This is a genomic window from Pseudoflavonifractor sp. An85 (genome assembly GCF_002161235.1).
Lineage (GTDB): Bacteria > Bacillota > Clostridia > Oscillospirales > Oscillospiraceae > Enterenecus.
In genome coordinates this window covers 1-55,954 of sequence record NZ_NFHE01000018.1, presented here as the reverse complement: position 1 = coordinate 55,954, position 55,954 = coordinate 1, and the positions used below count along the sequence as shown (strand labels likewise).

The following is a 55,954-nucleotide window of genomic DNA, read 5'->3' as shown; positions in this document are numbered from 1 at the left end:
TCCAAGGACGGCTTTTTTTGCAGCCAGTACAGTGCTCCTCTACCATCTGTTCTTGGTGGAATGGGCGCAAAGCCACACCCTGGCCCAGGCGCAGGAAATTACCATCTGCTGTGTGTTCAGCCGAGAGGTGGAGCACATGGAGGAAAATCTGGAACTGGCCATGGAGACCTGTGCCACCCTTTCTCCCACATCCATCCCCTTCCCCAATTCATAAAAGGAGTTCTCCCATGGACATTTCCACCCTCGTTTCCAATCAGCACGCCTACTTCCGCACCGGGGCCACCCTGCCGGTGTCCGCCCGTCTGGATGCCCTGGACCGTCTGCGGCGCACCATCCTGGCCATGCAGCCGGACATCGAAGCCGCCCTCCAGACCGATTTGGGCAAGCACCCCTACGAGAGCTATTTTTGTGAGATCGGCCAGGTGTTGGAGGAGCTGCGCTATCTGCGTGCCCATCTGCGCCAATGGGCCAAGCCTCGTAAGGTGCGCACTCCTATGAACCTTTTCCCATCCAAAAGCTACCGTTACCCTCAGCCCTACGGGGTGGTGCTGGTGATGTCGCCTTGGAACTATCCCTTCATGCTGTCCATGACACCGGTGCTGGGGGCCATCGCCGCAGGAAACTGCGTCATTCTCAAGCCCTCCGCCTACGCTCCCGCCACCTCCAAGGTGCTTTCCCGGCTCCTTGCCACCGCTTTCGAGCCTCAGTATATCACAGTGGTAGAAGGAGGCCGCGCAGAGAACACTGCCTTGCTGGACCAGCGGGTAGACTATATTTTCTTCACTGGCGGGGTAACGGTGGGCAAGGAGGTCATGCGCCGCGCCGCCCAAAACCTCATCCCCGTCACCCTGGAGCTGGGCGGAAAGAGCCCCTGCATTGTGGATGAAACCGCCGACCTGTCTCTGGCGGCCAAGCGCATCGTGTTTGGCAAATTCCTCAACGCCGGACAGACCTGCGTCGCCCCCGACTATGTGCTGGTGCAGGAGTCGGTGAAAGCGCCGCTGGTGGAGCACCTCAAACAGGCACTGGATGCCGCCCTGGGCAGCGACCCTCTGTCCAACCCCGAGTATGGAAAAATCATCAACGAAAAGCATTATCAGCGTCTTCTGGGCCTACTGGAAGGCCAGACCATCCTCTGCGGCGGACGAGCCCGAGACGGCAAAATTGCCCCCACCCTACTGGACCAGGTAGATTCCCAGTCCCCAGTGATGCAGGAGGAGATATTCGGCCCTGTTCTCCCCATTCTCACCTACTCCACCCCGCAGGATATGGTGGACTTTGTATCTGGTCGGGAGAAACCCCTGGCTTTGTACCTTTTCTCCCGCAGTCGTGAGATACAGAATCTGGTGACCAGTCGCCTGTCCTTTGGGGGTGGCTGTTTCAATGACACTATTCTCCACTTGGCCACCCCGCACCTGCCCTTCGGCGGGGTAGGCAACAGCGGCATGGGCTCCTATCACGGCAAAGCCAGTTTTGACACCTTCACCCATTATAAAAGTGTTTTGGTGGGTGGCCAACGCATGGACGTGCCTCTGCGCTACCACCCTTATACCCCATCCAAACTCCAGTGGCTGAAGAAATTTGTAAAATAAAAAATGGGCCTGTTGCTAAATAGAATTTTAAAAAATCAGGTCAAAGAAAAAGTTATCGAGAACCGTTGTCTTAATGGTTCCCGATAACTTTTTTAGCGCACAAAATTTTTGTTTTAGTCTGAAAACTGTATTTTGCAACAGGCCCATTTTTCTCTGAGTCTTACAGCTCCACGCTGCCGGTCTCGGTGTCGTTGACTACGTAGTAGGCCACGCCCTCTTCGGGCTTGACATAGACACAGAACTTCTTCATGGAAGTGGCCTTGTTGCCCTGAGCCAGGTAATCTTCCTTAGCCTTCTTCACAATCTCAGCCATATCCCACTCCTTGCCAGCAAACTGAACGTAAGCCAGCTCCACCTTCTTGGTGGTAGTACGAGTGGCCTTCTTCACGGGCTGCTCCTCAACCTTCTTCTCCACGGGAGCCTCCACGACCTTGGGCTCAGCCACGGTCTTAGCCACAGTCTTCTTCTGGGCTGCAGTTCCTCTCGCCATCTCGATTTCCTCCTTTCCTCCATCATTACCAAGGGAATGTACCCGATTCGCTTTTGCAAATCCTGCTCTATTCTACTCCGTTACCCCACTCTTTTCAAGGCATTGACCCCATTTCTTCCCTTTTGAACAGGAGCCAACATGCTTTTATTCCACAATTAGGAAGTATTCACCAAAGAAAAAAGGACACGCATTTCTGCGTGTCCTTTTGGTGCGCGAGGCGGGAGTCGAACCCGCACGCCCTTGCGAGCACTGGCACCTGAAGCCAGCGAGTCTACCAATTCCACCACTCGCGCAAGTGGTTAACTGCCTCAGCAGCGAATATGATAATACCATAGCATACGACCGTTGTCAACACTTTTTTCAATTTCTTTTGGATTTTTCCAAAGACCTCTCTGCACATTGTTTTGTGTCATTCCAACAGCATAGATGCCAGTAGGATATGGGCCCCACACGGTGGGGCGGCGCTTATGCGCCGCACAAGTGTTTTCACCAGGGGCGAAAACCTTGGCACAAGCGGAATTGACCTCCGCCGAGTATTGGCATGAGCCTAGTCTCCCAAAACAAAAGCACCTGCGAAAGCAGGTGCTTTTGTTTTGGTGCGGATGACGGGACTCGAAAATGGGAGTTTGTCTCTTCCTCCCTTTCTTTGTGCAATATACACCCTGTTATTGCGTGTTTTTCCTGGGTTTCTCTCCGCTTTTCTGCGTCCTCTTGAAATGGCCTCTGACCAAAATAACGACCAAATAACGACCAACCAACGACCAGAAGGGCAGCAAAAAACCGGGGCCTCACGCCCCGGCTTTCTGCTATAAAATCAGCCCTTGTACATCTTCACGAAAGAGCCGACCTCAGCCGCAGCACCCGCAACGGCACGCACACCCGCCATTTCGGTGTTGGTCTCGTTGTTCGTCCACATGACCAGGCTGGGAGCCGCTGCGTAGTTCAGGTGTACCCGCTGCCCGTTACCGAAGTAAACCACGTTGGCGGGAATCTGGGCATCCAGGCGAATACCATAGCCCAGGGGGGCCTGCTGCTCAATGGGCTTGGAGGGGTCAAGAATGGGCTTCTTGTTCCCGTCCACCATGCCCAGCATCCAGGTGAAATAGGTGGAAGGTGCCATATACCACTTGGCCCCCTCGATGTAGTCAGCACCCAGCATCCCCGCCAGCTTCACCAGTTCAGCAAAGGTGGGGGCGGTGTCTGCCACGTTCACGGCGGTGGTATCGTCCGAATAAGACAGGCCCGCCACGGCATCCAGGCACACCCCGTCCATCTTCTTTGCCATGGAACCCAGAAGGGTCTGCTGCACAATGGCCTCAAAGGACGCAGCGGACACGCTCATACCCACCTGGGAATAGCCGGTGTTATAGGCATACTCGGAGTGGGTAATGGTCAGCTTTCCCGGCACAAACCCGCCGTTGGTGATTTCCTGGTTCTCGGTGTGCTTCTCCACCACTTGCAGCCCTGCCACGGGAATGGTCAGGTTGCCAGCGTGGGCAATGTTGGTCACAGATGCATCCATCAGGAATGCCCCAGGGGCCTTCTCCAGCACATAGCTGTCCAGGACAGTGCTGGGAATGACGTTGCTCATGGTGCTGGTGCTGCCCGCTGCCCGCTTCTCCATATAGTTGTCGTAAAGGGTACGAATATTCATCTCTTCCACGTTGTTTTTCCTCCTTGAATCGTCAAATTCTTCAAAAGTACGAATGACACGACCGCCGCCCGCTGAAACTTCCCGCAGGATTGCGGCCCGTTTCTCTGCGGCCTGTTTGAACTGGGTTTCCAGGGCCGTAAACTGTGCAAACATCTGGTTTGCCGCCTGGACATCACTGCCCGCATCAGAGGCCCACTGTCTGCGTAACTCCAGCATTTCCCTACGGATAGGCCCGAAAGGGCTTGGCTTGCTGAACCAGGTGGCGGCTCTGCGCTGTTCTTGCTCCCAGGTAGGGTAATCCTCCGGCCCTTCGTCCGGCTCCACATAGGCCCCCATGCGCCGCTCTACATCGGCCCAAATGGCCCGGCACTCAGCACGCCGGAATTCCACCCGCTCCGGCTCTGCCAGGGCCTCAAAGCGGCTGCGTGCGCTCACCTGGGTCTGCTCATAGGCGGGCCAGGTGACAAGGCTCACGTCAAACAGACGGGCAATGTGCTTCACGGTACGGGTGCGGGTGGTACTGTCCCAGCCGTCCCCCTCCGGGGCCACCGTAAAAGCAAAAGACATCTTGTCAATCAGCCCGTTCTTGACCTCCTGGTAGAAGCTGCGGGCCTCGTCTGATAGGGTCATATCGGCATCCACCCGCAGCCCGTGGGCATCCACAGACAGCCGCAGGGAGCCGCCACGGGTGCGGGCCAGGGCGTGGCCCTGGTGGTCAAATCGAAGTACCACATCGGACATATCAGCCCCGTCCAGGGCGTGCCTGTCAATGACTTCCCCGTATTCCAGCCCGGTTTCCGGGTCTTTGTACAACACCGTCCGGCTGTCAAAGACTACGGCATACCCGTGTATAGTTCCGTCCTGGCCCGCTTCCCAGCTGCCAGAGCGATATTCTGCATTTTGGTTCATCCAATCACCTACTTTTGCTTTTGGTGCGCTCTCAGACCCTCCCGGCCCGCTGCATCCTCCCGGATGAAGCGGGGAAAGCGCACTTGTGATCTATGTAAAACGCCCGTGGGCGGTTTACGCTTTTGGTTTTCCGGGAACCGAATGGGTTTTCTGGGTTGTGTCCAACTTGGACACAATTTTCCCCGGTTTTCTCCGGGAATGGCCCGCCCTGGGCGAACCACACCCCCCTCCCGTATCACGCTCGCTGTAATTTACCTCCACCCCATCGGTCCTCCAGGCAGGGGGTAGCCCTGCCCGGTATGGGGGGGGGTGGCAAGTCGTAGACTTGCTGTGCGCATACGCACGCACGCAAGGCCCAGCTGCATCTTGCCCCGCAATGTGCCTTTGAAACAGCGAAAAAACACTGTGTTTTTACGCCTCTACCGCTGGGTTTTGCCCCGAAACTGCCCCGGAAATGGCCCAGTTTCGGGCGGTTTTTACCAGCTTGACCCGTGGGAAACCGTGCCCATCCTTGCCCCGTGGTTCAATGTCCACAAGGCTCTCGTGGCGGCATTTGCGGCAATACAGGGTCAGGGCCTTGGCCTGGGTTTCCCCGTTCAGCTTCATCAGCTTCCCCCGTTTGCACACCGGGCACATCACCCACACAATTCCCGCCACGGCGTGACAGGTTAACTCTTCCGGCAATCTGTTCATGGCTTGTCCTCCTGGTTGTATTTCCCTCGCACGCCCGCACGGGCGCAGCGTTCGCCTCTGCTACCAGTGTACCCGGTGCGGGTGGTGCTTTCAATGTGCCGTGGCCTCTTTCTACATCCCCTGTCCTAAAGATATATACTGCTTCAAGTCAGATATAGAGGCCCCGGCTTGTCCTCCATGCCCGCCCTCTGGCTGCGGACTTGCTGCCGCCTCCAGGGCGGCATCCGGTACTTTATGTAGCTATAACTGCCGTACTCTGTCATACGTTCTTCCCGCTCCAGCACGGTGCAGTCCGTGGGTGCAGCCAGGGCCGTATCGTCTGACACAAAGCACGTCTCCACTATGGGCTTCTCCAGGTTGCGGCTACGTGTCCACATCTGGGCACCCACCGGGCGGCCCTCCACGCTCTCCTTGGTCATGTATCGGGCCAGCTCCTCATAATCTCTGGCCCCCACATATTCCAGGTCTACCATGTCCCCATAGGGCCACAGGCTGCGGATGGTCTCAATGTCCCGCTCCGTGGCGTTGATCACCAGGTGGTGGTGCAGCCGTCCTTCCCCGTGCTTACCCTCGGTGGTATACACATACTTTAATTCCTGGTCTCTTGGCTTGCGGTAGGCCCGCAGCTGCTTGATGAACTTGCGCACATTCTGGACGGCATCGGCCCGTTTTGCTGGAAGGTCTGCGTCCCGATAGGTCAGGGTAACAAAGAGGTCTTGCCCCTCGAAGTTTGCCGCCAGCAGCATTTCCAGCCGCCCCCGGGCGGTCTTGTCATTCATGGCCTTTTGGGCTGCGCTGGTCATACGGGACTTTTCAGCCCTGGCCCGCTCCCCGTCTCTCGGCTCCGGGGCCGTGTATAGGATTGTCTTTACGATACTGCCCGCAATGATGGTCTTTTTCCGTTTTGCCATTCTTCCATACCTTTCCCTACCTCACTAGGCCAGAGGAATCCCATGTATGCTTTCCAAATTCCCGCACACACCCCCGCTCCAATGCATCCTGCATAATCAGCCCCGCCAGGGCCTCCAGTCCCTCCCTTGGCACAGTCTCCACCTGTGTGTTTCCATAGTCCCAGTAGTCCGCAGCAAATTCCGCAAAATCCTCTTGGAGGGCCGTTATTACCCTGTGAATGGGGTAGCCGTCTCCCTGTTCATTCCTCCCCATTGCGTGAATGTGAGCCAGTTTTCCCCCTGCCATTCCTTTTAACATCCTGTGCCATGCCCTATGCTGTTCTGTTGCCAGCTTCTCCCCAGGTGCCGGATATTCCCGCCAGTAGTCCAGGGTAATCACACAGACCCCGTCTGGGAAGTTTGTTTCCAACAGGGCCACAAGTTTCTTGTATGACAGCTTTATGTTATAGCGTTGCTGCGCTTCTCTTGTTCTCGGCATATATGCCCCTCCTTGTGACAGAGCGCAGGGCCAGGGGCCACGCCCCCACCCTGCGCCCTATTCCGTGTTGTCGTTAGCCCGCTGCCTGGGTCTGCTTGGGCTTGTCCTCCATCCAGTTCACATCCAGGACGGGGATATACCCGCCGCCCTGGCAGCGCAGCACACCCTTGACAGGTAGCAGCACGCCGCCCACCTCCTTGTGGGGCTTCCCGTCCTTCATGACCAAGCCGGGCACATCTTCCACCAGGACACACGCCTGGGTTTCCTGGGTATTAACAACTTGTTTTTTCATTTGACATTCTCCTTCTGCCCCGGTAAAATAGGGGCGTGAAATCTACTTTTCAACGGGTGGGTTTCTTATCCGCCGCTCTGGTGTTGCAGCACCGGGGCGGTTTTCTTTTTGCCCTTCCGGGCATGATAGGGTATCTCACAGTGTGCCAGCTTGCCCAGCAGCCACGCCAGGGCAAGGCCCCCGCACAACATCCACCAGCCACCAGGCAGGGCCGCTATGCCCTCCGCACATACCGCCAGGCCCAACAGCAGGGCCAGGGCGGCACTCTCACATACCGCCGCCCTCATACCCTGGGCCTCTCCCCGGGCAGGGGCTTGTAGCGGATGGGCTGGGCCGTTCCCTGGTTTGCCAGGTAGTCAAAGACCAAATCCAGGTTCACCAGCTTCTGCACTCCGGCCTGGACAACGGGAATTTCCCCGCTGCGTATCAGGCCCCGGATGAAGTTCAGCGTGATCTTCGTCCCCGGGTCTTGGGCTTTCAGCTCTGCAATCACGCCTTCGGCGTTTCGCATCCTTGGTAATGCTGCCATTGTGTTACCTCCTCTGTGATGTGTCCAAGTTGGACACAATTATTTTGCTTGCCCGCTGTCCTCTCCCGCTCCGTCAGGGGTTTTGATGGTAAACAGGTCATCAAAGGCCATTCCCAAGGCCTTGCTGATGCCCAAGGCCGTCTTGGGGCTAACTCCACGCCCCTGTTCGGCACGAATGATAGAGGAATGTGGTACTCCGGCCTTGCGGGCCATATCGCTCTTGTTCATCCCCGCAAGAATCCGTGTCCTGGCTATCAGTGCCCCATTGGGAACTATCTCAGTTCGTGCTGTCATACTAATCCCTCCGACTAAACATTTCATTGAGTTGACGCTATTATACTCAACATTTCATTGAGTGTCAAGCATATATCAATAATTTGTTGACTTAATGAATTTACTGTGCAATAATTACAACTAAAGGGGTGGACTATATGAGCAAGGAAGAAATAGGAAAAAGAATTAAAGCTGCTCGTTTGGCTAAGGGCCTTACGCAAGCAGATGTAGCTAATTATTTGAAAGTTACTCCACAGGCTGTTAGTAACTTCGAGCGTGGGAAAAATCGAATATCCAATGATATACTAAAAGAATTATGTGAACTATATCAGATCAGTGCTGATATTCTACTTGATAACATCATCAGCTCTTTTGAGGAAACACCGAACAGTCCTGGTGAGGATTGGCTTCATGATTCTCTCGTTTCTCTCTACCCCAAAAAATTTGTAAACGATGATGTCAAATCCCCGTATAACCCTCCTTTTTGGGTCAATGAGAACCAGAAATTCACAAATGAATTATGCGAGCATTTGCGAACGATTAGTGACGCAGAACGAAAGGGCTTTCTATTCGGCAAAATTGAGGAAATAAACCCTTCCGAGGTAGAGTTTTTTATTGCTCGCAAGTTATACGAACATGACAATTCTGAATCAGAGATACTAAACGTAATTTTTGATGCCCTTCCCGGTAAATATCAAATAAGGATTCAGAATATTAAAAGCGTTTTAATTGCTATGCGCAATGTTCAAGATGGACTACTTTAGCATAAAAAACCGCCCCGGTGCTACCAACACCGGGACGGGTAACGCAACAGCCCCACACGCTAATATAGGCCCTGTTTGCCTCTCTATTGTACCACACAGGGCCGGGAAAGGGAAGGAGTAAAACCATGCCCACCATCACAAAACGAGGAGACACCTACCGCATCCGGGCCTATTGCGGCTATGATGCCAAGGGAAAACAAGTCACCCGCTCCACCACCTGGAAACCCGCTCCGGGCATGACCCCCAAACAGATTGAAAAGGAACTGCAACGCCAGGCGGTTCTATTCCAGGAGCAATGCTCCGGGCAGGGCTGGGGCGGTGCGGTCAAATTTGAAACCTTCTGCAAGGGGTGGTTTGAGGAGTACGCAGAGCCGAACCTACGGCCCCGCAGCGTGGCCCGCCTCCATCAGATGGAGGAGCGCACCTATGCCGCCCTGGGTCACATCCGGCTGGACAAGCTAACCCCCCGCCACATTCAATCCTTCATCAACGACCTGGGCAAACCGGGTATCAGCCAGCGGGAGAGCCACGCCCGCTCCAAGGTTGATCTGGTTGCCCTTCTGGGGGAGCGGGAGATATTACAGAAGGATTTAGCCACCCGAGCGGGCCTCAGCCGCTCCACGGTCTCCAGTGCTTGCCGGGGTGAATCCGTCTCTATGCCCTCTGCCAAGAAGCTGGCCCAGGCCCTTGGCATGGACTATGCCGCCCTCTTTGAGACAGCAGCGGCAAAAGTAACCCTGTCACCCAAGACCATACGCAACTATCACGGCTTTGTGTCCTCTGTGCTGGGGTACGCCGTGCGCATGGGGATGATACAGCATAACCCCGCCCAGAATGTGACCTTGCCGCCCACAGAGCGCACAGAGAAAGAGTGCTACACCCTGGAGGAGGCCCAAATCTTCCTGGAGAGCCTGGACAACGCCCCCACCAAATACCGGGCTTTCTTCGTCCTGGCTATCTACGGTGGTTTTCGCCGTGGGGAGCTGCTGGGCCTGGAGTGGCCAGACCTGGATTTTGAAAACTGCATGGTACGCATACGGCGTACCAGCCAGTACCTGAAGGAGCGGGGGACATTCACCGACACCACCAAGACCGTGCAGAGCCAGCGCACCCTAAAGCTGCCCGCCGTGGTCTTTGATGTGCTGCGCAAGCACCGGGCCGCACAGGCCCAAGAACGGCTTATGCTGGGCGATCAGTGGCACGACACCCAGCGGCTCTTTGTCAACGCCTTTGGGGAGCCAATGCACCCCAACACTCCCTATCACTGGCTGCAAGGCTTTTGCCAGGACACCGGGCAGCGGTTTCTAGGCGTTCACCAGTTCCGACACCTCAACGCCTCTTTGCTGATCAGCAGCGGCGCAGACGTGCGCACCGTGTCCGCATCCCTGGGACACTCCCAGGTTACTACCACCCTCAACATCTACGCCCACACCTTTGCAGAGGCCCAGGCCAAGGCAGGGGAGGCCGTAGCTGCCGCCCTGGACTTTGGCGGGCAGCGCAAGGCCAGAGGCAGCGCATAATATCACCACCTGGGAGCGGGTGCAGCTGGTCAAATAACGACCGCTGCCCCGCTCTTTCTTGTGTCCAAGTTGGACACATTGGGCCGTTTTTGAGGGCGTAACGACCAAACAACGACCAAATGGAGGGGTGGGCGAAAAAACGAAATCCCGGAACCGTTGCAGCGCAACGACTTCCGGGATTTTTCATGTGGTGCGGATGACGGGACTCGAACCCGTACGGCCGTGGGCCACTAGCACCTCAAGCTAGCCAGTCTACCAGTTCCAGCACATCCGCATAACCAAGCTTGTTTATTATAGCGCAGGCCACAAGATTTGTCAACACAAAAAAATTGGCGTTTCTCAAAATTATCTGTTGACAAACTAAAAAGTCCATGGTAATATATCTCTTGTCGCTACGAGCGATACACCGCTTGCGCGAGTGGTGGAATTGGTAGACTCGCTGGCTTCAGGTGCCAGTGCTCGCAAGGGCGTGCGGGTTCGACTCCCGCCTCGCGCACCAAAAAGACACGCTGAAAAGCGTGTCTTTTTTTGTTTTGAATGCCTTTTGGCGAAATTAAAACCCCTGGTTCTACCAGGGAGATAAAAAACCTTGGTAAAACAAAACCTCCATGATACTCTGGTGACGGTTTGCCGACCGCATCACGAATGAGTATCATGGAGGTTTTCAACAATGAAGAACGAGGTAAAGCATACAGCACACTCCAGCTATCGGTGTGAATATCACATTGTATTTGCAACTGAATATCGGAGGAAAGTGATTTACAAAGAGCTACGAAAAGATATTGGGGAGATATTTCGTAAGCTGTGCAAAGAAATGAAGGCAGAAATCATTGAGGCAGAAGCCTGTGTAGATCACATTCATATGCTTGTAAGTATACCGCCACACATGAGTATATCACAATTTGTAGGGACCCTCAAGAGTAAGAGTGCACTCATGATTTTTGACAGACATGCAAATCTGAAATATCGGTATGGAAGCAGAAATTTCTGGGCGAGGGGATATTTCGTAGATACAGTAGGAAAGAACGAGAGGTTAATTGCAAACTACATCAGAAATCAGCTTGAGGAGGACTATACAAAGGATCAGATTTCACTGAAAGAGTTTGTAGACCCGTTTACGGGTGAAAGGAATACATAAGGCAAAAACAAACAGCCACTTCTAGTGGCTGCCTGTAATTGTGATGCGATGGCAAATTCTCAGTACCCCTTAGAGGGGTCAGCAAGTAATGACCCTTCTAGGGGCTGAGCAAACCACTAGCTTACTAGTGGTTATGATTTCCGCATACTCTCTTTCCTTTCCTCATAGGTTGGTCTTACCATACAGGAAATGAGGGATTGTTACCATGAAAGCCGTACTTGCCCTGTCTCTGGTACTGCTGTGTCTGTTGCCCACCCACGCCCAGGCTGCCCAGGTGGACATCACCGCCCCCTCGGCCATTCTCATGGAGAAAAGCACCGGAGAAATCCTCTTCGAGCAGGATTCCCACGCTGTCTATGAGCCGGCATCGGTCACCAAGATCATGACCCTGCTGCTGGTAATGGAGGCCATTGACGCCGGCTCCCTTTCCTGGGACGACGTGATTACCGCCTCCCCCTACGCCTGCTCCATGGGCGGGTCCCAGATCTGGCTGAAAGAGGGGGAGCAACTCACGGTCAGCGAGATGGTCAAAGCTGTGGCGGTGGCCTCTGCCAACGACTGCGCGGTGGCCTTGGCCGAGGCCATCGCAGGCAGTGAGAGCGCCTTTGTCCAGCGGATGAATGAACGGGCCAAAGAGTTGGGCATGGAGTCCACCGTCTTTTATAATTGCACGGGACTTCCTGCCGAAGGGCATGTCTCCTCCGCCTATGACATCGCCTTGATGAGCCGGGAGCTGATTCTAAACCATCCCCAGCTGCGGGAGTACACCACCATCTGGATGGACACCCTTCGGGACGGTCAATTCCAGCTGACCAACACCAACCGGCTCATCTACTCCTACCCCGGCGCCACAGGGCTGAAAACCGGCTCCACCGATGCCGCCCTCTACTGTCTGTCTGCCACGGCAGAACGGGACGATATGGAGCTCATCGCTGTAGTCATGCACGCAGCCACCCCCACCGACCGTTTTGACAGTGCCGCCGCTCTGCTCAACTACGGCTTTGCCAACTACGCCCTGACCCAAGTATATCCCGACGATGTACTTCCCCCCGTCTCCGTGCTCCTGGGTGAGCAGAGTACCGTACAACCGGAGTTGGCTCACGATTGCACCATCCTCACCCAGCAGAGCCAGAGCGCGTCCATCACCACCCAAATCCATTTGCCCCAGCAAATTTCCGCCCCCGTGGAAGAGGGACAGAAGCTGGGAGAGATGGTAGTCTATTTGGACGGCAACGAGCACCAACGGGTGGATCTGGTGGCCTCCCACGGAGTGGCAAGGCTGACCACCTGGGGTATCTTCCGCCAGCTGCTGGATACCCTGCTATTTCTGCCCACATAATCTATAAAAAGACGGCGTAGGGATTTGCCCCCTACGCCGTCTTTCTTATTTCTCCGATACCAGCATCTCACCGGCCCGGTAGATGTCACCCGCTCCCACGGTGAGGATGAGATCCCCGGGCTGGGCCAGCTCCCGCAGCTTAGCCGTCACGTCCTCCAGGGTGGGACAGAAGATACTGCCGGGAATCTGAGTCGCCAGATCCGCCGAGGAGATGCCCAGCTCATTGGTCTCCCGGGCAGCGTAAATCTCCGCCAGCAACGTGATGTCCGGCTTTTTCAGCACCCGCACAAAGTCGTCAAACAGCTCATGGGTACGGGTATAGGTATGGGGCTGGAAGGCACAGATCACCCGCTTGTGGCCCAAGCTACGAGCGGAATCCAGCAGCACCTCCAGTTCCCCGGGATGGTGGGCGTAGTCGTCGCACACCTCTGCCCCGTTGTAATCCCCCTTGTACTCAAAGCGGCGGCCAGGAAGGCGGAAGTCCCGCATACCCTGCTCCACCGCCCAGCCAGGAACCCCCAGCACCACAGCAGCGGCAGAGGCAGCCAGCACGTTCTTCACGTTGTGCATACCGGGAATGGACAGCTCTACATGGGCGTAGTGCTCCCCCCGGTACACCACGTCAAAGGTGGCAAAGCCGTGGCTCATTTCCAGGTTCTCCGCATGTACGTCGCCCTGCTCCACACCGAAGGTAATCATGGGTCGGGTCTCCCCCTGCAAGGCGTGCATGGTGTTGGCATCCTCACAGTTGGCCACAATGCAGCCACTCTCCGGCACCAGGTCAGCAAAGGCACGGAAGGAGTGCTCCACATCCTCCAGGTCCTTGAAGAAGTCCAGATGGTCGGCCTCAATGTTCAAAATCACCGCCACCGTGGGGTGGAAGGAGAGAAAGGAGTTGCAGTACTCGCAGGACTCCAAAATAATGGTGTCACCCTTGCCCACGCGATGGCCCGCTTTCAAAAGCGGCAGAGTGCCGCCGATCATGACAGTGGGGTCCTGCTGGGCCGCCATAAAGATGTGGGTGCAGATGGAGGTGGTGGTGGTCTTGCCGTGGGTGCCGGAAATGCACAGGGCGTTCTTGTACCCCTTCATAATGGCGCCCCAGGCCTGGGCCCGCTCAAACACCGGAATTCCAGCCTCCAGAGCGGCAGCAATCTCCGGGTTGTCGTTGTGCACCGCAGCGGTACGCACCACGCAGTCTGCACCGGCCACACTCTCGGGCAGGTGGCCAATGGTCACCGGAATGCCCAGGCTGCGCAGGTGCGCCACCGTGGCGCTCTCCTGACGGTCCGAGCCCGTAATCATCATGCCGTTGCCCAGCAACACCTCAGCCAAGGACGCCATAGACACCCCGCCGATGCCCACCAGATGCGCCCGCTTTCCCGGTCTGATATACTCATGGATGTTATTGACTGACATATGCACACCCCATATAATAAATTTATCCGTATGCTTTTGATACTATAAACTCAAAACCACTATATTATACTATGGATGCCTGGGAATGGCAACCGGATTCTCCCCCATTTTTTGTTTTTCAACGGCAAAGGAGGTTCTCATGGATTGCACAACTTTTCTACCCTCAGCAGTCAGGCGCTGTTGTCAGCGCCTGCACCAGGCAGGGTTCGAGGGGTACCCGGTGGGCGGATGTGTCCGGGACCTGCTGTTGGGGCGCACACCCCAGGACTGGGACGTGTGTACATCCGCCCTCCCCCACCAGGTTCAGGCCCTGTTCCCCCACACCGTCCCCACCGGGCTGGCCTACGGCACCATTACCGTAGTGGAGGATGGGTTCCCGGTGGAGGTCACCACCTACCGACAGGAGACCGCCTACCACGATGGACGCCGCCCAGATGCAGTGGCGTTCGTCTCCTCTCTGGAACAGGACCTGTCCCGCCGGGACTTTACCATCAACGCCATGGCCCTGACCCTGGATGGCCATATCCTGGACCCCTTTGGCGGCCAGGCCGACCTCCAAGCCCGGCGGGTGCGCTGTGTAGGGGAGCCCAAGCAGCGGTTCACCGAGGATCGGCTGCGTCTGTTCCGGGCCATCCGCTTCGGGGCACAACTGGACTTTCACTTGGAGGAGCAACTGCTCCACGCCCTCCTGGAGCTGGGGGCCCAGCCCCACACGCTTCCCCCGGAACGCATACGCCCAGAAGTGGAGAAAACTCTATGTGCCTCCGCCCCTCGCTGGACCGGACTGCTGTTCTCCTCTGGTCTGCTCTCCACCTTTCTTCCCAAGAGGTTGGACTTGGATACCTCGGTTCTCTCTGCCCTTCCCTCCACCCCCTTGGCCCGGTGGGCGGGACTGGTGACCCTGCTGCGTCAAGAAGGCGCAGATCCTCTACCCTTACTCCGGGGCCTGATTCCAGACCGCACTCTCATCGGTCCCCTGACCCAAGCCCTCCCGTTAGAATTCCCCCTGGATGCCAGAGGGTGGCGGCATCTGCTCTCCCGCCACGGGGAAGCCACTTGCCAGGCTTTGGCGGCCATGTCCCTGCGTCCTCAGCCGCTCCAGGCCTTGGAGGACGTGCTGGCCCAAGCGCCCTGTATCTCCCCCAAGCAGCTGGCTCTGTCCGGAAAGGATTTGATGGCCTTGGGCCTGTCCGGGCCGAACATCGGACGAGCCCAAAAGATGCTGCTGGAGCACGTCCTGAACCACCCAGAGGACAACACCGCCCCTGTGCTCCGCCGACTTCTTTCCCAAACATAGCAAAAGCGGACAGTGCCAAGCACTGTCCGCTTTTCCTTTGGTTTTACAGCATCTGACGGCTACGGGAAATGTTCATGGTACCGTCCTGCATCTCGCCCACCCAGTCCAGGCTGCGCCCGGTACCGTGGGCCACACAGGAGATGGCGTCGTCAGCCACATAGGTCTCGATGCCGGTGTGGGATTCGATGAGCTTGTCAAAGCCCCACACCAGAGAGCCACCGCCGGTCATAACAATGCCGTTGGTGGAGATGTCCGCCACCAGCTCGGGGGGCGTACGCTCCAGCACTCCATGCACTGCCTCCAGAATGCGGGCACAGGGCTCCTCGAAGGCCTCGATCATCTCGCTGGAGGTGACGGTGAACACGCGGGGCAGGCCGGTCATCAGGCAGCGGCCCTTGATCTCCATGCTCACCTCTTCGGGACGGGGGAACACACAGCCAATCTTCATCTTCAGCTCCTCGGCGGTGCGGTCGCCAATGAGCACGTTGTGACGCTTGCGGATATATTTCACCACAGCCTCGCTGAAGGAGTCGCCAGCCACCTTGATGGAGGCAGACTCCACGATGCCGGACAGGGAGATCACCGCAATGTCAGCGGTACCGCCGCCGATGTCTACCACCATGTGGCCGTCAGGCTGGGTGATGTCAATGCCAGCACCGATGGCAGCAGCCAGAGGCTCCTCAATGAGGTACACCCGGCGAGCGCCAGCCTGAATACCGGCATCAATGACGGCGCGCTCCTCCACCTCGGTGATGCCGGAGGGCACGCAGATTACCACACGGGGCTTGAACAGCCGAATGGGTGCCACCTTGCGGATAAACTCCCGCAGCATCCGCTCGGTCATGTCATAGTCGGAAATGACGCCCTCCCGCAGGGGACGGATGGCCACAATGTTGCCGGGGGTACGGCCCAGCATCTTCTGAGCCTCGGTGCCCACCTTCAACAGCTTGCCTGTATTCTTGTCCAGAGCCACCACAGAGGGCTCACGGAGCACAATGCCTTTATCTTTGATATATACCAACACACTGGCAGTACCCAGGTCAATGCCGATATCCTTTGCAAACATACGATCACCTCATACCACATTCATCATCAATGCATACTACCGAATAGTATACTGGAATACAGCCCATTTTGCAATGCTCATTGCTCCACAAACTTCGACAGCATTTGACCCCAGGTTTTATTTGAAATTTTGTCCATAAACACACCAAGCCCCCAGCTGTCCCATATCGCAGCTGGGGGCCTACTTCTGATGTTCAATTTCCAATGGACACTACCTACGCTTTCTTTGGATTTCTGACTATGGATTTCGATGGAAATGACCAACTCGCCGTTTCTTCAAACACTTACACCTTGGTCTCCGCCTTCTCTGCCATTGGCATTCGGGGATTCTCCTGCGTGTTTTTGCTTACTCAAGCCTGTTTGGAACTTTTAGAGTTTCACTTCGCACTGCGCAATCCCAGTCATCGAAGTCTGGATGTGTACGTCTTCTTCCTTCTTATATCTCATATCGCGATATGTTCACTGAAGTAGACGATTCCGGTTAGTACATCGGACTCACCCTTCCTTTCTTCTTGTCTGTATTGTACTATGACTCACCGTTTTTGTCAACATCTTTTATGTAATTTTTCTAAAGAATTTTATAGAATTGCCCGACGGCTATTTATGATAACCGGAGCCTTCCTGGATTTTGAAGGCTCGGTAAATCTGCTCCAGCAACATCACCCGGGCCAGGTGATGGGGGAAGGTCATGGGGGACATGGACAGGCGCAGATGGGCCTTGTCCTTCACGGTCTGGCTCATGCCAAAGGAGCCGCCCACCAGGAAGGTGATGTCGGAGGCTCCCTCCACCATCCAGCGATTCACCTGCTGGGACAACTGGGGGCTGTCCATGGTCTTGCCCTCAATGCACATGGCCACCACCTTGCCGCCACGGGGCAGCTTGGAGAGGATGGCTACGCCCTCCCGCTCCAAAGCGTTTTGGATTTGGGCAGGGGTGGGACGGTCCGGCAACCGCTCTTCGGGCAGCTCGGTGACGGTGAGACGGCAATACCCGTTCAGCCGCTTGGCGTATTCCGCCGCGGCATCCAGGTAAAACTTCTCCTTCATCTTGCCCACGCAGATGATATGTACACTCACCATGGCCTATACCTCCATCCAGTCCGACGCCTCACTGCGGGGCGCCACACACAATGCCACATGCCCCATCCCATCGGGGATGCACGCCTGGGCAGCGTTTCGGGCTGTGGAGGGCAAATTGTTCTCCTTGGACAGGTGGGCCAGCACCACTTGCCGGGTCCCCCGCTCCACCGCCCACCGGGTCAGCTTGGCTCCCACCTGGTTGGACAGGTGGCCTCGCTGCCCGGCAATGCGGTTTTTCAAGTACTGGGGATAGGGGCCCGTGGCCAACATCTCCGGGTCGTAGTTGTACTCCGCCACCAGAGTACTGGCCCCCTGCACCGCCTCCAGCACCGGCTGGGTCAGCACACCCAAGTCGGTGCAGAAGGTAAGCTTCTGCTCTCCCTGGGTCACGGTATAGCCCACAGGACTGGAGCAGTCGTGGCTGACGGGAAAGGTACCCACCACCAAATCCTGCAAGGCAAACCGCTCCCCGGGATCAAAAACCCGAAACCGGGGCTGGAGCTCGGGGTTTTTCCGACAGATCTCCCGGGCCGTCCCCTCGGCTGTATACAGCTCCACGCCCAGCTGACGACACAGCACGGGAATGCCGCTGATGTGGTCGCTGTGCTCATGGGTAATCAGCACCGCTGATACCTCCTCTGGGGCAATGCCCAGCCCCTTAAGGCCGGTGGTGATGCGTCGGGCAGACACCCCCGCATCAATGAGAATGTGGGTGTTTCCGTCGGAGATCACCGAACAGTTGCCCGAGGACCCGCTGGCCACGGTGGCAAATTTCAACACGTTTCTCCCTCCTACGCAAAAAGCGGCAGCCCCTTGTCGGGACTGCCGCAGTCCATGGTTCTCTTGGATTCTCAGCCCGCTGCGTTGGCGCTCTGCACCTCAGGATCGGGCAGATCCACCACTTCAATCTGGGCCCCAATGCCGGTGAGCTTGGCCACAATATCCTCATAGCCCCGCTCCACATGGCGGATGTTACCCACCTCAGAGATACCCTGAGCAGCCAGAGCGCCCACGATCAAAGCGGCTCCGGCGCGCAGGTCGCAGGCCTCTACCGGGGCGGCCATCAGCTGGGGCACGCCCTCAATGATGGCAATCTTGCCGTCCACCTGAATCTTGGCACCCATGCGGCGGAACTCCTCAGTGTAGCGGAACCGGTTGTCCCACACGCCCTCGGTGACCACACTGGTGCCGTCAGCCAGACAGAGCACAGCGGCAATCTGGGGCTGCATATCAGTGGGGAAGCCGGGATAGGGCATGGTCTTGATATTAGCGCGGTGCAGAGGGCCATTGCGGCGGACGATGAGGCTGTCGCCGTCCTCTTCCACCTCAACGCCCATCTCCACCAGCTTGGCGGTGATGCACTCCATGTGCTTGGGGATGATGTTGTTCACCCGCACTTCACCGCCCGCGGCGGCCACAGCGGCCATATAGGTACCAGCCTCGATCTGGTCAGGAATGATGGTGTACTCCCCTCCGTGGAGCTGCTCCACGCCCCGCACCTTGATGACATCGGTGCCGGCGCCGGTGATCTGAGCACCCATGGAGTTGAGAAAGTTGGCCAGATCCACGATATGAGGCTCCTTAGCGGCATTTTCAATCACAGTGAGACCATCGGCCAGAGTGGCGGCCAGCATCACGTTCATGGTGGCGCCCACGGTGACCACGTCCAGATAGATGTGGTTGCCCTTCAGCCGTCCGCCCTCCACCTTGGCGCACATAAAGCCGTTTTTCACTTCCACATCAGCGCCCAGGGCACGCAGGCCCTTCAGGTGCTGGTCAATAGGCCGTCCACCAAAGTCACAACCGCCGGGCAGAGGCACTTCCGCCTGGCCAAAGCGCCCCAAAAGCGCACCAAGCAGATAATAGCTGGCACGAATTTTACGACCGGACTCATAGGCCACGGGATGATTGTGAATGGCGGTGCAATCCACCTCCACGGTGGAGCGGTTCATGGTGCGCACGTTGGCCCCCAGCTCCTGGAGAATGTTGAGCATCAGGGTCACGTCACTGATCTGTGGCAAATTGCCAATGCGGCACACACCGTTGACCAGCAGCGCCGCGGGAATAATACCGACAGCGGCATTCTTGGCTCCGCTGATCTCTACCTTGCCATACAGCGGTCTGCCGCCGTGAATCAAATACTTTTTCAAAAAAGACACCTCATAGCGTCCCCGGCCTGGCCGGGTTGGTAATCGTACCCCAAAACGGGGTTCTCTATATGGAAGATTTCCACCTTTACAGGGGAAATACACTCTTATGATAATGCGCATATATTATAGCATTGCCCCTATTTAAAGGCAACCTCAATTTTATGTATTCTAGATTTTCTACCCTTTGCCCATAGTCTCCCCATTCCAGTGGGTGCTATTCTACCAATGTTTGTGAATTTTTTGTGATACCCCTTGCAAATTTGGCTTATGGGTATTATAGTACAGTTAGCACTCGAGGTTCAAGAGTGCTAAAAACATGCAATTCGAGGTGTACCATATATGGAGAAAAAACAGTTTCAGGCCGAGTCCAAGCGGCTCATGGATCTGATGATCAATTCCATCTATACCCACAAGGAAATCTTCCTTCGTGAGATCATTTCCAACGCCAGCGACGCCATGGACAAGCTGGCCTACCTGGCTCTGACCGACGACAGCATTGCTGTAAAGCCTTCTGACTTTACCATCACCGTTACCCCGGACAAGGAGGCCCGCACCCTCACCGTCACCGACAACGGCATCGGTATGACCCAGGAAGATTTGGAGAACAACCTGGGCACCATCGCCCGCAGCGGCTCTCTCCAGTTCAAGCAGGAGATGGGCAAGGACAACGCGGCTGATATCATCGGTCAGTTCGGCGTGGGCTTCTACTCCGCTTTCATGGTGGCCAAGCAGGTCACCGTCATCACCCGCCGCTATGGCGTGGATCAGGCCTATCGCTGGGAGTCCTCCGGCGTGGACGGCTACACCATCACCCCCTGCGAGATGGAGGGTTGGGGCACCCAGGTGATTATGACCATCAAGGACAACACCGAGGAGGAGAACTACGACGAGTATCTGGACACCAACCGGCTCCAGGCCCTCATCAAAAAGTACTCTGACTACATCCGTCACCCCATCCGCATGATGGTGGAGGATTACCGCATGAAGGAAAAGCCCGCTGATGCCGGCGAGGACTACAAGCCCGAGTGGGAGACTGTGGTGGAGGAGAAGACCATCAACTCCATGGTGCCCCTGTGGCAGCGTCCCCGCTCCAAGGTGGAGCAGGAGGAGTACGACCACTTCTATCAGGAGAAGTTCATGGACTGGCAGGCCCCCCTGGCCACCATCACCACCTCCTCCGAGGGCACTGTCACCTACAAGGCCCTGCTGTTCATCCCCGGCCAGACTCCCTTTGACTTCTACACCCGGGAGTATGAGAAGGGGTTGCAGCTGTACTCCTCCGGCGTGCTCATCATGGACAAGTGTGCCGATCTGCTCCCCGACTGCTTCCGCTTTGTTAAGGGCGTGGTGGACTCCCCCGACTTCTCTCTGAACATCTCCCGTGAGATGCTCCAGCACACCCGTCAGTTGAAGATCATCGCCACCGCCCTGGAAAAGAAGATCAAGAACGAGCTGGCCAAGATGATGAAGGACGATCGGGAGACCTACGAGAAGTTCTGGGCCGCCTTTGGCCGCCAGCTCAAGTACAGCGTGGTGGATCAGTACGGGGCCAAGAAGGATCTGCTGCGGGATCTGCTCCTCTTCCCCACCACCTCTCAGGACAAGCTCACCTCTCTGGCCGAGTATGTGGAGCGGATGAAGGAAGGCCAGGACACCATCTACTACGTCTGCGCCGACTCCGCCGATCAGGCTTCCCGCCTGCCCCAAGTGGAGCGGGTGGCCGACCGTGGTTATGAGATTCTGTGCCTGACCGAAGAGGTGGACGAGTTTGTCATGCAGGCCCTGGCTGAGGTGGATGGCAAGAAGATCAAGTCCGTGTCCGCTCCCGACGCTCTGCCCGAGACCGATGAGGAGAAGGCCCAGCAAGAAAAGCAGGCCGAGGAAAGCAAGTCCGTGCTGGACTTTGTGAAGGAGACCCTGGGCGACAAAATCAAGGAGGCCCGCATCTCCAAGATCCTCAAGTCCGCTCCCGTGTGCATGACCGCCGACGGCCCCATGACCCTGGAGATGGAGAAGTACTTCTCCCGCATGGAGGGGGCTCAGGCTGGCATGATGAAGGCCGAGCGAGTGCTGGAACTCAACCCCAACTCCGACGCTTTTGCCGCCCTGCGCGCCGCTGTGGACAGCGGCGACAAGGACAAGGCCGCCACCTACGTGCAGATTCTGTATCACCAGGCTCTGCTCATCGCCGGTCTGCCCATGGAGGATGCCGCCGCTTACACCCAGCTGGTGTGCTCCCTGATGAAATAAACAACTGATTTCAGAAGCCGCCGTTGCCCAACAGGGTAACGGCGGCTTCTGATTACATTTGTCATCAACCTGTTACTCATTTGTTTTTGTTCTGTAACGACTTACCTGTGACCTCCATGTTACCCTCTAGGTGAAGAGATCCACCTTATGTGAAAGGAGGCCCATCATGAAACATGTTCCATACGGCGCTGCCATGCTATCCATGGCGCTACTGGTTTCTCTCTCGGCCTGCAAAGCCCCTGGTAAAGAACCCACGCCCTCCTCTGAGCCTCCCACGCAGGAGCTCACCTTAACCCGAGAGAATTTCCCCCGGCTGGACGGCTCCGCCGATGCGGTTCCTCTGGCCCAGGCCATGGCCGCTGTGGTGTTGGGGGAATTCCAGCAACAGACCAGCGATCTGACCCAGTTCTCCGGCACCGACCAAGCTCTTCAGCACCTCCAGGCCGGAGCGTGTGACCTAGTTCTCCTCTCCAACCCGCCCCAGAACCTTTTGGATCAACAGGGCCAGGAAGGGTGTGAGACCCTCCTGGAACCGCTGGCCAGTGACGGCCTGGTGTTTGTGGTCCACGCGGACAATCCCGTGGAGTCCCTTACACTCGAGCAACTCCGGGGCATCTACTCCGGGGAAATCACCAACTGGAAAGAGGTGGGGGGTGAGGATGCAGAGATTCTCCCCTTCCAACACACCGATGCCACAGGTAGTCAAGCCCTCATGGAGGGTCTGGTGATGAACGGTCAGACCATGACCGCTCCCCCGGATGGCTACGCCCTGAGCGCTTTTTTGGATCTGAACCAAGCGGTCTCCAACTACAACGGCTCTCCCAACGCCATTGGTTACACCTTCTATCGCCATACCCAGGATCTGACCCAGGCCTCCGGCCTCAAACTGCTGGATGTGGACGGTGTGACCCCCTCGGCTCAGACCATCGGCGATCACACCTATTCCCTGAGCGCCACCTACTACATCGCCATGGACGCCCAACAGTCTCAGGACTCCCCCACCTACGCCCTGTACCACTGGCTGCTGAGTTCCAACGGGCAGCAGTTGCTGGAGGGCTATCCGTCCATCTCCCAGACAGAGGATGCCGTCTCAGACTGCGCCGTCACCGCCCACTGGGATATGCTGGAGCCTGTCCACACCCCCAAGGCAGAACGGTGGTATGAGGATTACACCGACCATCTCATCCCCTCCACGGAATACGGCCCCCTCATTCCCTACATTGGCAGTTCTGTCTCCACCGACTCGGACACCTACTGGATCTATGGTTTGGCCACCCAAGACGGCGTGATGGTCACCGATCCGGTCTTTCACGAGGTCGTCTATCTGGACGATGCTGAGACCCCCATGTACCTGCTGACCACCTATGAGCTGAATGACAACGGCATAGCCTTGGAGCGACTGGGTCTGGCCACCGCAGATGGAAGCTGGTACACCGGACAGATGTATGCCCGCATGTTGTGCAGCAGCCCACTGGGCACTCTCATGGTCACCACCGATGAGAACCTGGTCATGGTAGCGTCCAATGGAACCCAGTCTCCCTTCCGCCTCAGCCAGTCCGTAGACCTGCCCAGCCTCCCCACCAGCTTGGCAGGCTCCTACCTCTATTGGCCCACCGACGACACCATGACCAACTTCATATATGTTGACCTGCGCAGCGGCGCCGTCTCCACCCAGGCCCCTGCCGACTTCCAGGCTCCCTCCTATGTGGAGGGCACAGGCCAGTTCTCCGACGGGTGGTTCCAGCTGGAGGGCACCACCCTCACCATCCACACCACCGCCGACACCACCCACACCTTGGATGTGGGAGAGAATTGCTCTCGCGCCGAGGTGGACGGCGACCGGGTGCTGCTGGTATATGACACCGACCCCATCTCCTTCCGGGTCACCGACTGGGAAGGCAACGACATCTTTACCGGCACGGGGTACGCCCCCTCTTTCCTCGCCCCCTCCCACAGCGACACCCCCGCCCTGTTGTCCTACTACACCACCTTCTTTGGAGACCCCACCCAGAGTTATGTGGTGATGAGCCGGGACGGCAAGTCTCCGTTCACCGCCCAAGGCTTTGTGCATCAGTACGGCAACCGCCTGCTCTACGCCACCCAGAGCCACTACATCCTCAGCAATCTGGCGGGAGACCCTCTCCTGTGCCTGCCCCGACTGGACACCTGAGAAACGCCGCTTTGCCTTGACAACGCCAGCCATTTTGCATATACTGATACGGTATAATGGCTGTGATGGGAAGGAGTACCCACACGCTTCTGGTTCAGAGAGATGCCGGTTTGGTGCAAGGCATGGCAGAGGGCGTGGGGAAGGTGGTCCCGGAGCTGCGGCGTTGAACAAAATCAGTAAATGCCGCCGTGTCCCTACGTCAGTGGGAAAAGAGTGCGGGCGGTTTTAGGCGGCCCGAATTCAGGTGGTACCGCGGACTTTTCAGTTCGCCCTGAGTCTACGACTTGGGGCGAACTTTTTTATGCAAACGAAGTTGCCCCACAAAGACAAGGAGTGTTGTTATGAAGAAAGAACTGCCCAAGGTCTACGAACCTCAAGAGGTGGAAGGCCGCATCTACGAGATGTGGGAGAAAAACGGCTGCTTTGCCGGGCACCGTGACCCGGACAAGAAGCCCTTCACCATCGTCATGCCCCCTCCCAACGTCACCGGTCAGCTGCACATGGGTCACGCCATGGACTGCACCCTTCAGGATATTCTGATCCGGTTTAAGCGGATGCAGGGTTACGCCGCTTTGTGGGTGCCCGGCACCGACCACGCCGGCATCGCCACCCAGATTAAGGTGGAGGAAGAGCTGCGCAAGAAAGAGGGCCTGTCCCGCCACGACCTGGGCCGGGAGAAGTTCCTGGAGCGGGTGTGGGACTGGAAGCACCAGTACGGCAACCGCATCGTGGCTCAGCAGAAGAAGATGGGCGCCTCCTGCGACTGGGACCGCTCCCGCTTCACCATGGACGAAGGCCTGTCCAAGGCCGTGCGCCACGTGTTTGTGTCCCTGTATAAGAAGGGCCTCATTTATAAGGGAAGCCGCATCGTCAACTGGTGCCCCCACTGCGTCACCGCTCTGTCCGATGCCGAGGTGGAGTACCAGGACAAGCCCGGCCACCTGTGGCACCTGCGCTACCCCATCGTGGGAGAGGAAGGCCGCTATGTCATCGTGGCCACCACTCGTCCTGAGACCATGCTGGGCGACACCGGCGTGGCCGTCAACCCCAACGATGAGCGGTACAAGGACCTCATCGGCAAGAAGTGTCTGCTGCCCCTGGTCAACCGGGAGATTCCCATTGTGGCCGACGAGTACGTGGACATGGAGTTCGGCACTGGCTGCGTAAAGATGACCCCTGCCCACGACCCCAACGACTTCGAAGTGGGCCTGCGGTGCAACCTGGAGTCCATCCGTGTGCTGGATGACCACGGCGTGGTCAATGAAAACGGCGGCAAGTATCAGGGTATGGAACGCTATGAGGCCCGCAAGGCCATCGTAGCCGACCTGGACGCGCTGGGCCTGCTGGAGAAGATCGAAGATCACCAGCACAACGTGGGCACCTGCTACCGCTGCGGCACCGACGTGGAGCCCATCATCTCCGCTCAGTGGTTTGTGAAGATGGGCCCCTTGGCCGAGGAGGCTCTGCGGGTGGTGAAAGACGGCGAGACCAAGTTCGTCCCCGAACGCTTCACCAAGACCTACACCAACTGGATGGAGAACGTCCACGACTGGTGTATCTCCCGTCAGCTGTGGTGGGGCCACCAGATTCCCGCCTGGACCTGCTCCGAGTGCGGCCACATCACCGTGTCCGAGACCGACCCCACCGAGTGCGAGCACTGCCACTCCAAGCACATCACCCAGGAAGAGGACGTGCTGGACACCTGGTTCTCCTCCGCCCTGTGGCCCTTCTCCACTCTGGGCTGGCCCGATGAGTACAGCGAGGACTTCAAGTACTTCTATCCCACTGACGTGCTGGTCACCGGCTACGACATCATCTTCTTCTGGGTGGCCCGGATGATCTTCTCCGGCTGCGCCCACACCGGCAAGACTCCCTTCCACACCGTGTTCATCCACGGTCTGGTACGGGACGACAAGGGCCGCAAGATGTCCAAGAGCCTGGGCAATGGCATTGACCCCCTGGAGATGGCGGAGAAGTACGGTGCCGACGCTCTGCGCTTCAACCTCATCACCGGCAACAGCCCCGGCAACGACATGCGCTTCTATGTGGAGAAGTGCGAGGCCATGCGCAACTTTGCCAATAAGATCTGGAACGCCAGCCGCTTCGTGATGATGAACCTGACCATCACCGAAAACAAGCTGCCCGAGACCCTGGAGCCAGAGGACAAGTGGATTCTCTGCCGCCTGGGTGAGGTCATCAACGAGGTCACCGAGAACATGGAGGCCTACGAGCTGGGCGTGGCCTCCGCCAAGGTCTACGACTTCATCTGGAGCGACTACTGCGACTGGTATATCGAGCTGACCAAGGCCCGCCTCCAGGGCGAGGATGAGGCCGCCAAGGTACAGGCCCAGCAGGTGCTGGTGTATGTCCTCACCGAGACTCTCAAGCTCCTCCACCCCTTCATGCCCTTCATCACCGAAGAGATCTGGCAGGCTCTGCCCCACGAGGGCGACTTCCTCATGCTCCAGTCCTGGCCCAAGGCTGACCCCGCCTGGAGCGATGTGGCGGCCAAGGAGTCCATGGAGGCTGTCATGGATGTCATCCGCGCCATCCGCGCCCGCCGCTCTGAAATGAACGTGCCCCCCTCCAAGAAGGCCGCTCTGACCATCGTCACCAACGAGGCAGATATCTTCGCCGCTGGAGAGGCCCACCTGAAGCGTCTGGCCTGGTGCTCTTCCGTCACCGTCCAGCAGGAGGACCTCACTGACACCGCCGGCATGGTGTGCGACATCACCCACATGGCCAAGCTGTATATGCCTTTGGCCGAGCTGGTGGACCTGGCCAAGGAGAAAGCCCGCCTGGAGAAGGATTTGGGCAAGAAGCAGGGCGAGCTCAAGGGCCTGGAAGGCAAGCTGTCCAACCCCGGCTTCTTGAGCAAGGCCCCCGAGCATGTGGTCGCCGCCGAGAAAGACCGTGCCGAGAAGCTCAAAGTTCTCATCGAGAAGATCCAAGAGCAGCTCAGCGCCATGAACTAAACTTCATTTCCCCCATCCGTGGGTGTGCATCCGCACACCCACGGATTTTTTTGCTTTTTGGCAGGCTTCAACAGGATTCCTCCCAAACCATGGGTATAATAAATGCAATCACAGTTCAGGAGGACAAGCCATGCCCATTACCATTGACAAGCAAAACGGGGCTACGGTCATCTCCATCCGTGGAGAAGTGGACCACCACAGCGCCCGCACCATCATGGAAAACATCGACCAAACCATTTCATCCACCCTGCCCATGCGTCTGGTGCTGGACTTGTCCAGTGTCACCTTCATGGACAGTTCCGGCATCGCCGTGCTGCTGCGCGCTCTGCGCCAGATGGAGCAGCTTGGCGGCTCTCTGCGGGTGGTGGGCATTCCGCCCCAGCCCCGCCGGGTCCTGGAAGCGGCCGGCATTGGTCGCATCATCACTTTGGAATAAGGAGGGCTACATAGTGAAAGCCTTGGATCAAACCACCGTCGTCTTTACCTCCCGCTCCGCCAACGAGGGTTTTGCTCGTGCGGTGGCGGCCTGCTTTGCCACCCGTCTGGACCCTACCCTGGACGAGGTGGCGGATATCAAAACCGCCGTGTCTGAGGCGGTGACCAACGCCATTGTCCACGCCTATCCCGACACCCTGGGCAAGATCACCATGCGCCTGCGCCTGCTGGAGGACCACCAGATGGAAATTCAGATCAAGGACACCGGCGTGGGCATTGCGGACGTGGAACAGGCCCGCACCCCGCTGTTCACCACGGGAAATGAGGAGCGTTCCGGCATGGGCTTTACCATAATGGAGAGCTTCATGGATACCGTGAAGGTGCGCTCTGCCCTGGGCAAGGGCACCACGGTAACCATGCGCCGCCGCATTGCCCTGCGGGCGGGTGGAGGACAATGAACACCCTGGATACCCTGTCTCTGCTGGACGCCGCCCGAGAGGGGGACAATGACGCCTGCGAGCAACTGTTGCTGGACAACAGCGGCCTCATCTGGTCGGTGGCCCGGCGGTACTATGGCCGAGGGGTGGACCCGGAGGACCTGTATCAGCTGGGCTGCCTGGGTTTCCTCAAGGCGGTGCGGGGCTTCGACACCAGCTATGGCACCCAGTTTTCCACCTACGCCGTGCCCAAAATCGCCGGGGAAATCCGCCGGTTTCTCCGGGACGACGGCTCGGTGAAGGTCAGCCGTGGCATCAAGGAGCGGGCCACCGCCCTGCGCCAAGCCCGCCAAGACCTGTATCATCGTCTGGGCCGGGAGCCCACGGTGGGGGAGCTGGCCCAGGCCACGGGGCTGGAGCCGGAAGACATTGCCGCAGCGGAAACCGCCACTCTGTCGGTGGCCTCCCTGCAAAGTCAGGCGGGCGAGGACGGGTTCACCCTGGAGTCCATTCTGGGCTGTGACGGCATGGAGGAGGAAGTGGTGGAACGTCTGGCCCTGCGCCAAGCCATTGATGCCTTGCCCGACCGAGAACGGCAGGTGATTTTCCTGCGCTTTTATAAGAACTTCACCCAGGATCGCACCGCCCGCGTCTTAGGGGTGAGCCAGGTGCAGATCTCCCGCATCGAGCGAAAAGCCATCGGCCACCTCCGGGAATGGCTCACCCAAGAGTCCTTGCCAACCACCGTGGGATAAGCTATAATCGGGGTAATGATACCCGTTTACTCCAAGGAAAGGTGGAGCTTTCCCATGCAAAATACCCTCTATGTGGTGGTGCCCTGCTACAACGAGCAGGAGGTGCTGCCGGAAACCGCCCGACGGCTCCGGGACAAGCTTCTGGATCTTATGAGCCAGGGCCGCATCAGCCGGAAAAGCCGGGTTCTCTTTGTCAACGACGGCTCCAAGGACGACACCTGGACCATCATCCAGCGGCTGCACATCGGAAATCACCTCTTTTCCGGGCTCAACCTCAGTCGTAACCGGGGCCACCAAAACGCCCTGTTGGCGGGACTGATGTACGCCAAGGACCATGCCCACATGGTCATCTCCATGGATGCCGATTTGCAAGATGACATTGACGCTGTGGACGAGATGGTGGAAAAATACCTGGAAGGGGTGGACATCGTCTACGGTGTGCGCTCCAGCCGGAAGCAGGACAGCTTCTTCAAGCGCACCACCGCCGAGGGCTTTTACCGCCTGATGAACGCCCTGGGGGCGGAGACGATGTTCAACCACGCCGACTACCGCCTCATGTCCCGAAGGGCCCTGGAGGGGCTGTCCCAGTTCCACGAGTCCAACCTGTTCCTGCGAGGCATTGTCCCTATGATCGGCTATCGCACCGACGTGGTCACCTATGAGCGAGGGGAGCGGTTTGCCGGGGAGAGTAAGTACCCCTTGAAAAAAATGCTGGCCTTTGCCCTGGAGGGCATCACCTCCCTGTCGGTGAAGCCTCTGCGGCTCATCACCGGGCTGGGCTTCTTCATCTTCCTGGTCTCTCTGTTTATGATTCTCTACAACATCATCCGCTGGTTTACCGGCAACACCGTCACCGGCTGGGCCAGCCTGTCCTGCTCGGTGTGGATGATGGGGGGGCTGATTTTACTCTCCTTGGGAGTGATTGGCGAATATGTGGGAAAACTGTATCTGGAGGCCAAGGGCCGTCCCCGCTTCTTGGTTCAGGATGTAGTGGACGACCAAACTTGACCCCGCTCCACAAAGGGCCTTGCTTTTTTTCCCCATTCAGCATAAAATATTCTCAAAGGAACCTCAAAACCATCCCCTTGTAAGGAGGCCGTGTGATGAACATTAACATTGATTTTGACGATTTGAAGGAACGCGCCCTGGATCTGGCACAATCCGGCGTGGCCAAAGCCCTGGAACTCACCGACACTGGGGTGGCCAAGGCCAAGGAGCTGGCGGAAATCAGCAAGCTCAAAGTGCTCAACCTGCGGGAGCAGGACGCCATTCGTCGGGCTTATATGGACCTGGGCCGGCTGTACTACGCCGAACGCGGCTCCGCCCCCGAGGCCGCTTACTCCGATCTGTGCGACAAGATCACCCGCTCCAAGGCTCAGATTCAGGTCAACGAGCAGCGCATTGCCGACCTGAAGACCTCCGGCAACCTCACCGACGAGGAAGTGGAGCAGGCCTGCCCCACCGACTTTGAGGATGCCGACTGGGAGTTCGTGGACCAAACCCTGGCCCATGAAGCCAGTGTCGCCCAGGAAGAGCCCGTCCAGGAAGAGGCGACTGCGGAAGTGTCTGAGGAAAAGACCGACGCAGAGTAATCCAACACACAAAAAGACCGCTGCAGAATTCATTCTGCAACGGTCTTTTTCACATCTCGCGTCGGCCCTCCATGGCCCGCATCAGCGTAGCGTCGTCGGCAAACTCCAAGTGGCTACCCACCGGGATGCCGTAGGCCAGGCGGCTGACCTTCACCCCGAAGGGCTTGAGCAGCCGGGAGAGGTACATGGCCGTGGCCTCTCCCTCGGTGTCCGGGTTGGTGGCCATGATTACCTCCTCCACCTCGCCCCCTGCCACTCGCTCCACCAGCTGGGCAATGCGCAGATCGTCGGGGCCCACGTGGTTCATGGGAGAAATGACCCCGTGGAGCACGTGGTACACGCCTTGATACTCCCTCGCCCGTTCCAGGGCGATGACATCCTTGGGGTCGGCCACCACGCACACCGTGCCCTGGTCCCGGCGGGGGGAGCTGCACAGGGCACACAGGCCCTCCCCCTGGGTCAGGTTCTGGCACTTGGGACAGTAACCGATGCTCCCCTTTGCCTGGAGGATGGCGTCGGCAAACGCCTTGGCCTCCTCCTCCGGCTGACCCAGCATATAAAAGGCCAGGCGTTGTGCGCTCTTGCGCCCCACCCCCGGGAGCTTTGCAAATTGTTCCACTAAATTTTCCAATGCTGGGGGAAAATAGTCCATGTGATACCCTCCAGAATTTATTCACTCACCCGCAGGGCCTCAATGGCCGCGGGGATGTCGGGCGCTCCATACACCGCCGAGCCAGCCACCAGCACGTTGGCCCCTGCGGCCACCACCCGCTGAGCTGTCTCGTGGTTGATGCCACCGTCCACCTCCAGGTCACACTGGGGGTTGTACTGGTTGATGATCTCCCGCACCCGAGCAATGGTCTTCAGCTGAGATTCCATAAAGGTCTGCCCACCAAACCCCGGCTCCACTGTCATCACCAATACCATATCCAGCTGGTGAATGTAGGGCAGGATGGCCTCGGGGGAGGTGATGGGCCGCAGGGCCACCGCCTTTTTCACTCCAAGGGCCTCAATGCGATCCAGAGCCTGTTGGATGTGGGTGGGATGATCCGCCTCCAAATGGATGCACACCAGATCCGCCCCTGCCTTGCAGAATTCTTCCACATAGCGAATGGGCTTATCCACCATGAGATGGACATCCAAAAACATATCCGTATGCCTGCGAATGGCTTTCACCACCGGAATACCAATGGTAATGTTGGGCACAAAGGCCCCATCCATCACATCCACATGTACCCAATCGGCGGTGTGAATGCGCTGAATGTCTCGCTCCAGATTGCAGAAATCTGCGGATAAAATGGATGGCGCAATCTTTACCACGCCTTTTTCCCCCTTTGCAGTTGTTCTCTCATTCTTTTCTCGCCCCACTGCCAAGAGGTGGGTACACCGCCGGGTTGTCCTCCACATAGGATACCACAAGCGGAAGGCGCCGCTCACTGACAGGGGGTCTCCCCCCTTCTCCCACGCCCCCTGATGGGGTGGGTGGCGCGCCGCATTGGCATAGCCGTCCGGCGAAGGGTTTTCCCTTTGCCGGACGGTAATTGGATGTTATTCGTACACGCAGGAGGTGGCCACTTCGCTGACCTGATAGCCTGCCTGACGCAGGGAGGCCAAGATTTCCTCCTTGTGCTGGTGGCCAAAGGCCTCCAAGGTGACCTTCAGCTCCACCCCTGCCTGCCGGTTGATGTTGACAAACTGGTTGTGATCCAGCTTGATGATGTTGCCATTGGCCCGAGCCACCAGCTCAGCCACTCGCAGCAATTCACCGGGTCGGTCAGGCAGCTGCACCGAGAAGGTGAAGATGCGCCCCCGGTTGATGAGCCCATGCTGCACCAGAGAGGAGATGGTGATCACATCCATATTTCCTCCCGACAGCACAGAAACCACATTTTTGCCCTGGCAATCCAAGTGGCGCAGAGCGGCAATGGTGAGCAAGCCTGCGTTTTCCACCACCATCTTGTGCTTTTCCATCACGTCCAGGAAGGCATTCACCAGCTCCCCGTCTCCAATGGTGAGGATCTCATCCACGTTCTGCTGGATGTAGGGGAAGACCAGATCGCCGGGGGTCTTGACGGCCACACCGTCGGCAATGGTGTTCACGGTGGGCAGGGTCACCACGTGGCCCGCCTCCACGCTGGCCTTCATGGAGGCTGCTCCCTCCGGCTCCACGCCAATGACCTTCACGGAAGGATTGAGCAGCTTGGCCAGGGTGGCCACACCGGCGGCCAGTCCGCCGCCGCCAATGGGCACCAAAATCACATCCACGTCCGGCAAATCTTTGAAAATCTCATAGGCAATGGTGCCCTGTCCGGTGGACACGGTGAGGTCGTTGAAGGGATGTACATAAGTGTACCCCTCCTCCTGGCTCATCATGGAAGCCATGGCCGCTGCATCATCAAAGGTCTCTCCGTGCAAAATAACACGGGCACCGTAGTCCTTGGTGTTGTTTACCTTCACCAGAGGGGTGGTGGTGGGCATGATGATGGTGGCGGGGATGCCTGCAGCCTGAGCAGCATACGCCACACCCTGGGCGTGGTTGCCTGCCGAGGCGGTGATGAGGCCCCGCTCCTTCTCCTCCTGGGTCAGGGTCGAGCACTTGAAGTAGGCTCCTCGAATCTTGTATGCACCGGTAACCTGCATGTTCTCCGGCTTAATGTACACATGGTTCCCGGTGGATTTGGAGAAAAAGGTACTGTAAATCAGGTCCGTGGGGTGAAGGACCCCCTCCAGAACCTTTCTGGCTTGTTTAAAGTTTTCCAGTGTCATCATGGCTCTACACCTGCCTATTTTATCATCTGAAGTAATATTTTAACCCACCAAAGAGGGAAAGTCAATGCCTCAAACCTCCACCGTTTTCTTGACATTCCCCACTTTACTGGGATACAATGAAGAAGAAAATTCTCCCTGGAGAAAGGAGCGTATGTTGTGGCTTTTGTACGCAAGAAAAGTGTCCTGCCCATTTACCTGGTGGGAGGGACTTGGCTGGTGTGGTCTGCCGTGGCCCCTCTGTATCGGCCCACCCACTATATTATGGCGGGCTTGACCTCTGCCGCCGTGTACTACCTGGGCAAAATCATTCTCCCGGACAAGGGCTATGAGCTGCCCGATGAAGAGAAAGCCTCCACCCAGGCCCAACCTCAAGCCCAGTCGCAACCCAAGGAGCCGGAAAATCCCGAGCTGCAGGCTCTGCTCCAGGAGCGGGACCGGGCCCTGTCCGAAATTCGTCGTCTCAACGACGCCATCCAGGATGAAACACTCTCCCAACAGATGGACCGGCTGGAGCACACCACAGGGAAGATTATGGACGCGGTGATGAAAGACCTGGACAAGCTGCCCCAAATCCGCCGCTTCCTCAACTACTATCTGCCCACCACCTTGAAGCTGCTCAATGCCTATGACCGCATGGATGCCACCGGCGTGGAAGGCGCCAACATCGACGGCACCAAGGGCCGCATCGAGGACATCATGGAAACCATCTGTACTGCCTTTGACCGCCAACTGGACGCCCTCTACGGCCAGGAGGCCCTGGACATTTCCACTGACATTGACGTACTGGAGCAAATGCTGGCCCGGGAGGGGCTGGGCTCCATGAATCTTTCTGCGGACCAACAGGACTAACCACAATTAGGAGGAATTTACCATGAATGACAAGCTGGACATGACCCCCACTCTGACCCTCAACCCCACCTTGGATACGGAGACCCCTGTGGCTCCCGCTGCTCCGGCCACTCCCGCTCCCGCCGAGGCCATCACAGAGATTCAACTCTCCCCCCAGGAGCAGCAGATGGTGGACGACTTCTCCCAGAAAATTGACCTCACCGACTCAGCCATGGTGCTGCAGTACGGTGCAGCCGCCCAGAAGAACATCGCCGACTTCTCCCAAAACGCCCTGAACAACGTGCGCACCAAGGACCTGGGCCAGGTGGGCGAAGCCCTCTCCTCCCTGGTGGTGGAGCTGAAAACCTTTGGGGAAGAGGAAAAGGGCGGCATTTTCGGCTTCTTCCAGAAGAAGAAAAAGGAAGCCATGGCCTTGAAGGCCAGCTATGACAAGGCCGAGGCCAACGTGGACAAGATCGTGGCGGTGCTGGAAAACCACCAGCTGACCTTGATGAAGGACATCGCCATGCTGGACCAGATGTATGAGCTCAACACCAAATATTATAAGGAGTTGACCATGTATATCCTGGCGGGCAAGAAGGCTTTGGACAAGGCCCGCAACGAGACCCTGGCCCAGCTGCAGCAGACTGCCACCCAGACCAAAACCCAGGAGGCCGCCCAGAAGTACAACGACTACGCCAACCTGTGCAACCGGTTTGAAAAGAAGCTCCACGACCTGGAGCTGACCCGCATGGTGTCCATCCAGATGGGCCCCCAGACCCGGCTCATTCAAAACAACGATGCTCTGATGCTGGAGAAGATCCAGTCCTCCCTGGTCAACACCATACCCCTGTGGAAGAGTCAGATGGTACTGGCCTTAGGGCTGGAGCACTCCCGTCAGGCTGCCGCCGCCCAGGGCGCGGTGTCCGATATGACCAACCAGCTGCTGCAAAAGAACGCCGAGATGCTCCACATGGGTACTGTGGAAGCCGCCCGGGAGTCTGAGCGGGGCATTGTGGACCTGGAGACCCTCCAGCACACCAACCAGCAGCTCATTGCCACCCTGGACGAGGTCATGGAGATCCAGACCCAGGGCGCTCAGAAGCGCCGGGAGGCCGAGGTGGAGCTGGCCCGTATCGAGGGTGAGCTGAAGCAGAAGCTGCTGGAGCTGCGGGGCTGATCCCCAGAGGGTACTGCCATGAATCCATTCAAACGAACGGGTGTGGCCGTCCTCCTCACCGCCGTCATGATCATCGCGGCGGTGGGCATCGGTCTGGCACGACGGCCTAATCGTCCCACGCCGGACATGCAAGCAGGAGATTTTTCCTGGTATGTGTCCGATCAGGTGGGTGTACTCACCCAAGCCGGCATTCGCCAGCTTCAAAAGAACAATCAGGACCTGGATTCCTCCATGGGTGTGGTCATTGGCTGCATCACCTGCAACTATGGCAAGGATGACTTGTACAATTACGCCATGGATCAGGCGGAGGCCATGGGCCTGGGCGCCAACGACTTTGTGGTGGTGCTGGACATCTCCGGGGAAAACTACTGGCTCATTCAGGGCAGCGGATTGGTGGACGTGTTCACCGACGACGACTGCTCCTCCTACGCCTGGGAGTACATGGAGCAGCCCTTTGCCCAAGGTGACTACACCCAGGCCCTGCTCTCCCTCACCGATGCCTTGACCCAGTGGTATCAGACCCACTACCTGGGCTGACAAGGAGGTTTCATATGGATATTCTCATCATCGTCTTACTGGTGATTGTGGTACTGGCTCTCAGGGAAGGCACCCATTATCGCCGATATCGGGGCGGATACTACGGCCCCACCTACGTCTATCGTCCCTTCCGTTTCTGGGGGCCACGTCCGCCCCGTCCCCCTCATCACCATCCCCACCATCCGCCCATGGGCGGACGCCCCGGGTTTGGCCCTGGCCCCATCACCTCTTCCTTCCGAGGCTCCCGTCCCAGCGGTGGAAGCTTCGGTGGCGGTCGTTCCCACCGCCCGGGCAGCTTTGGCGGTGGCCGGTCCTTCGGTGGTGGCGGTCGCTCCTTTGGGGGCGGACGTTCCTTTGGAGGCGGTGGTGGCCGCTCCTTCGGCGGTGGTCGAGGCGGCGGACGACGCTGACCACACTCACACGGCTGCAAGAGATTTTTCCTCTTGCAGCCGCTTTCTTTGATTCCACAACACGAGGTGATTTTGTTGAAGTCTCGCCCTCTGCCCGCCCCCGTTCTCTACACGCTTGCCTTTACCGTTCCGACACTGGTGCTCCTGTGGGTCTACGTTCAACTGGGTATGGCGCCCTGGGGGGACAACACCATTCTCTCCAGCGACATGTCCTCCCAGTACGTGGAATTCTTTTGTGCCTTGAAACATGGGGATGTATTTTTCTCCTGGTCCAAGGCCCTGGGCACCACATACATCGGGGTGTTCTCCTACTATGTCTCCAGTCCCCTCTCCGTGCTCACCTTGTTGGTGCCCAACCAGTACATGCCCATGGGTCTGATGTTCCTCACGGTGTTGAAGCTGGGGCTGGCGGGTCTGACCTGCTGTCTCTTCCTCCGCCACTACCTGAAGCGGAGCACTCTGTTTCTCCCCCTGCTGGCCGCCTGCTACGCCCTATGCTCCTACTCTGCTGCCTACTCCCTGTGCATCATGTGGCTGGATGGGCTCATCTGGCTGCCCGTCATTCTTCTGGGCCTGGAGTGGATTATTTCAGGTGGGCGACCCTGGCTGTTCTTCGGCAGTCTGGTGGTGTGCTTTCTCTCCACCTGGTACATTTCCTATATGATTGGTATCTTCTGCTGCCTGTGGCTGGTGTACCGCTTGGGAAGCCAGCCCATGCCCTGGAACGACATAGCCCGTCTGTTGCGCACCTTCCTGCTCTCCGCTCTGGCCGCTTTGGCGGTGACCGCCTGGATGTGGATTCCCTCCCTGCTGTCCATCTTCCGGGGCAAGCTGGGGGACGCCACCGTGGACTACTCCAGCCTCACCAATTTCTCCCTGTGGGAGCTGCCCAGCCGCCTGCTCCCCGGCCAGGGGGCCAGCCTTACCAACTCTGCCCTGCCCTACCTTTTCTGCGGCACCATTGTGGTGATATTGGCCCTGACCTTCTTCCTCCTCCCCACCATCTCTGGCCGCACTAAGGTGTCCGCCCTGGCGGTGCTGGTCTTTCTGGTGCTCTCTCTGTGGCTGTCCCCTCTGGATAAGATGTGGCACCTGTTTCAAATGCCCAACTGGTTCCCCTACCGGTACAGCTTCGTGTGTTCTTTCTTTCTCATCGTCCTGGCTGGAGAAGCCCTCAACAGACTGCCGGAATCCTGGTTCTCCTGGAAGCTGGCTCCGATCATCCCCCTGATGCTGCTGGGCTTCACCGCCTGGGAGCTGGGGTGCAACACCCAGGTCACTCTGCTGGACATCCGGGCAGTGTTTGGCTGCCAGTCCTATTCCGACTATGTGGCGTACTACCAAGAGAATGAAGCCCTGGTAGAACAAGCCCAAGAGGACGGGGACTTTTTCCGCATGGGGGCCACTTACGACCGGGGAGACAACAGTCCCCTTTCCTTTGGCTATGCGGGTATCACCCATTACAGCAGCATCTACAACAAACAGGTCAACACCTTCTTAAAACAACTGGGCTTTGCCCAGGGGTGGATGTGGAGCGTCTACTATGGCTCCACCCCCGTCACCGACAGTCTGCTGGGGGTGCGCTACGTGCTCAGCGACCAGGAGTTCCCCGGGTATGAGGAGGTAGGGCACAGCGGTAGCCTCACCCTGTGGGAAAACCCGGATGTCCTCCCCCTGGCCTATGTCTCCCAGGGCCAAGTGGGCCGCACGTTACCCGTTGGGGCCACCCCCTTTCAGGTGCAAAACCAGCTGTTGAGCCAGCTCACCGGGGCCGAACAAGAGGTGTTTTCCTCCATGGACCTGAACGTCCAGGAGGGCCCGGGACAGATCACCCTCATCATCCCCGGCACGGGAAATCCCGTCTACATCTACCTGGATGCATCGGGGCTCACCTCCCTGTCGGTCAACGGCAACGACCGATGCTCCCTCACCCCCTATGAGGAACAGCGCATCCACTCCCTGGGCGCTCCCGCCGTGGGGGAGACCCTGGAGGTGACCATCACCTGGGACACGTCCCTTCCCGCCCTGGGCTGGACTGCCATGGTGCAGCAGCTGGACCAGGAGGCACTCCGCCAAGCTCTGGCCCAGCTGGACAACACCCAGGTGGAGACGGTCACCAACTCCCAGGTGGTTCTCCAGGCCACATCGGACACGCCTTCCACTCTCGTCACCACCATTCCCGCCGAGCCGGGATGGACCGCCTATGTGGATGGACAAAAGGTGGACACCGGCGTGTGCTGGAACACCGTCCTCACCCTGGAGCTTTCCTCCGGCACCCACCAGATCACCCTGCGCTACACTCCTCCCGGGCTCATCCCCGGGCTGGTCTTGGGCGGGGTCACCATTCTGATGGGGCTGGTCTGGCTGGTGTGGAGCCGCAAAAAATCCCGATAATCAAAACCGCCGTGGAGTTTCCACGGCGGTTTTTTCCATTAATCTTCTTTGGTAGGCTGTTCCGCCAGCGGACGGCGGCGGTACTCCCGGGGCCCCCACTCGGGCAGGGGCAGCCGCTGCATGGCTCCAAACACGTAATTTTTCAAATTGGGATAGGTCTTGGACAGCTCCGCCACCAACTCCTTCACCTCCTGGCGGCGGGTGTGGCCGTCGGCGGGGCAGGGGTTTTTCACAATGGGCAGGTTGTGGCGCTGGGCGGCTCCCCGCACCATGCCCTCGCCACAGTAGAGCAAGGGGCGGATCTGGGTGATGCCCATACGATCCAGGTAGGTCACCGGCTGGAAGCAGGACAGCCGCCCCTCATAAAACAGCGACAGGAAAAAGGTCTCCACCGCGTCGTCATAGTGATGCCCCAGGGCGATCTTGTTCAGCCCCAACTCCGCCATGGCATTGTGAATGGCGCCTCGACGCATTTTGGCGCACATGGAGCAGGGATTCTTCTCCTTACGTACGTTGAAGATGATGTCAAAAATCTGGGTCTGAATCAGATGGTACGGCACCTCCAACTCCTCGCACAGCTTGGCCACCGGACCAAAGTCCATCTCCGGCACGCCGGGGTGGACGGTGAGGGCGTGGAGCTCAAAGGGCACCGGATAAAACTTCTGCAGCCGAGCCATGGCTGTGAGCAGCACCAGGGAGTCCTTTCCCCCGGAAACGCCCACTGCAATGCGGTCTCCAGGCTGAATCATATCGTAATCTTCAATACAACGGCGCAAATGGGATAAAATCAACTGCATTGGCGAAACCTCCATTTTGTAAAATGAAAACGAGTTTATAAGCGTATTCGCAAGAATAGACGAGCATAGAAAAGAAAATAAAATAACGATTAAAAAAACCTTGTTTTTTTGTTGACACCAGGCAACCCCCGTATTATAATACATCCTGCGCCTTCTTGTAAAGGAAGGAAACCCCGTGTTTTTAATGATAAATCAAGATAAATGGAGGAAATCGATATGTCTACCTTTATGGCAAACAAGGGTAACATCGAGCGCAAGTGGTACGTTCTCGATGCTGCCGGCAAGCCTCTGGGCAAGACCGCTGCCGCCGCTGCTACCCTGCTGCGCGGCAAGCACAAGCCCGAGTACACCCCCCACGCTGATTGCGGCGATTTCGTCGTCATCATCAACGCCGACAAGGCTGTCCTCACCGGTAAGAAGGGCGAGCAGAAGTTCTATCGCACTCACTCCGGCTACGTGGGCGGTCTGAAGGAGACCAAGTACCGCATCCTGATGCAGGAGAAGCCCGAGCTGGCCATGCGTGTGGCTGTGCGCGGCATGCTACCCCGCAACATCATCACCAAGGACTCCCTGAGCCGCCTGAAGATCTATCGTGGCGACTCTCACAAGCACGAGGCTCAGAAGCCCGAGGCTTGGACTGTGGAATAAGGAGGTAACCGACCATGTATAAGAGCAAGAAGCCCTATCACTACGGCACCGGCCGTCGGAAGTCCTCCGTGGCTCGTGTGCACCTGTTCCCCAACGGCACCGGCTCCATCACCATCAACGGCCGTGACATCGAGGAGTACTTCGGCCTGGAGACCCTGAAGATGGTGGTTCGTCAGCCCCTGAACACCACTGGCGTTCTGGACAAGGTGGACGTGACCGCTACCGTCACCGGCGGCGGTGTCACCGGTCAGGCTGGCGCTCTGCGCCACGGCATTGCCCGCGCCCTGCTGGAGATGGATCCCGAGTTCCGCGCTGCCCTGAAGGCTGCCGGCTTCCTGACCCGCGATCCTCGTATGAAGGAGCGTAAGAAGTACGGCCTCAAGGCAGCACGTCGTGCTCCGCAGTTCAGCAAGCGATAATTCAAAGCGCAAAACAGAAAATTTGCAAACCCCGGAAACCTTGTGTTTTCGGGGTTTTTTCAATATAGTTCAACATATAAAGCTATATAAGACCGCCTGAAATTGTGTGAGGTATGACACATACATGACACACACATGACACAATAGAAAATGTATCTTCCGTAAGATTTTTGCAATCTTCCGTAAGATACGGGAAGCAAAAGAAAAGAGGGCTGTTACACCCCCTTTTCCTTACAGTATTCGATTATCCCGGATCGCACTTCCTTCTTTGTCCGGCAATGGATAATATGACCGTCTTTGAAAATAACGTCATATCCATCGTGCATATTACCTTGGATTCCTGAAAGGAATTCCCGGTTCTTGTCTGCAATTTGCATTGTATCAAACATTCCTTCTTGATCTTTCCTGATTAAATCCTGAATGTATGCGTTGATAGATAAGCCCTTATCAGCAGCAAGATTTTTGATAACCGTTTTCATTCCTTTTGGGACGGCTAATTCAATTCTATCATAGTGTTCTGCCTTGTGGCGGTTCTTATACTCTGTTTTCCCCATATAAACACCGCCTTAGATTTTGTTGATTGCTTCCAACAGTTCTTGAATCTCAAAATGGGTATATACAACCTCTGTTACTGTCTGCCCCTTATGACCGACAATCTTTTTAATGATTTTATCCTGAACCCCGGCAACCGTCAAAAGGCTAATGCAAGTGTGCCGGGTATCGTGCGGGCGGTGATCCATGCCCATTTGTTCAATTAGGGGTATCCAATAGGAATCGTAATAATTCCGGTAAGCAAAGTGCTTCCCTTCCGGGGTGGAAAGCAGATATTCGCAATCATTCTTGTTCATCCAGTATTCAAAGAGGGGTAAAACCTTATCGGCAATAGGTACTTTGCGAATCCCCGCCTTTGTCTTGGATGCTGTTATATCAAACCATTTTTCATTGAGATTCACTTGCGCCTTTTTCAAGTCCAGCAATTCCCCGATCCTTACGCCTGAATAGATCAGCATAAGAACAACCGACACATATTCATTGGAATTGTTCCATTTCCAAACTGTTTGAATTTCTTCCTTGCTGAACGGCTGGCGATTTAGGGCATTGGGATTCTTATCCTGATATTGGTTTATGTCAATATACTTTGCATAATCCTTCCCGCATAGGTCATTTTCCATTGCGAATTTATATAGTTGGCTGAACAGAGCTTTCAGCTTTCGCAATGTGGGGTAATTTTTCCCACAGGTATCAATGATCCCTTGAAGGTGGGATTTCTTAATATCCACAAAACGCATTTTATAGAGCATAGCGCAAAGGCGGTAAGCTGCATTATATCCCTTGACGTTGGAATCTGAAATTTTGGGATAATGTTCAGTAGTCCACTTTTCAAACACTTCTTCAAAGGTGATGGAAGAACTATCCATATCATAGGGGTTTTGGTGAAAATTCCCCAAAGCAATAAGCCCTTCTTCTTTGGTTTCGTAATAACCTATGGTTTTGAATTTCTGTTTATTGATTCCGGTTTCTGTGTCCAGTTCCCAACCGACAGTTACCCTAACACGGTAAGGCTTCCGCCTGTTTCCGGGCAGCTTAGACACATTACCGAACCCATTCGGTAAGCGCATTATACCATTCCTTTCTTCGTTGATTTCTGAATCATGGAATGGTATAATTTAAATGACCACTTCATGATTCTTTGCAGGTTTCTTGAATTGGTTGCTTTCGGAATCCCTGACTGTTGCAGCAGCCGGGGATTTCTTTTTATTTGCCGTTTTCCGTTGTAGCGGGAAGCGGCTTATTTTTGTTGTTCAACAACTCTCTTGAAAAATTTACCTTCTATCACGGCAATAGCAAAGGCTTTTGCACTTGATTGAAGATCATCAAATTCCTTTTCCGTGAAAGTTGCTTCATGCCCATCTTTGGATAGAACAATTTCCCATTCATCGGGGACTTGTACCCTTTGGAAAGGATCATCTTCATCTTCCCAATGCCATTTGAGTATATTTTCTTTCACAATGTATCCAGCTTGTTCAAGAAATTCATTGAAATTCAAGTATTTATGAATTGTCTTGATTTGATCGGCGTTTTGCCTGTCATAATATTCCCACCCCATAAGGCTATCCGGCGAAACATCAAGTGCTTCAGCAAGTTTTCCGATCATTTCAATGTTAGGCTCTCTTTTGCCTTTTTCCCAATAATTTAGGCGGGTAGGGGTTATTCCTAACTTTTCGGCTAATTGTTTTTGGGTAAGATTCTTTTTTTCACGGGCGTTGATAAGCCTTTCGGCAAATGATCCCAATAAATTCACCCCCTTTCACAAATCTATAATACACCCAAAACGCTAATTTAGCAACAGTAAAATTCACAAAACGCTAATTTAGCTATTGAAAACTTAGCGAAACGGTGATATTATGCCATTAGCTAAGCATAATGCTAATCGCAAGAAAGGCGGTGTGTCAGGTGACTATTATAAAAGTTCGGCGGGGTATCAATGGCTTCCGGTATTCTGCTTGTGATGAAAACGGCTATTTCATCGGGAATTTTATGAAACTGGCAGATGTGCGGCAGCACTGGAAGCTTGAAATCAAATGGGGACAAGTGGTTCTTATCCGGGAACTGGACAAGCAGCCGGATATGGCAAAGATTGAAGCCACCAAAAAGGCAATAGAACATATTTTGAAATCTTATGCGGGAAGGAAGAAAAGATGATGTGTAAAGTGATTGATCTTGCAAGTAGAGTAATAAACAAAACAGAAATTCGCTGGAATATAAAGGTTGATTCAAAAGCAGATGAAAATTTAGGGATTATGAAAAATCCATCAAATGAACAAGTGATGATCTACATAACCACATATTCCTTTGACCGAATTTCACCAATGAGGGATAAGGCATTGACAGAACTAAAACGGGAAATTCTGAAAAATCAAATAGAATACGCTTAAAAATATCCCCGTCAGTGCTGCAACACCAACGGGGATGAATGACCGAAAATCAGGATGAAGTGATAAGCGGATCATAAAAAGAAAGAAGGTGAACAGATTGAAGATTAATCTTCAAAAATTGCAGATCGCAATGGCAAATCAAGCGTTTTCTTCCAAAGAACTTTCTAAAAAATGTGGCGTGTCGCAGGTGACGATTACCCGTATTACAAAAGGGGTTCAGGTTGCAAGACCGCAGACAATCGGAAAGATTGCAAAGGCGTTGAATGTGCCTGTAACTGAAATCATTGAAACTGAATAGGGATTCCGAAAGCAAACCAAATTTTGAAGAAAGGACGGATAGATCATGAAGTATCGTATTGAATACGCTGGCAAGCGGTGCTGCAACATTGCTTGTAACAGAAATGACCTGATCGAAAAGCTGAAACTTCTAAAAGATGAAGTTGTGGTTGACATTCGCAAGGTTTACAAAAGCGGCGTTTCCGATTCCGTGATGGAAATATATGAACGGTATTTGCGGAAGTAAACCATATCAGGATGAAGTGAAAATCAGACGGAAGGGGGTGCTTAAATGTTTACGGATGAAGAAATCTTAAAAATCCTTTTCGATGATAAGTTTTTTGAAGGGGGGAATGGAACTAATGAAGATGCATACAAAGCCCCCTATTCCAATCGGATTCCAAAACCCTATTCAGAAGCAGTGCGGTTTCGCTATGTGTGCGGGTTGATTCCCATGAATCGTGTATTGGTAGATTATGACGATCAGGCGGCTTTCGATTGTAGATTGAAAATAGCTATTGCCCGAAAAGAACATTGCGTTGTAATAAAATCACCCAACCGGGGCGGTCATTTTTATTATGATAACGTCAACCATATTATATCGAAGTCTGAGGATCACAAGAAAACGCTGCTAACGCTACACCCAACAGACTATAAACCGGGGATTAAACTTGTTGAATCTTCCGGGGAAATTAAGGCAGCTAAAAATTGCGGGTGTATATCAATGCCGGATGGTTCGATGCGTAAAATCCTTTATGCCAATATCCGGGAAGATGGAACATTGGATGAAATACCATTCTATGATGTTCCGCTAAAATCAGAAGTAAAATATGAATTCCTTAATATGGGTGTTGGGGACGGAAGAAACAACGATTTCTTTTCCTACATGAATCCGCTTAAAGCAGAAGGATATTCTTATGAGCAGTATCTTGAAATTGTCGATTTAATCAATAGGTTTTTGCTTTCCAAACCGCTTAAAGCAGATGAATTTGATACTGTTACCCGGCGTGAAGCATGGGATTCTGTTAAAGCAATCGACACTTCAAAATTTTATAGTAGAAAGGGGCAATTCCTTCATAACAAGTTCGGTGATTACCTGATAGAGAAATATCATATTCAGAAGATCAATGGGTATTTGCATACTTACCAAAGCGGTATCTATCTTCCGGGGTATGAACCAATAGAAAGACTTATGGTGCAGGAAATAGAAACCCTGACACGGACAAAGCGGAATGAAGTGCTTGACTATATCAGGATTAAAGCCAATGATTCACAGGCTGCTTCTCCGTTACTAATTGCGTTCAAAAATGGTTTATTCAATGTTGAACGCAATGAACTATTGGATTTTTCACCAGAACAGGCTGTTACAAATTTAATTCCGTGGGAATACAATCCCGGCGCAGCTTGTCCCTTGGTTGATGATGTACTTGACCGCCTTTCATGCGGTGATCCTGAAATCAGGGCATTACTTGAGGAAGTTGGGGGAATGTGCCTGTACCGGGATAATACCATAGGGGGCGGAAAAGCCGTTATCTTGGTGGGGGAAAAAAGCAATGGAAAATCTACCTTCATTTTTATGCTGCAATCTATGTTGGGGGATTCCAATGTATCAAACCTTGATTTTAAGGATTTGGACAGTAAGTTTTCAACCGTCATGCTATTTGGCAAGCTGGCAAATTTGGGGGATGATATTTCCGATTCATACAAAGAAGATGTTGCGACCTTCAAAAAGATAGTAACCGGGGAGCCGGTCAAGGCGGAAGAAAAAGGCAAGCCGCCATTCAATTTCAGACCTTATGTGAAGCTGATTTTTTCAGCCAACAATATTCCCCGGATGAATGATTCTACGGGTGCAGCTTTGCGGCGGCTTTTAATTATCCCGCTGAACGCACACTTCAATGAAGCAGATTCCGGGTATGATCCACAAATCCGGTATAAGCTGGCGGAAACAGAAGCGGTTCAATATTTCATCAGGCTTTCAATTCAAGGCTTGCAGCGTGTGTTGGAACGGAAGAAGTTCACGATTCCTTCAAAGGTGCAGCAGGAAAAAGAAGCCTATGAGAAAGAAAACAACCCGGTATTGTCCTTCATTGAGGATTGCCGGAATGATTCCGGGGAAATTGAGGGTATCTTCAATGAGCCGACAAAGGAAGTTTTCAAGCGGTATGAAGTATTTTGTGCTGAAAACGGCTTCCGCCCTATGAGCAATCTTACCTTTTCAAAGCGGATCAATCAAGCGTTAGGAACTGTGGTTGTCCCTTTGCGGTTCGATGGAAAGCAGAAGAAAGCGTTTGTTAAACCGTAGGTGTTACCGTTCAACGGTAACAAAAATCAAACAGTAACACAAACGGTAACGCCTTCAAAACCCTTGATAATTCAATAGATTTTAATGGGGTGTTACCGTTGTTACTGTTCCTTGAAAGTTCTATATAGAGAAAAATAATTGTTATCCGATAGCTTTTTTTTTTGAAAATAATAGATATATAAAATAGGTTATTAACGGTAACAACCGTAACATAAGAAAGGAAAATGATTATGAATGATGTGATTTTTACAGAGAAAACAGAAGTTGAGGGCGGATATTGCCCGATTGTAGGCGGTAAATGCCGCTTAGATTGTAGGTTTTTTATTGATGTTGATGATGGGTGCATGATTGAACAGAGCTATCATAACACGGTTGAAATCCTTGAACGGATGGATGAAGCAGAGAGAAAAGCCGCTGAAACGGCTATGTATCAGGATTAAGGGGGCTTGACTATGAATGAACAGCAGATCACAAAGATTGATGAAAACAACATGAAAGCAAGGGCAATTCTGCAAAGCCTGATTTTTGCCTTGGAAAAGGACGCTGATCCGGGTGAGGAAATCTGTATTCTTCCCATGCTGGAAGCAGCGTGCGATTATCTGAACGATACAAACCGGATGTTTCAAAATCGGGTGTGATGGCGGATACTGAACCGTTTTGAAATGTTTTCGGGATTTTCAAGCTACTTTGAACATTGGAACTATCACAAGGGTAACTGTGAAAGTCCCGAAAATAGCGGTTTTATCGGCTTCCGTGTGTCATGCGTGTGTAATAAGCATATTGAAATTAACTTTTCAAAAGTAAAAGGCGGGTGAAATATTGAACAGAAATGAAGTCGTTTTGAACCGTTTGAGGGCGATTATAGGTGATGAATTGTTTCGGGAAGTGTGCTATCAAATGCCGGGGGAAGATATACATATTCCTGTTTTTGGAAATGGATTTACCAGCATTAAGGATCGGAATTGGGCGATTCGTCAAGATGTTTGGAAAGGCAAAAGTATTTTGGAAGTTTCAAAAAAATACGAACTGTCACAATCTCAAATATATAACATTATCAGAAGCCGGGAGTAATCCCGGCTTTATAATTTTGCCCGAAAACTACAATATATTGTTATATAACTTGATACAAATACAATATATTGTATAATTAGAGTATTGGAACAGGAAAGGCGGTGTGATATGACGAGGAATAATAAAGAACTTATCGCCTTGAATCTTCTGACATACCCAACCAGCAAGGAAGCTGCTGAAAAATCCGGCGTATCTATTACAACCATTTACCGCCTGAAAAAAGATAAAGACTTTCAGGAGATATTACAGAAGGTCAAAAACAGCATTTTTCAAGAAACCATGCAGAAAGCGCAGGGATATTGTTTGGAATCGCTGGAAGTGTTGCGGGAAGTGGCAAAAGATAAATCGGCAACGGATTCTTCAAGGGTATCTGCTGCAAGGGCAATCCTTGAATTGGGCATCGCTCTATATGAGAATGAAAACATTATCCGCAGGCTGGATGAAATGGAAAGAAGGTTGACAGGTGATTAAACGCAGAGTTGGACAGATGGCGATTGCAAACCGTTTGAAGAAGCTGGAAGCAATGCAGGAAAATAAAGAGCATATCGGGGTTATCGTGTTCAGCGTTGAAGATGATGGAAAAATGTGGGCGCTTATTGAAAAAGAGGAATTAAAGTTTGAAACGATGTTTGAAGCTGAAAATTATTTGATAGGCGTTCCCGGCGTTACTAAGAATACGGTCATTATTGTTGATGATTTGATGGTGTGGGGGGATGGCTTATACCTTCCTTGCGATCCATTGTTATATTTTTGCAATTCAGAACAACGGTGCGAATTTGCTGCATCAACGATGAATCTTGAAAAATGGTTATCGCTATACATTCCATTGATTCAACGAATATTAGCGGAAAGCATTAAAAATCCCAATATGCAGCTTCCGGGATTTGATGATCCGGCGTTGCAGGATTTGATTCAGAATTACAATTCAATGAGCATTGAACAGCTTGTTGAACGGTATAAAGATGAAAAATGGTTCAGAGGAAAGGGTAGATGAAAATGAAGGGTACAATCAAGTTTTTCAACACAAAGCGGGGATATGGATTTATCACCGGGGAAGATGGCAATGATTATTTCCTCCATATATCGGCTATTGAGAGTTTTGCCGGGGTTTATCCAGTGGGCGGTCAGAAAGTCGAATATGGGGAAATATATGACGCACCAAAGGGCAAAGAAGCCCGTCACGTTATTTTGGTAGAACAGTAAGAAATTGAAGGGAGAATTGGAAAATGGAAAGAACTTATGAAAGCTATGTTGCAAGGACGGAAGCTATTATTAAAAATTTTGAAGATGAAGTTAAAGAAGCGCAGGAAACCGGGTGTGAAATGATGGTTGATTGGCGTTACAGTGCGGAAGGAAGAATTGATAACATAAAAAATCTTAAAGTTGGCTTGCAGGAAAAGGCGGATAACCTTACAAAGCACTTCAAAGAAAACGCAAGGAAGTTTTGCAATGAATATAAGGTTACGCTTCCCAATGACGAGAAAACGCATACAGAAGATGTTGCAAATGCCTTGAAGGTTATTGATATGGTGGGCTTCAAGCTTACGCCTGACATTCTTAAAAGCATCATGGAACCGCTGAAACATTCCTACACGAATATGAAAATGATCCATGATGTGATTTATGCAAAAGGGAATGTATCAGAAGCGGGACTTGCCGGAATTGGCTATGATGAAGCGATTTATGAAACCCTGATTGAATATATGGGTATCAATACTTCCGCTGTTGAATATCTGGACAGGCTGAAAGAAGTTGAAGATATTGAAAATATTCCCGGATTCAAGTTTTCGGTTTCTATGTATGGGGGTGCAACCCCGGTTATTATCACCCCGGATGTGCCTTACTTCTATCTTACCTTGCCGGACACTATGAAGGAACTGGGGAAGATGTATGCAACACTGGAAAATGAGTTTTCCGAACTGTTTACAAAGCACATTCCAACGGATGGCGAATTGATCCTTTCTTCTTTGAAATAAGTTCAGAATGGGGTTGCGGGTGCGTCCCGCAGCCCTGTTTTGGTAGGAGGGCGTATATGACGATTCAACAGAAAGCAGCACTTAGGGATCAAGAAAAACTTATCCGTGAAAGCCTTGAACGGATCGCCCATTGCAAACAGCTTGGAATTCGCCAACAGACTATTGATAAAATGATTTCTTTAGTGGTTCGTGCTAAAGCTGATTATGATGATATGAAACGGAGATTTGGAGCAAATGACGAATGAAGAATTGGTTGAACAGGTACAAGCTGGAATTGATACCGCCCATAATATGGAACAGCTTTATTTGCAAAACCGGAACTTCATTTATCAGGTGGCAAAGAAATATTCTTCTAAGGCTGAAATGGATGATCTCTTGCAGGAAGGTTATTTAGGCTTATATGAAGCTGTGAAGCGATATGAATTTGATAAGGGTACAAAGTTCCTTTCCTATGCTGCATATTGGATAGAACAAGTTATCAAAAGATATACAGATAATAACGGGCGTAGTAAAAGAATTCCCGTTTATATGCAGGAAAGAATTTCAGCATATAAAAAGTACATTGCAGTTTGCCATAGCACCGGGAAAGAGCCAACAGAAGCTGAAATTTGTAAGGCTTTAGAAATAACGGAAAAGCAGCTTGCCGATTTAAGACGGGCATTAAGAGAAATGAATTCTGTAAGCCTTGATGATTATATTGGTGGCACTGATGATCTGACTTTTGAAGAAACCATAGCTGATCCGGTAAATTTTGAGGAAGAAACCGTTGAACGGCTGGCGGAAGAACACTTTGAAAAAATCATTTGGAAAATCGTTGATGAATTAGGCGATATAAAAAGCAAAGTTATTTCCGGTCAGTATAGGTATTCAAAATCCCTTGAAAAATTGGCGGATGAACTGCATTTATCCCGTGGACGCATACAACAGATCAGGAATAGCGCATTACGGATATTAAGCCAAAAGGAACAAATTCAGGAAGCAGCTTTATTCTATGGGTGCGATTATTCAAGAGGCTATAAAGGCGGGCTTTCTTCCTTCAAGTATTATGGTTCTTCGGTGGAAAATATAGCCTTGCGGCGGATTGAGCAGGAAGAAAAAATTGCCCGCTTGAAACATGGGATCAGAGAGAATGAAAAAATCATTAAGCAGTCACTAAACATTGATGAACTATTTTCAAATGTTTTGAACTTTGCTTCACAGAAGGACGGTGAATCCAGTGCAGCAGAAACATAAAATCATTTTTGAATATATGGGCGGCACAGTGACCGCCTATAAGACACAAGCGGAAATTGCGGTAATGCTGAAATACCCGGATTTGAAGCTGATAAGCGTGAATGATTCCGGCGTGTGTTACCGCTCAAAGAAAAGAAAGGGGAAGAAAAATGCTTAACCATCAGAAATTATTTTTAGACACCACAAAGGAATATACCCGACAGATCAATCAGCTTTTGGATATGGCGGTAACGGCAGACAGAAAACAGATCATGCAGTTCACACTTGTTTTGAACAAATTGAAAGGTTCGCTTCAAAAATTGCAAAAGCAGCAACCTAAATTTAAGAAATACATTACCGATCCGGCTAAATATGAAGCACTGCTAAAGCCTTATATTTCTTTACTGGAAAGCACAAAGGCAGAGATTGAGAGGTTACAGAAGTGAATAGCGGTATTGGAATAAACTACTATGCAAAGAAAGTAGGTGAAAAATATGGCTTCTATCAGAACAGCGATTGAATTATATGATTCTTTTACAGCCCCAATGATGAACATTATCCATGCGGTAAGTATGGGTGTTTCTGCTATGGAGAATATGCAGGGCGTAATGAATGAACCTATCAATAGTTCAATCGGTGATGATATTACAGAACAGATGAATCAGGCGGTTCAGGCAATAGAAGAAGCAAGGGCGGCGTTGTCTGAACCTGTCACCCATGAAAACACGGGTATTACTTGGAGCAGCCCAACCATGCCAACATTTACCAATACAGGAATTGAACGCTTTGAACAGGAAGTGCAAAGCGCAAATTCTATGTTGGAGCAGTTGAGCGGTACACAGGCTACCATTGCAGCACAGGCAGCCCATACAAGCGTTTTCCCGGCGAATATGGTAAATGATATGAATACCATGCAAAGCCGGATTCAGGGTATTCAGCAACGCATACAGGCTATTGAAAATAATCCCCTGAATATGGGGACGGATCGGGCAAGTGCGGAACTGGAAGGCTTACGATCTCAATTAGATCAGGCGATACAGGCACAAAATGAAATGAATTCAGCTATGGAACGAATGGATGTTTCAGCAGCTAATAGTGCTTATATGAGATTGTCGCAGACGGTCAGTGCAACTGAAAGATATATTCGTGATAATGTTGATGAACAAGGGCGGTTTAACCGTGAAATCAATGAAGGTGTTCATAGTGCAAATAATTTGATGGATTCTATCAAAGGCATGGTTGCGGCTTATGCCACGGTTCAAACGATAGGTGAAATTATCGGGTTATCCGATACAATGACACAGACAACCGCCCGTTTGGATTTGATTGTTGACGATGGCGGCAGCGTGGAAGATTTGCAGAATAAAATATTCCTATCAGCAGAAAGGGCAAGGGGTTCTTACTTGGCAACCGCTGACGCAGTTTCCAAATTGGGGATGCAGGCTTCACAGGCGTTTTCTTCCAATGATGAACTGATTGCCTTTACTGAACTTCTGAATAAGCAGTTTGTAAATGCTGGAACTTCTGCACAGGGTATAGATTCCGTGATGTTGCAGCTTACCCAATCAATGGCGGCCGGCGTTATGCAAGGGGAAGAATTAAATGCAATCATGGATAACGCTTCTATTATTGTTCAGGATATTCAGCGGTACTTGCAGGAAGTACAGGGCATTGACGCAAGCAATATTAAAGAACTGGCTTCGGAAGGTATTATTACAGCGGAAGTTATTAAAAATGCTATGTTCTATGCCGCCGATGAAACTAATGCAAAATTTGAAACCATGCCTAAAACCTTCGGGCAAGTGTGGCAATCTTTCCAAAATACCGCATTGATGGCATTTCAAACTGTTTTGAACAGGATGAACGATTTTGCAAATAGTGAAGCATTTAACGCCTTTATAATGAGCGCACAGGAAGCAATGCTTGTTTTGGCGGGTATTGTTACAAGCATATTTGATATGATGGGGGCAATAGGAACATTCGCCTATGAAAACTGGTCGATTATCAGCCCTATTATTTGGGGGATCATCGGCGCACTTGCGATATATGCGGCATACTTGGCAATCACAAAAGCGGCAGAACTGGCAAGTGCAGCCGGAAAAATTATTCTTTGCGTGGCTTCTTATGCTCATGCGGCAGCCACAGGCGCAGAAGCAAGCGCAACGGCAGCAGCAACCGCCGCACAGTATGGTTTTAATGCCGCATTGCTGGCGTGTCCTATCACTTGGATTATCATTTTGATTATCGCCCTGATTGCCCTATTTTATGCAGCAGTTGCGGCGGTGAATAAATTTGCCGGGACTTCCGTTTCTGCAACTGGTATCATTTGCGGGGTGTTCATGGTGGCGGCAGCGTTCATTGGAAATCTGTTCGTTGCCTTGATTAACTTTGTCATTGATATTTTCGTTGTGCTTTGGAATTTCATTGCCGCATTTGCAAACTTCTTTGGGAATGTGTTCAATGATCCGGTTGGGGCAATCGCAAGATTGTTCTTTGATTTGGTTGATACTGTCCTTTCGCTGTTGCAGTCTTTGGCAAGTGCCATTGACACAATCTTTGGTTCAAACCTTGCGGGGGCGGTTCAAGGTTGGCGTGATTCCCTTGGTGGGTGGGTTGATTCCACCTTCGGACAAGGGGAAGAAATCATGGCAAAGCTAAATGCGGAAGATTTGCATTTAGATAGATTTGAGTATTCCAGCGCATGGGATGCGGGGTATTCGTTCGGTGAAGGAATAGATGAAAGCATTGCAAACTTCGATCCTTCTTCCTTGTTTGATACCAATGTTCCGGGTGCTGGTGACTATGCCGATCTTAGCGGATACGGCAGCGATTTAGGCGGGCTTGGTGGTATCGGAAGCGGTGTGGATGATATTGCCGGGAACACCGGAGCAATCGCTGACAGCATGGATATTACAGAAGAAGATTTGAAGTATCTTCGTGATATTGCAGAGCAGGAAGCAGTGAACCGATTTACAACCGCTGAAATTAGCGTTGATATGTCCGGGATGCAGAACAACATTTCTAACGGAATGGATTTGGACGGAGTTATTTCCGGGCTGACAGAAGGTGTAAATGAAGCGATTGATAGCATGGCGGAAGGGGTGCATGATTGATACCTGAAAATGAGGGAAAGCCCTTCGGTGAAATATCCGGGGGCTTTTTCTTTGTCTTGACTATTGGTGTCCAATAGTTTATAATTTTAATGTAAGATTGAACTTTTCAAAAGGGGTGATTGAATGGAAGTCAGGAAAGCAAATGTGATGTTTGGCAAAGCCGGGGGCAACGCAAGCCGCAATTCATATACTTGCAGAATATCCCTTCCCAAAACATGGGTTGACCGCATGGGGCTAAACCCGGAACGGCGGGAAGTGCAGATTGCCTTTGACGGTGACAGAATAACCATTCAGCAGCCGGAAGGAAGCTCGATAAAGCAAGCCCCTTTAGCTGACAATAAAAGAATCCGGGCTTTTGCGTTGGTATGGGAACAGATGTACAGAAACCACGCCAATATTCCCTTTGGGTTCTTTGAAGATATGGATTTTATCGGGAAAGGGCTTGCGGATTTGGGCTTTGTGATGGATTGCGGGGAATCCGTGAAAAGAGCTTTTCCCGGCGTGGATGTGTTCAAGGACAATGAAGCGTTCAAGCGGATCATGGATCAGGTGGACTTGCAGACTTTAGGCAATGCGATTTTTTCACAGTGGCGGTACTGGAATCATTGGAGCATGGGGCGCATGGAAGAAGCTGATTTTGAATGGTTCGTGATAGCATATTCCCGGCTTGCTGAATTGGCAGCTTGACGGATAAGAAGCACTTTTGAAAGTTTATTTTCAAGGGTGCTTTTTCTATGCTTTTCTTCCGGGTAGTATAAGTTATCAAGGACACACAGAAAACCGTTATATGAGCCTTATATAAAGCCCTGATATAATGTTCTTACGCCTTACGGCGGCAAAACTATTATATCAGGAGGTTCAAAAGATGAACAGGAAAAAGAAACTTTTACGGGTTGTTGCGGCGGTAATCTGTCTTGTGCTGCTTCTGGGGGCAAATGCGGGAATATCGGCAGCGGAAACGGATACAAAATATGTTTCCGATATAAATGAACTGCTTTCTGCAATTAAGTATGCAGATGATGGAGATGTAATTGTAATTTATGGGGAAATCACAATTTCAACAGATTTGGAAGTTCCGAAAGGGCAAATTACCATAGAAAGGGGCGATATGAATAGCTGTTTGCTTACACGCAACGGTGTGAGGGTTGATTTTCAGAATATGAATTTTGAAGGAAATTCTTGGAAATCTGCATATCCCTTTATCACAATACAAGGTGATTTCAGCTTTGAAAATTGCACATTCCAAAATTGCGGTGATCCTGATAACCTTTCAAGCAGCGGATGTATTGGCGGGGCTGTACAAATAAAGCAAGGTATCGGAACTTTTAGTAATTGCATATTTCAGCGGAATAATGCAGTAAGCGGCGGTCATGTTGCCGTTATGGGAAGCGGAACAGTTTCTTTCAATCAATGTTTCATGGAAAATGGCTATTCTGTTTCTTCTGGCGGGGCTATTGCTATCACCGGAAAAACGACTTGTGAAATAAATTCGTGCGTGATAACTGAAAACTCGGCAGGTGACTTTGGGGGTGGGGTATTAAACAACGGTGATTTAACCGTGAAGGATTCAAGGATTTTTGGAAATACAGCTACAAATGGCGGTGCAGATATAGGGAATAAAGTGGGCGCAGCTATTGATCTTCAAGATAGCGTTGAAAGGCTGAATGAACTTTTTGCAGAAGATAATATCATTGTTCATGGTTGGGTGTGCGATTATGATTTTGGACAAGGTATCTTTATCCCGGATGTTGATCCGGCAGCCGAAAATGCGCTTTTGAAGCTGGACTATGAATATAAGCAGCCTGAACCGGAAATCCCGGAAGAAACCGAACCAACGGAGCCTGAACCCACAGAGCCGGAAGAACAAGAGCCGACAGAACCCGCAGAATCAGAGGAACAGCCCACGGAAACAGAAGAACCGGATGAATCACAGTCGGAGCAGCCAACAGAGGAAGAACCCAACATAGAGCCGGAAGCACCAGATGATGGAAACCCGGATGAAGAACCCACAATCCCGGCAACACCTTCTGAACCATCCGTTAATAACAACAGTACCACAACCACGACAACCACAAATTCAAACAGTTCAACGGATAATTCAGACCGTTCAACCCATAGCACCACAACGGATAATTCACGCCGGACAGAAACCAACGATTCAAATAATACTTCCACGGTAAATAATTACTATGCACAGGATCAGCAACCTTCCAGCGGTAGGGAATCCGTTCAAACAATCGTTGTTCCCGCTGGAAACAGCGGAAGCGGCGAACCCATAGAACAGACAATCAGAGTTGAAACGCCGGACGGCAGCACCGGGGCGGATGGTATGACCTTGAATGTCAATGTGAATATTGGAGAGGACGGAACGCCGGATCAGGAAGCAGAAGCTTCACCACAGCAGCAGGACGGGGCTTCATGGTATCAAGTGGCGGTTCTTTGTCTGCTATCTGCTATCTTGGTTTGTGTGATAAAGAAGCGTTGATTTAGGCTTATATAAAGCCTGTACATATTAGGCGATAGTTTATAGGCGTATCGCTAAAAAACTTCTATATATAGCTTATATGGGCTTGCACAATGGAAATGAATGTGATATAATCGCAGTCCGAGGTGTTCCGGGGATGTTCAATCCTTTCTGAAATTTTGAGAATTTTAGATAACTTTGAACATTACACTAACATGACACAAAATCCCCGAAAGTCCTTGAAAATCAATGTTTTGTAGTTATCCAAGCGCTAATCGCATTTGGATCTTTTCAAAGGATGTGTCGCAAAACGTAAGTTTTGTGGCACATCCTTTTTTACTCTCAACAGCAAAAACGAATCCAGTATGTGGAACTTCCGCAGCGTTTTGGGCATGCAAAAGCCAGCCCACAC

Annotated in this window: 62 protein-coding genes, 3 tRNA genes and 1 other annotated feature (1 of these 66 cut by a window edge); of the genes, 42 read left to right on the top strand and 23 right to left on the bottom strand. The window is 53.2% G+C overall.

Annotated features, from left to right (window positions below; translation table 11 throughout):
- A protein-coding gene (gene fliB, locus B5G37_RS09595; RefSeq protein WP_087256874.1) for a flagellin lysine-N-methylase crosses the window boundary here: on the top strand, positions 1 to 214 show its end. The gene continues 884 nt to the left of window position 1, outside the view; only the last 214 of its 1,098 coding nucleotides appear in the window; the start codon falls outside the window, past its left edge; it ends in the stop codon at positions 212 to 214.
- Positions 215 to 227: 13 nt separating this feature from the next.
- Positions 228 to 1,592: an aldehyde dehydrogenase gene (locus B5G37_RS09590; protein ID WP_087256872.1), complete on the top strand. Its 1,365-nt coding sequence runs from the start codon at positions 228 to 230 to the stop codon at positions 1,590 to 1,592.
- 160 nt (positions 1,593 to 1,752) lie between these two features.
- Here B5G37_RS09590 and B5G37_RS09585 read toward each other — a convergent pair whose 3' ends face one another.
- The 10 genes from B5G37_RS09585 to B5G37_RS09540 form a co-directional block, all read right to left on the bottom strand.
- Positions 1,753 to 2,082 (bottom strand): DUF6465 family protein, encoded by a 330-nt coding sequence (locus tag B5G37_RS09585; protein WP_087256870.1) that lies wholly within the window; start codon positions 2,080 to 2,082, stop codon positions 1,753 to 1,755.
- Between the two features lie 206 nt (positions 2,083 to 2,288).
- Positions 2,289 to 2,375 (bottom strand) — tRNA-Leu (locus tag B5G37_RS09580).
- 521 nt (positions 2,376 to 2,896) lie between these two features.
- Positions 2,897 to 4,645, bottom strand: a complete 1,749-nt coding sequence (locus tag B5G37_RS09575) for an HK97 family phage prohead protease (RefSeq protein ID WP_087256868.1) — start codon at positions 4,643 to 4,645, stop codon at positions 2,897 to 2,899.
- 411 nt (positions 4,646 to 5,056) lie between these two features.
- Positions 5,057 to 5,338 (bottom strand): cysteine-rich KTR domain-containing protein, encoded by a 282-nt coding sequence (locus B5G37_RS09570; protein ID WP_087256865.1) that lies wholly within the window; start codon positions 5,336 to 5,338, stop codon positions 5,057 to 5,059.
- A gap of 143 nt (positions 5,339 to 5,481) precedes the next feature.
- Positions 5,482 to 6,249 (bottom strand): hypothetical protein, encoded by a 768-nt coding sequence (locus B5G37_RS09565; RefSeq protein WP_087256862.1) that lies wholly within the window; start codon positions 6,247 to 6,249, stop codon positions 5,482 to 5,484.
- 16 nt (positions 6,250 to 6,265) lie between these two features.
- A complete protein-coding gene (locus tag B5G37_RS09560) occupies positions 6,266 to 6,727 on the bottom strand; it encodes a hypothetical protein (protein WP_087256860.1) in 462 nt (153 codons plus the stop codon).
- A 73-nt stretch (positions 6,728 to 6,800) separates the two neighbouring features.
- Positions 6,801 to 7,019: a hypothetical protein gene (locus B5G37_RS09555; RefSeq protein ID WP_087256858.1), complete on the bottom strand. Its 219-nt coding sequence runs from the start codon at positions 7,017 to 7,019 to the stop codon at positions 6,801 to 6,803.
- A 65-nt stretch (positions 7,020 to 7,084) separates the two neighbouring features.
- Positions 7,085 to 7,306: a hypothetical protein gene (locus B5G37_RS09550; protein ID WP_087256856.1), complete on the bottom strand. Its 222-nt coding sequence runs from the start codon at positions 7,304 to 7,306 to the stop codon at positions 7,085 to 7,087.
- Positions 7,303 to 7,548, bottom strand: a complete 246-nt coding sequence (locus tag B5G37_RS09545) for a DNA-binding protein (protein WP_143482911.1) — start codon at positions 7,546 to 7,548, stop codon at positions 7,303 to 7,305. The genes B5G37_RS09550 and B5G37_RS09545 overlap by 4 nt, the downstream gene beginning before the upstream one ends.
- A 39-nt stretch (positions 7,549 to 7,587) precedes the next feature.
- Complete coding sequence (locus B5G37_RS09540) at positions 7,588 to 7,842, bottom strand: helix-turn-helix transcriptional regulator (RefSeq protein ID WP_158099388.1); 255 nt, start codon at positions 7,840 to 7,842, stop codon at positions 7,588 to 7,590.
- Between the two features lie 137 nt (positions 7,843 to 7,979).
- On the opposite strand from B5G37_RS09540, the gene B5G37_RS09535 reads away from it, so the two are divergent.
- Together B5G37_RS09535 and B5G37_RS15765 are read left to right on the top strand one after the other, a co-directional pair.
- The gene (locus B5G37_RS09535; RefSeq protein WP_087256850.1) at positions 7,980 to 8,585 is read left to right on the top strand and encodes a helix-turn-helix transcriptional regulator; all 606 of its coding nucleotides are present in this window, start codon (positions 7,980 to 7,982) and stop codon (positions 8,583 to 8,585) included.
- Positions 8,586 to 8,710: 125 nt separating this feature from the next.
- Positions 8,711 to 10,105, top strand: a complete 1,395-nt coding sequence (locus B5G37_RS15765; protein ID WP_087256848.1) for a tyrosine-type recombinase/integrase — start codon at positions 8,711 to 8,713, stop codon at positions 10,103 to 10,105.
- 188 nt (positions 10,106 to 10,293) lie between these two features.
- On the opposite strand, the gene B5G37_RS09525 is transcribed toward B5G37_RS15765, so the two are convergent.
- Positions 10,294 to 10,379, bottom strand: a tRNA-Leu gene (locus tag B5G37_RS09525).
- Positions 10,380 to 10,517: 138 nt separating this feature from the next.
- Between B5G37_RS09525 and B5G37_RS09520 the strand changes: the two genes are divergently transcribed.
- From B5G37_RS09520 to B5G37_RS09510, 3 genes are all read left to right on the top strand, one after another.
- Positions 10,518 to 10,604, top strand: a tRNA-Leu gene (locus B5G37_RS09520).
- 171 nt (positions 10,605 to 10,775) lie between these two features.
- Positions 10,776 to 11,243 (top strand): IS200/IS605 family transposase, encoded by a 468-nt coding sequence (gene tnpA / locus B5G37_RS09515; RefSeq protein ID WP_087256845.1) that lies wholly within the window; start codon positions 10,776 to 10,778, stop codon positions 11,241 to 11,243.
- 205 nt (positions 11,244 to 11,448) lie between these two features.
- Positions 11,449 to 12,582 (top strand): D-alanyl-D-alanine carboxypeptidase family protein, encoded by a 1,134-nt coding sequence (locus B5G37_RS09510; RefSeq protein ID WP_087256843.1) that lies wholly within the window; start codon positions 11,449 to 11,451, stop codon positions 12,580 to 12,582.
- Between the two features lie 45 nt (positions 12,583 to 12,627).
- On the opposite strand, the gene murC is transcribed toward B5G37_RS09510, so the two are convergent.
- Positions 12,628 to 14,001, bottom strand: coding sequence for a UDP-N-acetylmuramate--L-alanine ligase (murC, locus tag B5G37_RS09505; protein WP_087256841.1), 1,374 nt, complete (start codon positions 13,999 to 14,001; stop codon positions 12,628 to 12,630).
- Between the two features lie 139 nt (positions 14,002 to 14,140).
- Between murC and B5G37_RS09500 the strand changes: the two genes are divergently transcribed.
- On the top strand, positions 14,141 to 15,298 hold the full coding sequence (locus B5G37_RS09500) for a tRNA nucleotidyltransferase (protein ID WP_158099387.1): 1,158 nt from the start codon (positions 14,141 to 14,143) through the stop codon (positions 15,296 to 15,298).
- Between the two features lie 43 nt (positions 15,299 to 15,341).
- On the opposite strand, the gene mreB is transcribed toward B5G37_RS09500, so the two are convergent.
- The 4 genes from mreB to B5G37_RS09475 all read right to left on the bottom strand — a co-directional run bounded on the left by mreB (position 15,342) and on the right by B5G37_RS09475 (position 19,593).
- Positions 15,342 to 16,364 (bottom strand): rod shape-determining protein MreB, encoded by a 1,023-nt coding sequence (gene mreB / locus B5G37_RS09495; protein ID WP_087256837.1) that lies wholly within the window; start codon positions 16,362 to 16,364, stop codon positions 15,342 to 15,344.
- 596 nt (positions 16,365 to 16,960) lie between these two features.
- A complete protein-coding gene (gene rlmH / locus B5G37_RS09485) occupies positions 16,961 to 17,443 on the bottom strand; it encodes a 23S rRNA (pseudouridine(1915)-N(3))-methyltransferase RlmH (protein WP_087256830.1) in 483 nt (160 codons plus the stop codon).
- Positions 17,444 to 17,446: 3 nt separating this feature from the next.
- Complete coding sequence (locus B5G37_RS09480) at positions 17,447 to 18,223, bottom strand: MBL fold metallo-hydrolase (RefSeq protein ID WP_087256826.1); 777 nt, start codon at positions 18,221 to 18,223, stop codon at positions 17,447 to 17,449.
- A gap of 71 nt (positions 18,224 to 18,294) precedes the next feature.
- Positions 18,295 to 19,593, bottom strand: coding sequence for a UDP-N-acetylglucosamine 1-carboxyvinyltransferase (locus tag B5G37_RS09475; RefSeq protein ID WP_087256823.1), 1,299 nt, complete (start codon positions 19,591 to 19,593; stop codon positions 18,295 to 18,297).
- A 339-nt stretch (positions 19,594 to 19,932) separates the two neighbouring features.
- Here B5G37_RS09475 and htpG point away from each other — a divergent pair, with 339 nt between their 5' ends.
- The 8 genes from htpG (at position 19,933) to B5G37_RS09435 (ending at position 30,207) form a co-directional block, all read left to right on the top strand.
- Positions 19,933 to 21,843 (top strand): molecular chaperone HtpG, encoded by a 1,911-nt coding sequence (htpG, locus tag B5G37_RS09470; protein WP_087256821.1) that lies wholly within the window; start codon positions 19,933 to 19,935, stop codon positions 21,841 to 21,843.
- Positions 21,844 to 22,009: 166 nt separating this feature from the next.
- Positions 22,010 to 24,013, top strand: coding sequence for a substrate-binding domain-containing protein (locus tag B5G37_RS09465; RefSeq protein ID WP_087256819.1), 2,004 nt, complete (start codon positions 22,010 to 22,012; stop codon positions 24,011 to 24,013).
- Between the two features lie 53 nt (positions 24,014 to 24,066).
- Positions 24,067 to 24,290: a binding site (T-box leader), on the top strand.
- Between the two features lie 64 nt (positions 24,291 to 24,354).
- Entirely contained in the window at positions 24,355 to 26,988 is a 2,634-nt protein-coding gene (locus B5G37_RS09460; RefSeq protein WP_087256817.1) for a valine--tRNA ligase, read from the top strand.
- 130 nt (positions 26,989 to 27,118) lie between these two features.
- Entirely contained in the window at positions 27,119 to 27,424 is a 306-nt protein-coding gene (locus tag B5G37_RS09455) for an STAS domain-containing protein (RefSeq protein ID WP_087256814.1), read from the top strand.
- 13 nt (positions 27,425 to 27,437) lie between these two features.
- Positions 27,438 to 27,881, top strand: a complete 444-nt coding sequence (gene spoIIAB, locus B5G37_RS09450) for an anti-sigma F factor (RefSeq protein WP_087256811.1) — start codon at positions 27,438 to 27,440, stop codon at positions 27,879 to 27,881.
- Positions 27,878 to 28,615, top strand: a complete 738-nt coding sequence (locus B5G37_RS09445) for a sigma-70 family RNA polymerase sigma factor (RefSeq protein WP_087256809.1) — start codon at positions 27,878 to 27,880, stop codon at positions 28,613 to 28,615. The genes spoIIAB and B5G37_RS09445 overlap by 4 nt, the downstream gene beginning before the upstream one ends.
- A gap of 54 nt (positions 28,616 to 28,669) precedes the next feature.
- The gene (locus B5G37_RS09440; protein ID WP_087256807.1) at positions 28,670 to 29,623 is read left to right on the top strand and encodes a glycosyltransferase family 2 protein; all 954 of its coding nucleotides are present in this window, start codon (positions 28,670 to 28,672) and stop codon (positions 29,621 to 29,623) included.
- Between the two features lie 95 nt (positions 29,624 to 29,718).
- Positions 29,719 to 30,207 (top strand): hypothetical protein, encoded by a 489-nt coding sequence (locus B5G37_RS09435; RefSeq protein ID WP_087256805.1) that lies wholly within the window; start codon positions 29,719 to 29,721, stop codon positions 30,205 to 30,207.
- A gap of 49 nt (positions 30,208 to 30,256) precedes the next feature.
- Here B5G37_RS09435 and recR read toward each other — a convergent pair whose 3' ends face one another.
- The 3 genes from recR to ilvA form a co-directional block, all read right to left on the bottom strand.
- Positions 30,257 to 30,859, bottom strand: a complete 603-nt coding sequence (gene recR / locus B5G37_RS09430) for a recombination mediator RecR (RefSeq protein WP_087256803.1) — start codon at positions 30,857 to 30,859, stop codon at positions 30,257 to 30,259.
- 17 nt (positions 30,860 to 30,876) lie between these two features.
- On the bottom strand, positions 30,877 to 31,527 hold the full coding sequence (gene rpe / locus B5G37_RS09425) for a ribulose-phosphate 3-epimerase (RefSeq protein WP_087256801.1): 651 nt from the start codon (positions 31,525 to 31,527) through the stop codon (positions 30,877 to 30,879).
- A 228-nt stretch (positions 31,528 to 31,755) separates the two neighbouring features.
- Positions 31,756 to 32,976, bottom strand: a complete 1,221-nt coding sequence (ilvA, locus tag B5G37_RS09420) for a threonine ammonia-lyase (RefSeq protein WP_087256799.1) — start codon at positions 32,974 to 32,976, stop codon at positions 31,756 to 31,758.
- Positions 32,977 to 33,132: 156 nt separating this feature from the next.
- Between ilvA and B5G37_RS09415 the strand changes: the two genes are divergently transcribed.
- The 5 genes from B5G37_RS09415 (at position 33,133) to B5G37_RS09395 (ending at position 38,325) form a co-directional block, all read left to right on the top strand.
- Entirely contained in the window at positions 33,133 to 33,825 is a 693-nt protein-coding gene (locus B5G37_RS09415; RefSeq protein WP_087256797.1) for a 5-bromo-4-chloroindolyl phosphate hydrolysis family protein, read from the top strand.
- A 22-nt stretch (positions 33,826 to 33,847) separates the two neighbouring features.
- Entirely contained in the window at positions 33,848 to 34,984 is a 1,137-nt protein-coding gene (locus B5G37_RS09410) for a toxic anion resistance protein (protein WP_087256795.1), read from the top strand.
- Between the two features lie 18 nt (positions 34,985 to 35,002).
- Positions 35,003 to 35,521 (top strand): TPM domain-containing protein, encoded by a 519-nt coding sequence (locus B5G37_RS09405; protein WP_087256793.1) that lies wholly within the window; start codon positions 35,003 to 35,005, stop codon positions 35,519 to 35,521.
- Between the two features lie 14 nt (positions 35,522 to 35,535).
- Complete coding sequence (locus B5G37_RS15555) at positions 35,536 to 35,931, top strand: hypothetical protein (RefSeq protein ID WP_087256791.1); 396 nt, start codon at positions 35,536 to 35,538, stop codon at positions 35,929 to 35,931.
- A gap of 72 nt (positions 35,932 to 36,003) precedes the next feature.
- Positions 36,004 to 38,325, top strand: coding sequence for a YfhO family protein (locus B5G37_RS09395; protein ID WP_158099386.1), 2,322 nt, complete (start codon positions 36,004 to 36,006; stop codon positions 38,323 to 38,325).
- Positions 38,326 to 38,363: 38 nt separating this feature from the next.
- On the opposite strand, the gene B5G37_RS09390 is transcribed toward B5G37_RS09395, so the two are convergent.
- Positions 38,364 to 39,122, bottom strand: coding sequence for a tRNA 2-thiocytidine biosynthesis TtcA family protein (locus B5G37_RS09390; RefSeq protein ID WP_087256785.1), 759 nt, complete (start codon positions 39,120 to 39,122; stop codon positions 38,364 to 38,366).
- A gap of 216 nt (positions 39,123 to 39,338) precedes the next feature.
- Here B5G37_RS09390 and rplM point away from each other — a divergent pair, with 216 nt between their 5' ends.
- Together rplM and rpsI are read left to right on the top strand one after the other, a co-directional pair.
- Entirely contained in the window at positions 39,339 to 39,770 is a 432-nt protein-coding gene (gene rplM, locus B5G37_RS09385; RefSeq protein WP_087256783.1) for a 50S ribosomal protein L13, read from the top strand.
- Between the two features lie 14 nt (positions 39,771 to 39,784).
- The gene (gene rpsI / locus B5G37_RS09380) at positions 39,785 to 40,189 is read left to right on the top strand and encodes a 30S ribosomal protein S9 (protein ID WP_087256780.1); all 405 of its coding nucleotides are present in this window, start codon (positions 39,785 to 39,787) and stop codon (positions 40,187 to 40,189) included.
- A gap of 215 nt (positions 40,190 to 40,404) precedes the next feature.
- Here the strand turns inward: rpsI and B5G37_RS09375 are convergent, their stop codons facing one another.
- The 3 genes from B5G37_RS09375 to B5G37_RS09365 form a co-directional block, all read right to left on the bottom strand.
- On the bottom strand, positions 40,405 to 40,743 hold the full coding sequence (locus B5G37_RS09375) for a hypothetical protein (protein ID WP_087256777.1): 339 nt from the start codon (positions 40,741 to 40,743) through the stop codon (positions 40,405 to 40,407).
- A gap of 12 nt (positions 40,744 to 40,755) precedes the next feature.
- A complete protein-coding gene (locus B5G37_RS09370; RefSeq protein ID WP_343229707.1) occupies positions 40,756 to 41,781 on the bottom strand; it encodes a site-specific integrase in 1,026 nt (341 codons plus the stop codon).
- A gap of 197 nt (positions 41,782 to 41,978) precedes the next feature.
- Positions 41,979 to 42,482: a helix-turn-helix transcriptional regulator gene (locus tag B5G37_RS09365; RefSeq protein ID WP_158099385.1), complete on the bottom strand. Its 504-nt coding sequence runs from the start codon at positions 42,480 to 42,482 to the stop codon at positions 41,979 to 41,981.
- A 161-nt stretch (positions 42,483 to 42,643) separates the two neighbouring features.
- Here B5G37_RS09365 and B5G37_RS09360 point away from each other — a divergent pair, with 161 nt between their 5' ends.
- From B5G37_RS09360 to B5G37_RS09275, 19 genes are all read left to right on the top strand, one after another.
- Positions 42,644 to 42,892 (top strand): hypothetical protein, encoded by a 249-nt coding sequence (locus tag B5G37_RS09360; protein ID WP_087256771.1) that lies wholly within the window; start codon positions 42,644 to 42,646, stop codon positions 42,890 to 42,892.
- Positions 42,892 to 43,125: a hypothetical protein gene (locus tag B5G37_RS09355; RefSeq protein WP_087256769.1), complete on the top strand. Its 234-nt coding sequence runs from the start codon at positions 42,892 to 42,894 to the stop codon at positions 43,123 to 43,125. Before B5G37_RS09360 ends, B5G37_RS09355 begins: the two co-directional genes overlap by 1 nt.
- Positions 43,126 to 43,222: 97 nt before the next feature.
- On the top strand, positions 43,223 to 43,423 hold the full coding sequence (locus B5G37_RS09350; RefSeq protein ID WP_087256766.1) for a helix-turn-helix transcriptional regulator: 201 nt from the start codon (positions 43,223 to 43,225) through the stop codon (positions 43,421 to 43,423).
- Between the two features lie 45 nt (positions 43,424 to 43,468).
- Positions 43,469 to 43,648 carry a hypothetical protein gene (locus B5G37_RS09345; RefSeq protein WP_087256763.1) on the top strand — a complete coding sequence of 60 codons (180 nt, stop codon included), beginning with the start codon at positions 43,469 to 43,471 and terminating at the stop codon, positions 43,646 to 43,648.
- 45 nt (positions 43,649 to 43,693) lie between these two features.
- Positions 43,694 to 45,706: a DNA primase family protein gene (locus B5G37_RS09340; protein WP_087256760.1), complete on the top strand. Its 2,013-nt coding sequence runs from the start codon at positions 43,694 to 43,696 to the stop codon at positions 45,704 to 45,706.
- A 230-nt stretch (positions 45,707 to 45,936) separates the two neighbouring features.
- The gene (locus B5G37_RS09335; RefSeq protein WP_087256758.1) at positions 45,937 to 46,146 is read left to right on the top strand and encodes a hypothetical protein; all 210 of its coding nucleotides are present in this window, start codon (positions 45,937 to 45,939) and stop codon (positions 46,144 to 46,146) included.
- A gap of 12 nt (positions 46,147 to 46,158) precedes the next feature.
- Positions 46,159 to 46,344 carry a hypothetical protein gene (locus B5G37_RS09330; protein WP_087256756.1) on the top strand — a complete coding sequence of 62 codons (186 nt, stop codon included), beginning with the start codon at positions 46,159 to 46,161 and terminating at the stop codon, positions 46,342 to 46,344.
- Between the two features lie 181 nt (positions 46,345 to 46,525).
- Positions 46,526 to 46,777, top strand: coding sequence for a Mor transcription activator family protein (locus tag B5G37_RS09325; protein WP_158099384.1), 252 nt, complete (start codon positions 46,526 to 46,528; stop codon positions 46,775 to 46,777).
- Positions 46,778 to 46,885: 108 nt separating this feature from the next.
- Positions 46,886 to 47,248, top strand: coding sequence for a hypothetical protein (locus tag B5G37_RS09320; RefSeq protein WP_087256752.1), 363 nt, complete (start codon positions 46,886 to 46,888; stop codon positions 47,246 to 47,248).
- Positions 47,241 to 47,771 (top strand): hypothetical protein, encoded by a 531-nt coding sequence (locus B5G37_RS09315; protein ID WP_087256749.1) that lies wholly within the window; start codon positions 47,241 to 47,243, stop codon positions 47,769 to 47,771. Before B5G37_RS09320 ends, B5G37_RS09315 begins: the two co-directional genes overlap by 8 nt.
- Positions 47,768 to 47,980 carry a cold shock domain-containing protein gene (locus B5G37_RS09310; protein ID WP_242962857.1) on the top strand — a complete coding sequence of 71 codons (213 nt, stop codon included), beginning with the start codon at positions 47,768 to 47,770 and terminating at the stop codon, positions 47,978 to 47,980. Before B5G37_RS09315 ends, B5G37_RS09310 begins: the two co-directional genes overlap by 4 nt.
- Before the next feature lie 23 nt (positions 47,981 to 48,003).
- Positions 48,004 to 48,753 carry a hypothetical protein gene (locus B5G37_RS09305; RefSeq protein ID WP_087256747.1) on the top strand — a complete coding sequence of 250 codons (750 nt, stop codon included), beginning with the start codon at positions 48,004 to 48,006 and terminating at the stop codon, positions 48,751 to 48,753.
- Positions 48,754 to 48,809: 56 nt separating this feature from the next.
- Complete coding sequence (locus B5G37_RS09300) at positions 48,810 to 48,998, top strand: hypothetical protein (protein WP_087256745.1); 189 nt, start codon at positions 48,810 to 48,812, stop codon at positions 48,996 to 48,998.
- The gene (locus tag B5G37_RS09295; protein ID WP_087256742.1) at positions 48,988 to 49,986 is read left to right on the top strand and encodes a sigma-70 family RNA polymerase sigma factor; all 999 of its coding nucleotides are present in this window, start codon (positions 48,988 to 48,990) and stop codon (positions 49,984 to 49,986) included. Before B5G37_RS09300 ends, B5G37_RS09295 begins: the two co-directional genes overlap by 11 nt.
- Positions 49,970 to 50,143: a hypothetical protein gene (locus tag B5G37_RS15215; protein WP_158099383.1), complete on the top strand. Its 174-nt coding sequence runs from the start codon at positions 49,970 to 49,972 to the stop codon at positions 50,141 to 50,143. Before B5G37_RS09295 ends, B5G37_RS15215 begins: the two co-directional genes overlap by 17 nt.
- Positions 50,136 to 50,411 (top strand): hypothetical protein, encoded by a 276-nt coding sequence (locus B5G37_RS09290; protein WP_087256740.1) that lies wholly within the window; start codon positions 50,136 to 50,138, stop codon positions 50,409 to 50,411. The genes B5G37_RS15215 and B5G37_RS09290 overlap by 8 nt, the downstream gene beginning before the upstream one ends.
- Before the next feature lie 48 nt (positions 50,412 to 50,459).
- Positions 50,460 to 53,078: a tape measure protein gene (locus B5G37_RS09285; RefSeq protein ID WP_087256738.1), complete on the top strand. Its 2,619-nt coding sequence runs from the start codon at positions 50,460 to 50,462 to the stop codon at positions 53,076 to 53,078.
- A 123-nt stretch (positions 53,079 to 53,201) separates the two neighbouring features.
- Positions 53,202 to 53,765, top strand: coding sequence for an AbrB/MazE/SpoVT family DNA-binding domain-containing protein (locus B5G37_RS09280; RefSeq protein WP_087256735.1), 564 nt, complete (start codon positions 53,202 to 53,204; stop codon positions 53,763 to 53,765).
- A gap of 178 nt (positions 53,766 to 53,943) precedes the next feature.
- A complete protein-coding gene (locus tag B5G37_RS09275; protein WP_087256733.1) occupies positions 53,944 to 55,563 on the top strand; it encodes a right-handed parallel beta-helix repeat-containing protein in 1,620 nt (539 codons plus the stop codon).
- Positions 55,564 to 55,954: the final 391 nt, after the last annotated feature.

Bases quoted from the DNA above. Each gene is read 5' to 3' on its own strand.
- B5G37_RS09275 (WP_087256733.1), top strand. From the start codon at position 53,944: ATGAACAGGAAAAAGAAACTTTTACGGGTTGTTGCGGCGGTAATCTGT.
- B5G37_RS09545 (WP_143482911.1), bottom strand. From the start codon at position 7,548: ATGGCAGCATTACCAAGGATGCGAAACGCCGAAGGCGTGATTGCAGAG.
- B5G37_RS09435 (WP_087256805.1), top strand. From the start codon at position 29,719: ATGAACATTAACATTGATTTTGACGATTTGAAGGAACGCGCCCTGGAT.
- B5G37_RS09560 (WP_087256860.1), bottom strand. From the start codon at position 6,727: ATGCCGAGAACAAGAGAAGCGCAGCAACGCTATAACATAAAGCTGTCA.
- B5G37_RS09375 (WP_087256777.1), bottom strand. From the start codon at position 40,743: ATGGGGAAAACAGAGTATAAGAACCGCCACAAGGCAGAACACTATGAT.
- B5G37_RS09285 (WP_087256738.1), top strand. From the start codon at position 50,460: ATGGCTTCTATCAGAACAGCGATTGAATTATATGATTCTTTTACAGCC.
- B5G37_RS09345 (WP_087256763.1), top strand. From the start codon at position 43,469: ATGAAGTATCGTATTGAATACGCTGGCAAGCGGTGCTGCAACATTGCT.
- rlmH (WP_087256830.1), bottom strand. From the start codon at position 17,443: ATGGTGAGTGTACATATCATCTGCGTGGGCAAGATGAAGGAGAAGTTT.
- B5G37_RS15555 (WP_087256791.1), top strand. From the start codon at position 35,536: ATGGATATTCTCATCATCGTCTTACTGGTGATTGTGGTACTGGCTCTC.
- B5G37_RS09410 (WP_087256795.1), top strand. From the start codon at position 33,848: ATGAATGACAAGCTGGACATGACCCCCACTCTGACCCTCAACCCCACC.
- B5G37_RS09540 (WP_158099388.1), bottom strand. From the start codon at position 7,842: ATGACAGCACGAACTGAGATAGTTCCCAATGGGGCACTGATAGCCAGG.
- B5G37_RS15765 (WP_087256848.1), top strand. From the start codon at position 8,711: ATGCCCACCATCACAAAACGAGGAGACACCTACCGCATCCGGGCCTAT.
- B5G37_RS09320 (WP_087256752.1), top strand. From the start codon at position 46,886: ATGACGAGGAATAATAAAGAACTTATCGCCTTGAATCTTCTGACATAC.
- B5G37_RS09305 (WP_087256747.1), top strand. From the start codon at position 48,004: ATGGAAAGAACTTATGAAAGCTATGTTGCAAGGACGGAAGCTATTATT.
- B5G37_RS09330 (WP_087256756.1), top strand. From the start codon at position 46,159: ATGAATGAACAGCAGATCACAAAGATTGATGAAAACAACATGAAAGCA.
- B5G37_RS09555 (WP_087256858.1), bottom strand. From the start codon at position 7,019: ATGAAAAAACAAGTTGTTAATACCCAGGAAACCCAGGCGTGTGTCCTG.
- B5G37_RS09290 (WP_087256740.1), top strand. From the start codon at position 50,136: ATGCTTAACCATCAGAAATTATTTTTAGACACCACAAAGGAATATACC.
- ilvA (WP_087256799.1), bottom strand. From the start codon at position 32,976: ATGATGACACTGGAAAACTTTAAACAAGCCAGAAAGGTTCTGGAGGGG.
- B5G37_RS09465 (WP_087256819.1), top strand. From the start codon at position 22,010: ATGAAACATGTTCCATACGGCGCTGCCATGCTATCCATGGCGCTACTG.
- B5G37_RS09510 (WP_087256843.1), top strand. From the start codon at position 11,449: ATGAAAGCCGTACTTGCCCTGTCTCTGGTACTGCTGTGTCTGTTGCCC.
- B5G37_RS09405 (WP_087256793.1), top strand. From the start codon at position 35,003: ATGAATCCATTCAAACGAACGGGTGTGGCCGTCCTCCTCACCGCCGTC.
- murC (WP_087256841.1), bottom strand. From the start codon at position 14,001: ATGTCAGTCAATAACATCCATGAGTATATCAGACCGGGAAAGCGGGCG.
- B5G37_RS09500 (WP_158099387.1), top strand. From the start codon at position 14,141: ATGGATTGCACAACTTTTCTACCCTCAGCAGTCAGGCGCTGTTGTCAG.
- B5G37_RS09455 (WP_087256814.1), top strand. From the start codon at position 27,119: ATGCCCATTACCATTGACAAGCAAAACGGGGCTACGGTCATCTCCATC.
- B5G37_RS09390 (WP_087256785.1), bottom strand. From the start codon at position 39,122: ATGCAGTTGATTTTATCCCATTTGCGCCGTTGTATTGAAGATTACGAT.
- recR (WP_087256803.1), bottom strand. From the start codon at position 30,859: ATGGACTATTTTCCCCCAGCATTGGAAAATTTAGTGGAACAATTTGCA.
- B5G37_RS09340 (WP_087256760.1), top strand. From the start codon at position 43,694: ATGTTTACGGATGAAGAAATCTTAAAAATCCTTTTCGATGATAAGTTT.
- B5G37_RS09590 (WP_087256872.1), top strand. From the start codon at position 228: ATGGACATTTCCACCCTCGTTTCCAATCAGCACGCCTACTTCCGCACC.
- tnpA (WP_087256845.1), top strand. From the start codon at position 10,776: ATGAAGAACGAGGTAAAGCATACAGCACACTCCAGCTATCGGTGTGAA.
- B5G37_RS09570 (WP_087256865.1), bottom strand. From the start codon at position 5,338: ATGAACAGATTGCCGGAAGAGTTAACCTGTCACGCCGTGGCGGGAATT.
- B5G37_RS09440 (WP_087256807.1), top strand. From the start codon at position 28,670: ATGCAAAATACCCTCTATGTGGTGGTGCCCTGCTACAACGAGCAGGAG.
- B5G37_RS09585 (WP_087256870.1), bottom strand. From the start codon at position 2,082: ATGGCGAGAGGAACTGCAGCCCAGAAGAAGACTGTGGCTAAGACCGTG.
- B5G37_RS09295 (WP_087256742.1), top strand. From the start codon at position 48,988: ATGACGAATGAAGAATTGGTTGAACAGGTACAAGCTGGAATTGATACC.
- rplM (WP_087256783.1), top strand. From the start codon at position 39,339: ATGTCTACCTTTATGGCAAACAAGGGTAACATCGAGCGCAAGTGGTAC.
- B5G37_RS09335 (WP_087256758.1), top strand. From the start codon at position 45,937: ATGAATGATGTGATTTTTACAGAGAAAACAGAAGTTGAGGGCGGATAT.
- B5G37_RS09355 (WP_087256769.1), top strand. From the start codon at position 42,892: ATGTGTAAAGTGATTGATCTTGCAAGTAGAGTAATAAACAAAACAGAA.
- mreB (WP_087256837.1), bottom strand. From the start codon at position 16,364: ATGTTTGCAAAGGATATCGGCATTGACCTGGGTACTGCCAGTGTGTTG.
- B5G37_RS09535 (WP_087256850.1), top strand. From the start codon at position 7,980: ATGAGCAAGGAAGAAATAGGAAAAAGAATTAAAGCTGCTCGTTTGGCT.
- rpsI (WP_087256780.1), top strand. From the start codon at position 39,785: ATGTATAAGAGCAAGAAGCCCTATCACTACGGCACCGGCCGTCGGAAG.
- B5G37_RS09280 (WP_087256735.1), top strand. From the start codon at position 53,202: ATGGAAGTCAGGAAAGCAAATGTGATGTTTGGCAAAGCCGGGGGCAAC.
- B5G37_RS09565 (WP_087256862.1), bottom strand. From the start codon at position 6,249: ATGGCAAAACGGAAAAAGACCATCATTGCGGGCAGTATCGTAAAGACA.
- B5G37_RS09575 (WP_087256868.1), bottom strand. From the start codon at position 4,645: ATGAACCAAAATGCAGAATATCGCTCTGGCAGCTGGGAAGCGGGCCAG.
- B5G37_RS09550 (WP_087256856.1), bottom strand. From the start codon at position 7,306: ATGAGGGCGGCGGTATGTGAGAGTGCCGCCCTGGCCCTGCTGTTGGGC.
- B5G37_RS09460 (WP_087256817.1), top strand. From the start codon at position 24,355: ATGAAGAAAGAACTGCCCAAGGTCTACGAACCTCAAGAGGTGGAAGGC.
- B5G37_RS09445 (WP_087256809.1), top strand. From the start codon at position 27,878: ATGAACACCCTGGATACCCTGTCTCTGCTGGACGCCGCCCGAGAGGGG.
- B5G37_RS09300 (WP_087256745.1), top strand. From the start codon at position 48,810: ATGACGATTCAACAGAAAGCAGCACTTAGGGATCAAGAAAAACTTATC.
- B5G37_RS09310 (WP_242962857.1), top strand. From the start codon at position 47,768: ATGAAAATGAAGGGTACAATCAAGTTTTTCAACACAAAGCGGGGATAT.
- htpG (WP_087256821.1), top strand. From the start codon at position 19,933: ATGGAGAAAAAACAGTTTCAGGCCGAGTCCAAGCGGCTCATGGATCTG.